This window comes from Saccharothrix luteola, from assembly GCF_020859565.1.
GTDB classification, from domain to species: Bacteria; Actinomycetota; Actinomycetes; order Mycobacteriales; family Pseudonocardiaceae; genus Actinosynnema; species Actinosynnema luteola.
Genome location: NZ_JAJHUO010000048.1, coordinates 1 through 49632 on the forward strand (window position 1 = coordinate 1; position 49632 = coordinate 49632).

At 68.1% G+C, this 49632-nt stretch carries 21 protein-coding genes and 3 pseudogenes; 14 read left to right on the top strand and 10 right to left on the bottom strand.

Annotation, left to right across the window (positions count from 1 at the left end):
* A pseudogene (locus LNK82_RS43725) lies at positions 1-1832 on the bottom strand (hypothetical protein); the annotation flags it as partial.
* Between the two features lie 679 nt (positions 1833-2511).
* Here LNK82_RS43725 and LNK82_RS43730 point away from each other — a divergent pair.
* From LNK82_RS43730 to LNK82_RS48080, 4 genes are all read left to right on the top strand, one after another.
* Complete coding sequence (locus LNK82_RS43730; RefSeq protein WP_230572710.1) at positions 2512-7203, top strand: DEAD/DEAH box helicase; 4692 nt, start codon at positions 2512-2514, stop codon at positions 7201-7203.
* A gap of 53 nt (positions 7204-7256) precedes the next feature.
* Positions 7257-8441 carry a hypothetical protein gene (locus LNK82_RS43735; RefSeq protein WP_230572711.1) on the top strand — a complete coding sequence of 395 codons (1185 nt, stop codon included), beginning with the start codon at positions 7257-7259 and terminating at the stop codon, positions 8439-8441.
* Positions 8438-10888 (top strand): hypothetical protein, encoded by a 2451-nt coding sequence (locus LNK82_RS43740; protein WP_230572712.1) that lies wholly within the window; start codon positions 8438-8440, stop codon positions 10886-10888. Before LNK82_RS43735 ends, LNK82_RS43740 begins: the two co-directional genes overlap by 4 nt.
* Before the next feature lie 69 nt (positions 10889-10957).
* Positions 10958-16867 (top strand): AAA family ATPase, encoded by a 5910-nt coding sequence (locus LNK82_RS48080; protein WP_230572713.1) that lies wholly within the window; start codon positions 10958-10960, stop codon positions 16865-16867.
* Positions 16868-17126: 259 nt separating this feature from the next.
* On the opposite strand, the gene LNK82_RS43750 is transcribed toward LNK82_RS48080, so the two are convergent.
* Both LNK82_RS43750 and LNK82_RS43755 read right to left on the bottom strand, forming a co-directional pair.
* Positions 17127-19007: a recombinase family protein gene (locus LNK82_RS43750; protein ID WP_230572714.1), complete on the bottom strand. Its 1881-nt coding sequence runs from the start codon at positions 19005-19007 to the stop codon at positions 17127-17129.
* 275 nt (positions 19008-19282) lie between these two features.
* On the bottom strand, positions 19283-22558 hold the full coding sequence (locus LNK82_RS43755) for an AfsR/SARP family transcriptional regulator (protein WP_230572715.1): 3276 nt from the start codon (positions 22556-22558) through the stop codon (positions 19283-19285).
* Between the two features lie 224 nt (positions 22559-22782).
* On the opposite strand from LNK82_RS43755, the gene LNK82_RS43760 reads away from it, so the two are divergent.
* On the top strand, positions 22783-24210 hold the full coding sequence (locus LNK82_RS43760; protein WP_230572716.1) for a PqqD family peptide modification chaperone: 1428 nt from the start codon (positions 22783-22785) through the stop codon (positions 24208-24210).
* Here LNK82_RS43760 and LNK82_RS43765 read toward each other — a convergent pair.
* Positions 24195-26408 (bottom strand): ATP-binding protein, encoded by a 2214-nt coding sequence (locus LNK82_RS43765; RefSeq protein ID WP_230572717.1) that lies wholly within the window; start codon positions 26406-26408, stop codon positions 24195-24197. The genes LNK82_RS43760 and LNK82_RS43765 overlap by 16 nt on opposite strands.
* A gap of 440 nt (positions 26409-26848) precedes the next feature.
* On the opposite strand from LNK82_RS43765, the gene LNK82_RS43770 reads away from it, so the two are divergent.
* On the top strand, positions 26849-27649 hold the full coding sequence (locus tag LNK82_RS43770) for a hypothetical protein (RefSeq protein WP_230572718.1): 801 nt from the start codon (positions 26849-26851) through the stop codon (positions 27647-27649).
* Between the two features lie 23 nt (positions 27650-27672).
* Positions 27673-29862: an ATP-binding protein gene (locus LNK82_RS43775; protein ID WP_230572719.1), complete on the top strand. Its 2190-nt coding sequence runs from the start codon at positions 27673-27675 to the stop codon at positions 29860-29862.
* A 14-nt stretch (positions 29863-29876) separates the two neighbouring features.
* On the opposite strand, the gene LNK82_RS43780 is transcribed toward LNK82_RS43775, so the two are convergent.
* Entirely contained in the window at positions 29877-31586 is a 1710-nt protein-coding gene (locus LNK82_RS43780; RefSeq protein WP_230572720.1) for a hypothetical protein, read from the bottom strand.
* A 23-nt stretch (positions 31587-31609) separates the two neighbouring features.
* On the opposite strand from LNK82_RS43780, the pseudogene LNK82_RS43785 reads away from it, so the two are divergent.
* The 4 genes and pseudogenes from LNK82_RS43785 to LNK82_RS43800 all read left to right on the top strand — a co-directional run bounded on the left by LNK82_RS43785 (position 31610) and on the right by LNK82_RS43800 (position 38918).
* Positions 31610-32353, top strand: a pseudogene (locus LNK82_RS43785) (transposase family protein).
* A 449-nt stretch (positions 32354-32802) separates the two neighbouring features.
* Positions 32803-34392, top strand: coding sequence for a DUF3375 domain-containing protein (locus LNK82_RS43790; protein WP_230572721.1), 1590 nt, complete (start codon positions 32803-32805; stop codon positions 34390-34392).
* On the top strand, positions 34389-35285 hold the full coding sequence (locus LNK82_RS43795) for a DUF4194 domain-containing protein (protein ID WP_230572722.1): 897 nt from the start codon (positions 34389-34391) through the stop codon (positions 35283-35285). The genes LNK82_RS43790 and LNK82_RS43795 overlap by 4 nt, the downstream gene beginning before the upstream one ends.
* A gap of 12 nt (positions 35286-35297) precedes the next feature.
* On the top strand, positions 35298-38918 hold the full coding sequence (locus LNK82_RS43800) for an ATP-binding protein (protein WP_230572723.1): 3621 nt from the start codon (positions 35298-35300) through the stop codon (positions 38916-38918).
* A 13-nt stretch (positions 38919-38931) separates the two neighbouring features.
* Here the strand turns inward: LNK82_RS43800 and LNK82_RS43805 are convergent, their stop codons facing one another.
* Entirely contained in the window at positions 38932-39840 is a 909-nt protein-coding gene (locus LNK82_RS43805; RefSeq protein ID WP_230572724.1) for an IS3 family transposase, read from the bottom strand.
* A 5-nt stretch (positions 39841-39845) separates the two neighbouring features.
* Positions 39846-40157 carry a transposase gene (locus LNK82_RS48085; RefSeq protein ID WP_230572725.1) on the bottom strand — a complete coding sequence of 104 codons (312 nt, stop codon included), beginning with the start codon at positions 40155-40157 and terminating at the stop codon, positions 39846-39848.
* A gap of 193 nt (positions 40158-40350) precedes the next feature.
* Here LNK82_RS48085 and LNK82_RS43815 point away from each other — a divergent pair, with 193 nt between their 5' ends.
* The 3 genes from LNK82_RS43815 (at position 40351) to LNK82_RS43825 (ending at position 43616) form a co-directional block, all read left to right on the top strand.
* Positions 40351-41682, top strand: a complete 1332-nt coding sequence (locus tag LNK82_RS43815) for a DUF3322 and DUF2220 domain-containing protein (protein ID WP_230572726.1) — start codon at positions 40351-40353, stop codon at positions 41680-41682.
* Positions 41683-42010: 328 nt separating this feature from the next.
* Positions 42011-43027, top strand: a complete 1017-nt coding sequence (locus LNK82_RS43820) for a competence protein CoiA family protein (RefSeq protein WP_230572727.1) — start codon at positions 42011-42013, stop codon at positions 43025-43027.
* A gap of 235 nt (positions 43028-43262) precedes the next feature.
* Positions 43263-43616, top strand: a complete 354-nt coding sequence (locus LNK82_RS43825; protein WP_230572728.1) for a hypothetical protein — start codon at positions 43263-43265, stop codon at positions 43614-43616.
* A gap of 4 nt (positions 43617-43620) precedes the next feature.
* Here the strand turns inward: LNK82_RS43825 and LNK82_RS43830 are convergent, their stop codons facing one another.
* From LNK82_RS43830 to ssb, 3 genes and pseudogenes are all read right to left on the bottom strand, one after another.
* The gene (locus LNK82_RS43830) at positions 43621-47214 is read right to left on the bottom strand and encodes a hypothetical protein (protein WP_230572729.1); all 3594 of its coding nucleotides are present in this window, start codon (positions 47212-47214) and stop codon (positions 43621-43623) included.
* A gap of 430 nt (positions 47215-47644) precedes the next feature.
* Complete coding sequence (locus LNK82_RS43835) at positions 47645-48868, bottom strand: recombinase family protein (protein WP_308257532.1); 1224 nt, start codon at positions 48866-48868, stop codon at positions 47645-47647.
* Positions 48775-49035: pseudogene (ssb, locus tag LNK82_RS43840) on the bottom strand (single-stranded DNA-binding protein); the annotation flags it as partial. The gene LNK82_RS43835 and the pseudogene ssb, both read right to left, overlap by 94 nt.
* Between the last annotated feature and the right edge of the window lie 597 nt (positions 49036-49632).

Consider the following 49632-nt stretch of genomic DNA (forward strand, 5'->3'; position numbering starts at 1 on the left):
ACCGCCAACTCGTCGAGCGGGGCGCCGTTGTCCTCGCACGCCTGCCGAAGCCCTTCGGCCACGACCGCCGTGTAGTCGGCCAGGAACAGGCTCGTCTCGGGCAGGCCCGCAGCCAACGTCCAGAGCACGTCGACATCACCGATCTCACCCGCGACCTCGCCCATCACCGCGGTGAAGCGCACCGGGTCCGCCAGCCCCGCGGCCACCCTGGCGCCCAGGGCGAGCAGCGGACCGGGGTCGGTGGCGAGCAGCCGGGCGAGCGGGATAGCGACGTCGGCGTGCCGGGCCACCGCCCGGCCCAGCACGGTCAACGCCCGCTCCCGCTGACGTGCGTCCGCGACGGCCATCGGGCCCGTAAGCACGTCCGGTCGCGTGCGGAGTACGTCCGCCACGTGGTCCTCGCCCAGCCGGTCCGGCCGCAGCGCTCCTAGTGCGGTCTGACCGGGGTAGACATCGCGGAACCAGGCAAGGTAGCGGTCGAGCACGTCTTGGAGTTGGCCGCGCAGGGTGGACGTCGCACCGAGCACCGCCGCCGCCCGGTCCTGGTCGTCGGCACCGAAAGCGGTGGCAGTGGCCACCAGCGCGCCCAGCCGCGCCGCATGCGGATCCGGCAGGTCGAATCCCGGTAGTGTGCGGCGCCAGAACCGCCGCTCGTGGTGCAACACCCGGGCCAGCGGATCACCAAGGGGACCAGCACTGTCGTCACGGTCGAGCAGTGCGGCGAGAGCGGCCGCGTGCAGGTCCAGCGCGCAACCGTAGCGATCGTCGTCGAAGTTGTCGGGAACCACGACGCCAGCCGTCGTCGTGCCCAACTCGCGCGCGAACGCGGCCAGCGCGCGGACGAACTCGGTCGGGCGGTCGACCGGACGCGGCAGGATGGGGGGAAGCGGCACCTCGACGTCTCCGGCCAACAGGTCTGCCACCGCGTCGTCCTCGTGCTCGCGCGCCTCGTCGAGCCAGTCGCCCGCCGATCGGCTCACCAGCAGGACGCGTGCGGGGTGGAGGCGGTCCGGCACCAAGGCGGCCAGCAGCTGCACCACATCGTCGATCCGGCCCTCGGCGTAGTCCACCACCAGCAGCAAAGGAATCGCGGCCTGGCAGGCAACCGCCACCTCGTCCGCCGAGAGTTCCGGTGCCAGCGGTCCCGCTACCCATCCCGCGGTCCGCCGTTGTGCCACGAGCTCCGCGGCGAGCCGGGTCTTGCCCTGACCGCCCGGACCGGTCAACACGCGGACGGACACGGCAGCGGGCCCTTCCAGCCAAGACCGTAGCTCCGCCAGCACCGCGTCGCGGTGCCGGAACTCGACGACGCCGCGCTCGGCACGCAGCAGTCCGCTGGGAGCACGCACCGGCCCCAACGCGGACGAGGGCTCGATCAGGCGGGTTGCCATCGAGGCCGGCACCAGCTCCGCCGGCACGCCGGCCCCAGGCGGTTCTCGCCGCGCACCACCGACACGCGCGTCGACCGACCATCCCGACACCGACGGCTCGGGAGGCACCGGCAGCGACCCTCGGCGACCACGCACTTCGTACGCCTGGACCTCGGCGTGGTAGCGGGTCCACCGATCGAGGTCCTCGCTCGTGCCAGAGCACTTCTCGATGATCTCCAGTGCACGGCGGAGCCGCCCCGGCGTCGCCCTCCAACCCCGGGAATGGTTGAGCGCGTTGGTCACGACGTTCGGCTGAACACCCATCCGCGCCGCCAAGGCGGTCCGGGTGATGGCGGCGACCTCGTCAGGCCACCTGCGCAGGGCCGTCAGGTAGGAGACGGCGGGTTCGTCGCCGAGCACCGGGTTGGGGCGCCTACCGGGTGCGGCGCCAGCCTCAGCCATTCCGACTCCGGCGACTCCACCTGACCGGGAAACTCACCGAACCTCCGAAGTACAGGTCACTTCCAGCTTCTGCCCGGTGGATCAACGGTCCACTGAACCCATCCGGTTCAACGTGAGCCGGTTCAACGTGAGCCGACCATCGGGCAGGAGCGCGGCGGACGATGAAAAGGGCTACTGCGGGCAGCCCAAGAACATCCGTCCCGAGGTGCTTGGATGCCGGTCATCATAGCCGGTTCGAGGCGGACCGGTCGGCGAGACACCGAACAGGAATGCCTTTAGCGCAATCGCGTCGAAGTCGAGGCCCAAATGGGCCATTCGGGTGGTCTTTACAGACCACCTTCGACAGAAGGTAACGACCTGCAGAGGGTTCACGATCATTCGCACACACCCGGTTCCACCGTAGGTGTACCCCAGTTCTACTGGGTAACGGCGCTTTGAGAAGGCAGGCGGCTATGAGTTGCGCGGTCGCGATCCATGCGTTCTATCGCGGCCGCCCCGTTCGTTGAGTCACCTACCAGTTACCCGCTGTAAATGTGAACGAAGGGCTGGCTGAACCCACTTGGCGACGCGCTTGACGGGACTGCTCCGCAAGGCGGGACTCGTGCGAGGAAGGCTGGAAGACGTTTGCGGCGTTCTCACCAAGGCGCACCTCCCCTCGGCCCCCAAGGCAGCTCGGGCGATGCTGCGCCGAGCCAGCGAAGCTGGTGAGCTACTCGTGGAGCCAGATGGCAGTTTCACCCTGCTGGGAGTCTCTGGAGCCGCACACAAGCCACAGACCCCTACCGCGGCCTCGACCGTAAGCACGAGCGCTGAGCCCGGCTACCGAGCGCAGACGCCTCGCGGGCACGAGAACGCCGCTGTGCGCGTTGTCGTGGTCGATCTGGAGACCTCCGTCCGCGCCAAGATCGATGACGGCGGAGCGCTGACGCGACAGATCTGGCAGATCGGCGCGGTGAAGACCGGCGACGATGTCGACTGGGTGGCAGAAAGTCGAAGTTTCGAGAGGTTCTTGAAGCTGTCCGACGGCCATGAGGTGCCGCCCCACCGCCGGGCGCGGCACGCCGTCAAGGTGATCCCAGCCGAAGACGCGCTGTCCCAATTCGCGCAGTGGGCAGAAGGCGCTGACGTCCTGGTCGCCTACAACGGCGAACAGCTCGACTTTCCTGTTCTGGACGAGGCGTTCGCCTCGACGAACCTCAAGCCGCTCGACGCGGCGCGCGTGGATGGCCTGTACCTGGCGAACTGCCTGTGGCCCACTGCGCGCAGCTACCAGTTGACCCAGCTCGCCGACGCGATCGGGATCGAACGCCGCGGCGTGGCCCACGACGCGCTGGACGACGCGGCTCTGCTCGCCGACCTGCTGGCCGCCTGCGCTCGTGAGGTCGTGGAACTCGACCCACGATTGCTGGACCTGCTTCTGCTGATCGGCAAGGACAGCCCGACGTGGCGACTCATCTTCGCGCTCCTCCCCGCCCCACCGAGGACCGGCGCGCGCCCTGGCGTAGCCGAGATCAGTGAGCTGCTGAACATCCTGCTCGCAGAACAACGCCCCCGCCGTGGAGCTGTGCGGAGGCCACTCGCGCTGCCCGCCGAGCTGATCGACCACCAGCACGGCCTCACCCCTTCGGTATTGGCCCAAGTGCTGCACGAGCGCCGGATGGAACCCCGCCCCGCGCAGGAACAGGTCGCCCAGGCCATCACGGACGCCGCGCATGCGGGCCGTCCGGTTCTCGTGGAAGCACCCACCGGCACGGGCAAGAGCCTCTCGGCGTTGGCCGCGGCCCTCAACTGGCTCGCGACCGATCCGGAGCACCGCGCAATCATCTCCACCCACACCAAGCAGTTGCAGAGTCAGCTTGCGAACGAGCTGGCCAAGCTGGCGAAGAAGATCGGAGGTCTCCTGGAGACCACCGACGTGGTCAAGGGCTCGAGCAACCGGCTGAGCCTGCGCGGACTGGTCCATACCCTCGCCGACGCGGCCAGTACCGATACGGAAGGCGCCGGGCAGCCTGTTCGCTTCGCCGAGTTCACCCGCTTCCGCGAACTGCTCGTCTTCGTCCTTCTCCGCCTCGTCCACCCGGAACGCAGCAAGACCTACCGCTGGGCGGCGCACAGCATCGATCCCGTCGACCTCCCGGCGTTCTTCCAGGTCTACTGCGGCTCACTCCTGCCGGTGTGGGCTGCCAGCCTCAGCCAGTCCGCTCACGGCGAGTGGCGCGACCCGAAGAACACACCACTCGCCGCGCACACCGACGAGGTGTGGGAAGCCTTGTCCGCGCACCGGCTCGTCATCGCCAACCATGCGCTCCTGCTGACGCACTGGGAGGAGCTGGCATCACGCGCCGACGCCACGCTGCTCATCGCGGACGAGGCGCACGCGCTGGAGAACGCTGCGACGGACGCACTGTCCGCCGAGCTGACCGCCGACGAAGTCGACGACGTACTCGCCTCCCTCAAACACCTCCTCGTCGACCTGCACCAGCCCCAGCTCACCGCACCGACCGAAACCGAGCTGGCGGAGCTGTCCCAGTGGTGGAGGGAGGGGCGGCTGCGCCGGACCCTGTCCCGGATCATGGACACCCGAGCCGGGCAGTCGCAGATCGGCAGTCGCACGCTCACCCTGGCCAGTCCCCACACCGGTGAGAGGGCGGCACGCGACGCACGTGTCGTGGGGCGGATCATGGGTGAGTTCGTCGGCCAATCCGGACGGGTGCTCGCCCGCCTCGGTGACCTGGTCGACGTGGCCAGGACCGTGGTCGACGTCTTCGACCTCCAGAGGATCTCCGCCGCCCTCCAGCGGTTGTCCTCACTGCGTGGCAACGCAGAACAGCTCCAAGACACGTTGCTCGGGCTGCTCCCCGCCGACGTCGTCCACCACCGGGAACCCCAGGAGTCCCCCAGTGGCTCCGACGCCCCGGACGCGGGCTTGGACGAAGCCGAGGACAGCGCAACCGACGAGGTCGACGCGGTGCAGCTGACCATCGTCGGTCTGCCTGGGGTCGAGGCGTCGCCGGTGGTTCCGGACCGCGTCGTCTTCGCAGCGGAGACCGGCCAGCTCGATCGTCGCGGCCTCGCCTACTACCGGGTCCGCGTCGCCGCCAGTCCGATCGAGCTGCCGAACGACCCGACGTGGCAGAGCTTCCTGTCGTCGTTCAAGCGGATGGCGCTGCTCTCGGCAACCTTGACGGTCGCGACACCGGGAGCGGACCGGTGGGCCTACACCCGTGCCCGACTCGGACTGCCCGACGCGGACGTCCTGGAATTGGCCGGTCCATTCGACTACCGGACCCAGGCCCGTCTGGTGGCGCTGTCCGACTTCCCCTCCTGGGCGGAGCAACCGCGACAGGCCATGCGCACGGTCGCGCACCAGATAGCGGGCTTCACCAGGGAGGTGACCAGGCTCGCGGACGACGGGGAACAACACGTGGGAAGCGCCGGACCGTGGATGCACGGCGCGATGGTGCTGACAACGAGCCGCAACGCCGCAGGCGGTATTGCGGACGAGCTGGGCCTGCTGCACGCCGAGGACGGCCGTCTGGTGCCCGTGCACAACCAGGTCGTTCTCGGCACAGCGCGCGCCGTCGCCGAGTTCACCGGCGACGAGCCGCACCACGGCGGCGTGCTGGTCGGAACCCGCGGTCTGTGGACCGGCGTTGACGTGAGCGAGCCAGGGCGCAACAACCTGGTGTGGATCAACAAGCTGCCCTTCCCCGTCTTCACCGACCCCGTGATCGCCGCCCGGCGCGAATCGGTGCGCAGGGCCGCCGAGGAGCAAGAACTCGACGATCCGGACCAGCACGCGAACGCGACCTACTACCTGCCGCTGGCCGCGCTCGACCTCCGCCAGGCGGTCGGACGGTTGATCCGCAACCACCTCGGGCGAGGAGTCGTGGTCATCAGCGACCGCAAGCTGGCCGGAGACCTGCCACTGCGCAGGCTCTACCGGCAGGTCTTCCTCGGCAGCCTGGACGAAGGGCTGCTCCTACCCGACCCCGACACCGGGGAGCCCACCGGGGGCAACGTGGTCACGATGCGACAGGCATGGGCGCGGATCTGGCCGTTCCTGGCCGAGGTAGGTGTCCTCCCCCGGAACCGGGTCGCGGAGCTGACCACCACCCGTGCCCTGGACGAGCACACGCTCCTGCCCGCCACGCTCGCGATCCGCGCCTTGGAGCTGACCGAGGAGGAAGTCTCCGCACACCGGCTCGCGGGCACGCTCGAAGCCGAGGTCGTCCGCCGCTGCGAGCGGGTGGCGAGCTTGCTCGCCGGTGAGCCCCGCACGCTCAAAGAACAGCAGCGCGATGTCATCAGGGCCGTCGCCGCTGGTCGTGACAGCCTCGCCCTCCTGCCAACCGGGTACGGCAAGAGCTACTGTTACCAACTGCCTGCACTCGTGCTCCCCGGCGTCACGGTCGTGGTCAGTCCACTGATTAGCCTGATGCACGACCAGGCGCTCGGTCTGAACCACACCATCGGCGGTGCGGTCCGCGCGCTGGTGGCGAGCCTCCCCGAGTCGGTCAGCCGGACCGGTCGCACCGAGGTGGTGGAAGCGCTCAGCGGCGACACCCGACACGGGATCAAGATCGTCTACGTGAGTCCCGAACGGCTCGCGCAGGCCAGGTTCAGGCAGGCGCTCCAACGAGGGGTCAGCTCAGGTGCCCTCCGCCGGGTCGCCATCGACGAGGCACACACCTACGTGCAGTGGGGCGAGGACTTCAGGCCCAGCTTCCGGCGCGCAGGTGCCCTCCTGCGGGAGCTGCGTGCCATGGCCGGACCTGGAGAACTCGTTCTCCAGGCCCTCACCGCCACCGCCACGCCGACCATCGAGGACACGCTGCGCGAGGAGGTCCTAATCGGTCTGGTTCCCGGTGCCGACCGCGCGGCCGTCGGTTCTCCCGCGGACCTCGTGGTGGTGCGGGCGAACCCGATCCGCCCGGAGCTGACCTTGGGCCGTCGCGCGATCAGGAACGGCTCCAGTCGATCGATGGCGGCGCTCGCCGAGCAGATCATCGACGCCGAGAGCGGCCACACCATCGTCTACTGCCTGACCGTCCGGCAGACCGATTGGCTCCACGCACACTTGCGCGACCACCTGGACGGTCGCCCCGTTCTGCTGCGCAAGTTCCACGGCAGGCTCGCCGAGATCGACAAAGCCGCGGTCAGCCTCGAGTTCAAGGAGGCGGGCAGGGTCCAGGACGGCGCTGCGCGGATGGTCGTAGTGGCCACGTCCGCCTTCGGGCTCGGCGTCGACCGGGACGACGTGCGCACCGTGTTCTGCGCCAGCCCGCCCACCGACCTCGCCGCGCTCTACCAGCAACTCGGACGTGGTGGTCGCGACGTGGCGGGGAGGAACCGGGCCAACTGGAGGTGACCACGCACGCCCTAGCGTACGCCACCAGTCGAACTTTGGGGACCGCCGAGTGGATGGCTCAGCTCGACCTCGACCCCGCGCTGTTGAGACGCTTCGGCATCACCGTGCTGCGCATCGCGAGGACGGGACGCCTGGACGTGCGGTCGGTGGTGCGGCACCTGCTGGAGCAGGACGTCGACAGAGGCGTGCTCTCCCCCGCTCAAGCTCGGGAAACGCGTTTGATCCAGGAGTGGACGGTTGGTCTCACCCGAGCGGTCGCCGCTCTCGCGGACCTGGGAGTGGTTCTCGACGGAGGTGACGTCCCCGCGATCGTCTCGGTGCGGCCGGGGACCAGACTTCCGGAGGAAGGGTTGGCACAAGCCGTCGTGAACGCGGTCATGCGCATGCCCCTGCGCGAGAGCGACGTGTCCCAGGCAGCCGCTCCCCTGGAGGCGCTACGCGGCTATCTCCTGGCTGATCACGCCTGCGCCCACAACGGGATCGCCGAGGCGGTTCCGGGGCTTGCGGAGTTGTGGTTGATGTTGTGCGACTTGCACGACAGCGCAGCTCTGGACGTCTCGCAGCGCCCCAACGACAGGATGCTCATCGCGGTCCGATTGGCGGAGCGCACCCTGGTGAACGAGGCCGAACCGGTGCTGCCCGCCGCGTACGCGGCCAGGGTGCAGGGGAAGATCGCGCGAGCACGAGCCGAAGCCGACCACCTGCACAGGTTCTTCGGACGGGAGCGCACGTGCCTGAACGTTCGCCTGGCCCAGTACTTCAACGTCGAGGTGCCCGATGGGTGCTGCGCGACTGACCGGGTCCGCTGCTCGGTGTGCGCAGGCGCCGAAGGCGGCCCGGGCACCGTGGAGGGAACGCCGCTGAACGCGTTGGTCCACGGGAGCACCCGTCCCGCTCCGGTCGACAGCGCGACGAGGGCGGCGCGGCTGGACGCGAGTGTGGCAAGGCTGTTGGCCGCGGCGTTCAGAGGGCTGACCCCGCGCCGGATCACATCAGTCCTCACGGGTAAGGACCGCGAGTGGGTGGCACGTCTCTCCACCTACCGACCGCTGCCGCGGTGGCTCCGAGAGGTGCCCCAGTTCGGCGCGCACCCCGACGTGACCGCACGCGAGGTGGACCTGGCGATCGACAGGTTGGTGGCGGCGGGGACCGCCGTGCGCGAGCAGCAGTTGGCCAGGACGACCACCAATTCCACCCGAGGTGCTCGTAGTGGGCAGAGCAGGAGGGGAAGAGCATGACGACCACGTCGGTGCCGCGCACCGGAGTTCTTCCGCTGGACCTCCTCACCGGCGATCTCGACTCGTTCCCGGATACCGTCCTCTTCCTGCGCGAACTGGCGAGAGCGCGACGCCTCCCCCTGAGCGTCCCGCTCGCTTTCAACGCCTTGGCCTTCGGTTACGACCTCGACAGCGGGCGGTACAGCCCCGAACTGCTCGATCTGGAGACGCTCCCGGTCGTCGCGGTGAACGCGGTGGTCGACCCACTGCCCGCCGGCTCCTTGGCACGCCTCGCGACCGGCGGTAAGCCGCAGCTGTGCGAGGTCGTGTTCCGGCACGGTGAGCACCCGGCACTCAGCATAAGCGGTACCTGTCCCCCGTGGCTGTCCGGAGCTCCCGCCGGCGCAGAGAATCCTGCGCTGTCCACTTCGCGGAGCGACGGAGAGGGCGGTGTGGTGCTCACCGAGCGACTGGTGGTCGACGCCACGGCCCTCGGCACAGGAGAACCCAGCAATCTGCGCAGACTCCTCGGAAAGACGCTGACCAACGAAGGGCACCTCGTCGTGCGCGTCTCATACGCCAACGACGAGCAGGCCGAGCTCGATGACACGAGGCTCTACGTCTCCCACCTCCTTCGGCAGCGGACAGCAGAAGTGCGCGAGGCGTTGCGCGAACTGGGTCCGGTCGACGACGCGCAAGAACTGGCGAAGACCCTGCACTCCGTTTTCGACGTGCTGACGGCTTTGCTGGACGCGACCTGCATGCGCCGCTGGCGCGAGACGTACCTGCACCCGGAGGTCTACGAGCGCTGGTTGGCAGGTGAGGAGGACACCCGCGGTGTCGATCCTGCCGATGTAGAACGCTTCTCCCGCGCCATCGCACGCGCTTGCCTGCCTGCCCGTGAACGCCGGTTCGGCCTTCCGGTTGCCCGACCTGCTTACCTCGCCATCGGTCCTGCTCTTCGCGCCGACATCCCTGATCCCGAGGATTCGCACTTGCCCGCCGACGCGCTGCGGGGACCGCGCTACGCGACCACCCTGGTCTGCGCCCAGCTCCACCTGGTCGAATACCTGACGCAGGAACACGGGGGTGCCATGGCCATCGGCGGCACCGCTGTCCACGTCCGTTTGGACGACGCCTGGCAGGGCGGTGGAGTCTGGCGTGGGGCGGTCGCTGAATCCGTTGCGGAGGAACTGCTGGAGGAGGTCGACTTGCCACTGGCACTCGGATGGCTGGAAACCACCGGTCACGTCGAGGACGAGCGCGGCGAAGAGGGCGTACCGGTATCTGCCGACGAGCCTGCTCGCGGTGGAAGTCCGATGGAAAGCGAAGCGCAGCAACCAGAAGCCCTCATCGTTGGCGACAGCACGCCCGAGGAAGTCCATGCTGTGGAACAGATCGAAGAGGAGCACGAATACGCTGACGGGGTCGCGGTGCGCGATCACCACGTGGACGACACGACGCTGTGCTGGAAGTTCGTCCTCGGTCCCAGGCATCTGGAGGCCGGTACCCTGCCGCTCACGCCGAAGGTCGCGGAAGCCATGCGTTCCGAACTCCCCGTTGACGCCAACCTCCAACTGGACGTCAGCCATCCCGGGACGGAGCTCGACCCGAGGCAGCGTCGTCAGCGAACGCGCTTGGACGGTGCCAAGCTCCATGGCATCTCGTGGCCCGACGGCATGTTCTCCGGCATTCGCCTGACGGCTTCTTGGTGCACGGACAGCTTCCAGGTGAGGGTGACCAGCACGGCTTTGGACGAGCCGGTGGACGTCGAGGGCATCCCCATCGACTACCTGTTCGACTCGGTTGTGCTGCTGCGCTACCTGATCGACCCGGCCGACGAGGAAACCGGGGAGGGCGTGCTCACCATGTCCTTGGTGCGACAGCTCTTCCGGACGTTCGGCCTGCGCGTCGGCCCCGGCAAGCCGGAACTCTTCATCCCTCTGACGACATTCGTGGAGAAGGTGTTGTCGGAGAACCGCGTGGACGGTTCGGGACCTCCGTCCCCCCTCGATGTGTGCGACGCGTTGGAAGAGTTCATCACCGACCAAGGGGCGGTACGCCTGAACTGGGGTGTACTGCTGCACCAGGACGATGTCCAGGGTGACTGGTTGACACCGAGGAAGACGGACCAGGCGGACGCGGAGTGGAAAGCGGAGTCCTGTGCTCGCGGGAAACCCGCGTCGAGCGACCTCGCACTCGTGCTCGGCCTGCACCCCACGCCTGCCAATCGTCCGAGCCGGGCGCCAACAGCCGACAGCGGTGTCTCGTCGTCTGGGGAGGATTTCCTGCGCCGTGGCCACCTGCGTTCGGTACCGATGGGGCAGCAGCCACAGCAGCGGGAACTCGCGGTCCTCTACGCACGGAAGATGGGACTGGACCCCACGACCCTGTCCCCTCGGATCACCTTCGTGAGGGAGTCCTCCGGGAAGCGCAAGCACCGTGGAAGAACGTCCGAAGTCTGCTGATCCTGACCGGCGTCCACCAGCAACAACCTGTCGAGTGCGGTGCACGGGCATCGCGTGAGGAGTTCCACCGTGTCCGGTGAAGAGCGGAGCGACCGTCTGATCAAGGCTGTCCGGCTCAGAGGCGTCGATGTGGATTCCGCAGCGTCGGATGAGACCATTGTCCAAGCGGTGCGCGCACTCGCGGAAGCGGTCATGCCGGACGTGCTGGAGCAGTGCGACCGGCTGCTCCACGAGGTGGACGACGACACCTGGAAGACGCTGCTGGTCGACCTGCCGATCACCGAGCAGCGCCGCCTGTTCAAAAGCCTCGGACTTCCCGGCGACAGCAAGCGCAGACCGACGCTCCAGCAGCAGGCCCACTTCGCCGTGAAGCTCCGGGGTGGGCTGAACACGTCAAAGGACCTCGCGGGACGAGTCGCGCACGACCTCACCCGACCCGTACGGGACCTACTGCTCGAGTCGGCGAGCAAGGGGACCGGGTGGCTGGGGAAAGACGGGATGACCTCGTTGGTTCGCGCCCTCGCCGTCGCCCTGTGCCCGCAACCCGAGTCCCCGTTCTTGGCCGTCTCGCTGACCTGGTTGGAGGAGCACGACGCAGCCGCGCTCGACCTCTTGCTCGTCAAAGACATCTCGCGTGCTGCAATCCGAGAGTTCTGGGAAGCCGTAGCAGGCGGTCCCGAGGAAGCGGATGGCGCACCCGCCCAACTCGCGGAGGCCGCTCACCAGGCCGTGGAACGGGCAGTCGTGACCTGCCGCAGCGTCCTCAGCGGGTCGGAACGCGGACTGGCTCCTACCGAGTCCGACTTGGCCGAGCTCACAGCCGTCAGGCACAAGTTGCTTGAGGTGGCGTCCGCGCTGGAGGAACGGTCCGCTCACGAGGTCGAGCCCGCGCTCGACTCCATCGACGCGGCCGTGCAGCGGATAACCCGATCCTCGGACGAGGCGACTGTGATCCGGATGCTGCTGGGCGCGGAAGTTCCTGGCGGTGCGGCCAAGGCGTTGGAGGTCGTGCTGGGTCTGGTCAACGGTGTGCTCGACCGTTGGCCACCCGCCACGGCGCAAGACCGAGCCGATGCTGAGCTTCTGACTGCGGTCGTTCGCCTTGCACTCGACGCTGCAGGGGACGACGGTGACGACTCGGAGGTCGAGGTCCGCTACGAGCAGCTCAGGGATACAGCGCCCAAGGAGATCCTGCCTCTGCTGACGGCCGCAGTGCGGGGCCGGGTCGTCATTCCCCCTGAAGCGGACGCGACCGCTGCAGTTGGCGCGGCAGCACCGACGCCGGCCGAGGACGCGCCAAGCGCGCAGGAGGAGGTTGTCGCTCCCGCCATACCAGAGTCGTCACCGAAACCCAGGTCGTCGGTGCTGGAGGAACCTCTAGCACCGAGCACCACGTTGCCTGCCAAGGCTGTCAAGGGCCGTGCGGTGAGGTCTACGCAGCCCCCCGTTCCACCCCCTGTGGCGGAACCGCAGGGTCACGAGCGTCCGGCAACCACCTCCGCCGATTGCCTCGATCCCAACGTCGTCGCGAAAGCGGTGGCCTGGTTCGACCACGGGCAGTTCGCCCTGGCGCACCACCTCCTCCAGCCGCACGACCCGGCCTTGGCCGAAGCCGCAGGACTGGCCGCGCTGGCCTTCTCGGTGATCGGTCCTGGGGATGCCCACGAACCGGAACTCGACGAGTTTTTGAGGACCGTGAAGGCCAGCCTGCTCGTCGAGGGGAACGCGGCGAGGTCACTGACCACCGGGGCTGCGCTCACCGCCGCTGTGATGACGGGGAGCTTCAACGCGGGGAACCTCCTCGTCGACCTGGCCGACCACATGGATGACCGAACCGGCTCGCTCGCCCGTGCCGCAGGCGAATTGGTCCGCAGGGGAATGCTCGCGGGCAGAGGAGTGACTGCCCTGGCGTCGGCGGGAGCAGATGATGAGGTGCTGACCGCCGCCGCGTACGCCCGCGAACGCGCGGGTGCCCAACGGCAGGTGCGCCTTCCCCGAGGCGCCGCCGTCCTGGCGCGCCTACGAGCGCCGGCCGCTCTCCCGACCGAAGAACCGCGCACTCTCGGCGACGTCCTGCTCGCCGCGGCGGATGACCGTCGTGCACACGTCCAAGCCGTCAAGACGGTGTTGGGAAAGCTGAACAAGACGTCCGCCCTCGAACGGCTCATCGACGCCGACGCCAAGGCCCACCGACAGCCTGCCGGAAAGGTGATCTCAGGCGCGGTCCGGCAAGAGATGCTGTCGACCTTGCGGGAGGACGTCGCTGCGGTGGAGCGGTGGGTCGAAGCCCGCGAACGGCACAGCATCTCTAGCGCGAACAATCACGACGAACTCCAGCTCGGTGAACTCAAGGCGACGCTGCTCACCGGGGTCACGGCCGTGGCCGGCCTGATGGCGGGGCACGAGGACAACTCGGAACCACTGGCTGCGGCTGCCGCACGTGCCGCGCGAGCCGCTCTCACCCGACTTGCCGACCTCATCGGCGGGAACGTGGCCGCGTCCGAGGTGGAACGGCTGCCGTTCCCTGTTCTGGACTTCCCGCTCCTCTCGCTGTCCGGCGCCTCCTGGGACAGCACCGCTGGACGGATCATCTCCCCTGGGCGCACCTCCCTGGAACGGGCCACCGAACTCCTGGACGTCCCTGACACCGGCTGCGACCTGGTGGCCATCGCTCTGGCGAAAGCCGATGCGGACGACTTCGCGACCGGTGCAGCTTTGGTCGCCCTCGTCCAAGAGCCACAGCGCGGTGCGGCACGTACCAGACTCGCGGAGATCCGGACGGAGCGCGTTACCCGGCTCAAGTCGGACCTGAGGGAAACACGGCGCCAGCTGCTCAGGGCGGGCATCGGCGGTTTCGCCACCACGACTACCGCGGTCCAGGTCCCGATGTCGCTCGACGCGGTGACCGAAGCCCAGCTGGTCGGCGTGGTGGACAGCGCATTGAGCATCCTGGACGAGCCTGACGGCGATGTGCGAACGGCGTCCCAGGCGCTCAGCGCAGTCGAGAGCCGGATCGTCCGGCTGAGGCAGGCGGAGGCACAGCGCTTGCACGAGCGGTTGGATGACCTCGCCGACCGGTGCCCGGAGGAGAAAGCCTTCCAGATTCGCGACCGCATCGCCCGGGGAAGGACAGACCTCGCCGATGACGACCTCGCGCACCTGGAAAGCGGTGACTACTTCTTCCACGAGCGGAAGGAAAGCGGCTTCGAGGCGTTCTACCCCGCAGGTGTCGACGTGCTCGCGGGAGGCATCGACGACGATCTGATCTCAGCCGTGCGCAACGGCTCGGCGCACCCCGCGCTGCCCGTCGAGCCGCTTTCGGAGGCTGTCCGCGATGAGGTCGCGAATGGGCTCCAGGGTTGGGTCCGGTTGCGTGCGGCATTCACAGGCGGGTGGCAGCCAAGCCTGGTACCCGACACCCTCCTGCCCTCACTCCGACTCGTGGGCCTGGACATCCGGGCGGTCAACGTCGACCAGTTGACGGGCACCACCTCCTTCAAGGTGTGGGCCCGAGGGCGGCGCTACCTCGAAGTCGAGGCGTCGATCACGGGTGATTCCCCGGTCCCGGCGCTCGGGTCGATCGCGAAAGGCCGCTACAGGCTCCTGGTGGTCTGGAATGAACCGACCACGAAAGAACTGGACGAGTGGCGCGAAGCGGACCAGTCCTCGCTCCCCCTCATCATCTGCTACCTGGGGACCCTCTCGGCTGAGAGCAGGCTTGAGCTGGCAGCCCTGTGGTGGGACCCGTCCCGCCGTGCCGCCGTGCTGCTCGACGACGCACTGCTCACCTGGATCGCGACCCGCCGGGAGAAGTACGACGCGTTCGTCAGGCTGAGCTTGCCGTTCAGCGCGACGCAGCCGTTCAGGTCGGAGAAGACGGCGGACGTCCCCGCCGAGATGTTCTACGGCAGGGAACAGGAGAAGGGGCGGTTGCTCCAACCGGGTAAGGCTCCTTCGATCATTTACGGCGGGCGCGGCATGGGCAAGAGCGCCCTCATGCACGAGGTCGAGAGCGAAGCAGACGGGAAGACCCTTGTAGTGGTGTGGTTCGAGGTCGACCGCTTGCCGGGGATCGACGAGAACCCGGACCTCGTGTGGGCCGAACTCGCCCAGCGCCTGACCGACAAGGGCGTCGGCAAGAGCCTCGGCTCCCAGCAGGGAAACCTGAAGGACGCGGTTCCCCGCTCGATCCAGCGCTGGTTGGACGAGAGGTCGAACAGGCGGCTGCTGATCCTGCTCGACGAAGCCGAGGGGTTCGTCGACGGGGACGCACCGAAGTTCTCCAACGTAAGCAGGCTGCTCGACCTCAAGACCAGAACGAAGTCCCGCTGCCAGGTCGTCTTCGCCGGTCTCCACTCCGTCCAGCACTACTCGGTGGGCAACAGCCCGCTCAGCCCCACCGGCCACTTGAGGATCGGGCCGCTGGGATCGCAGCCCGCCTACGACCTGGTTACCCAACCCCTCGCCGCCCTCGGCTACCGGCTGGATGTGGACGACGCACAGCAGATCCTGCTCCACTGCAGCTACCAGCCTTACTTGATCCAACTGGTCGCGGAGAAACTGCTCAACCGCCAGTTCGCGTCGCGGGGCAACTCACGGGTCGCGCTCGCACCCCCACCTTGGCGGATCACCACGTCCCAGGTCGTCGATGTGCTTTCGGACGCGGAGACGCGGCGTGAACTGCGCAGGGCGCTGAAGCTGACCCTGGATCTGGACGTGCGGACGAAGGTGATCACCAACGTGCTCGCACTGCACGCCTACGAGTACGGGCAGGAAGCGCGGATGCCCGATCCCCATCTGTTCACCAGGTGCCGTGAGGCGTGGCCGCGTGGTTTCGAGAAGACCGATTTCGACGCCTTCCGCCAACTGCTCGACGAACTGGCGGGGCTGGGCATCCTCGCGGACGCAAGTGTCGACCACGATCGCCGGGGAATTCGCAACGAGACCGTTCTGCGTGCTTTGGGCACGAGAGATGAACTGGCGCAAAGCCTAGAATTGCTGCCGAGGTCCGCGCTGCCCGTGCGGCAGGCCAGGGAACTGCACCGGCCCGTGCGTGCGACCGGCGACCGCCGCCGCCCGCTGGTCAACGCCCAGCTCGCTCAACTCCTCCGCAAGGGCAACATCGCGAAGGTGGTGGTCGGCAGTGAGGCGACCTGGATCGACCAGGTGGTGCCTACGCTTCACGAGCTCCAGTCCCAGCTCGTCAACGTGGATCTCATCGACATGAAGACCCTGAAGGAGTTCAAGACGAAGCTCGAAACCGGCTCCGACGGTAACCACCGCTCGCTGGTCATCGGAGACCTGCGCCCGCATACCGCGGTGGACACGTGTCTGCGCGCATACGGGTACGCGGTAGGCGGTCAGGCGGGGATCGGAATCCCCCAGTCCCGGGGCGCGTCCCGCGCAGCAGTGCTCGTCGCGGGTCTGCCCAACCTGGAGTGGCTGCGCGAACTGGCGGCCTCACCGGAGGCGGAGAACCACGTCATGTCGCTGCAGCGGTACGACCCCTACACTTTGCCTCTTCACTGGCGTGGTGACGGGGTTCTGGAGCGGCTCGCGGACGACGAGTACGTCGACCAGGTGCTCGGACTCACCGACGGCTGGCCGCTGCTGGTGGAGCTGATCGCTTCCGAGGTCATGGCGAGTGGGGAAAACCCCGACCGTGCCGTGGTCACCGCACTGGATGGACTCCGCGAAGCGCAGTCGGATCCCTCGTGGTGCAGAAGCTTCCTGGAGCAGACGGGCGCCGGGCTCGGCTGGTGGGACGAAGCGAAGCAGCTGACCGACGTCCTCGTCGAGTACGACGGGCCGTGCGCGCCGAAGGATCTCTCGGAGCTGACGGGACGCGGACCGTCCGAGGTGGAGGTGTTCAGGCGGGTGGCTGGCTGGTTCGGGTTGTTGTCCTCCACGCCCGAGGGAGACCTGCTGCTCTCACCCTTGGTTACCAGGTGCTTCAGGGTTCTTGGCACAACCGAATGAGGAAACCGAATGAGGAAGGTTTGACGAGTACAGCAAGTGCCATCTGACGCGACTGGCGGTTACTTTCTGTGATCGGTTCTCGGAAAGGTAATTTCACTGAACGAAAGCCTGAGTGGGAAATTTCCCACTTCTTCACAGGAGTCCGAAACCGCTGCTAAGCTGGACTTATGAGCCACTCCCCTTCGAAGGGAGTGGGAGATTCCCCACAGATGCGTGTTCGGGCTCGGACACATAATTTGCCCCGCGAGATATTTCCAGGTCAGCTGGGATCCTCGTGGGGCATTGTGTTTCCCGACGCTGCTTCGAGCCTACCCGATGGTCGCTGCTCGTAGGGTATCTGCCGGTGCGAGGGCAGGAGCAGTGGGCGGCGTCCGGCTCGTCTCACGACCTGTCGCCCGCGGTCACGGCCGTGCTCGCCCGGTGGCGGGTGCTCAGCTCCCCCGGCTCGGGATGCGTCCCGCGAACGCGTGGCGCGGAGGGCGACATGGAACCCTGTCTGCCGGTGTCGACCCTGCGGCGCTGCCGGAGGGAGCGGTCGTCGGAGAGGCCGGCGTGCGGGGCGAGTTCTGTCAGCCGGTGCATCGACCTGGCCCGCGGGCGTGTCGGGCTGATCGGCCGCCGAGGCCGTCGCACAACTCAAGGCCAGTAGGAGTTGTTTGCCCGCATTTCCATGATCTCCGGTCCCGTTCCCGCGACGGGCGGGCTGCGGTGCCAGGCGCCTGCGTGGTGTGCGCGCTCGCCTGGTACCGCCGCGGTCGAGCAGCGCGACCCCGGCGGTGTCGCAGCGGAGGACGAGTCCGAGCTCGTCGACCAGCCGTGCGGTCTGCTCCGGGCCGGGGTTGTCGGCGATGCCCACGGCGGTGAGGTGTGCGGCGATGCGGCCGAGCAGGTGATCCTCGCGCAGATAGAGGTTGCCCGGTGCGCCCTCCGGTCGGGTACGGGCGCTGGTGTGACCGTGACGGCACCGGTACGCGGCACGGCCGTGGGAACAATGCGAGTCCATCTTCCGCCCGCACACCCCGCACTGGAGTCGGCCCGCCAACAGGTAGACGTGCTCACCGCCATCGGTATCGGCCTGGCGTGTGCTGTTCCTGGCGGCCTGGATGGTCTGGGCGGTGACGAAGTCCTGCTCGGACACCAGCGGCACGTGGGCGATGCTGGCCGAGATCGCCCATGCATGCTGCTCGTTGCGCACGCTGGTCCGACGCCCGCTCGGCGAACGGGTGGCGCGATCGGCGCTCGTGCGATTCCACACCTGATGCCCGGTGTAGCGCGGATTACCCAGGATTTCCACCACTGTACGCAGCGACCAACCCGGATCGACGTATCTCCGGTTGCGCTGCGCGTCCACGTTCGACGGGCTGGGCACGGCTTGCTCGTTGAGGTGTCGGGCGATGCCCGCAGCGCTGTGCCCGGCCAGACGTAGCGAGAAGATCAGCTTCACGGTGGGTGCGGTGGCCGAGTTCGGCACGAGCCGCTGCTGCCGCACCCCGCGACGCGCCAACGCCCGATTCGGGTGCGGCCCGGCGTCGACCAGCCGGTAGCCGTAGGGCGGTCTGCCGCCGAGGTAGCGTCCCTGCTCGACGGTCTGCATGCGCATGGCGGTGACGACCCGGTGCCGGGACCGCAGCACCTCCGTTTGTGAGCGCATCGCGAGTAGCGACAGCAACGCCTCGTGGGCGGGGTTGTCGAAGTCCACCGGCCCTTCGGCTTCTGGCAGCCACAGCTGCACCCCGTACCGCTCCAGCACAGCTCGCAGCTCCCGCACCTGGGCGCCGTCGAGGAACGCACGCTCGTACTCACCGACCACCACCGCGTCGACCCGATCCGCGTTCGCCGCGATGTAACGCAGCATCGCCGCAGCCCGAGGCCGTAGATGCCACGGCACCTGACGGGAACACCCGACCTCGAAGTACTCCCCCGTAATCACACCGTGCCCGCCGGTGAGCCTACGGGACACATCCATCTGCCACGCCCGCGACGTGCGCGGGTCCTGGTGCTCACGAGTGGAAGCCCGACCATAGAACAGAAACCGCAGACTGCCGACAGGAGTCGCATCCATGGCCGGGATGCCCGGCGGGACCGTGGCGGCGATCCACTCGGCAAGCGTGGTCGGACGGGACAGGGCGGACACCGACATAGCGCGGTCCTCGACATCGGAACGGGGGGTTGGACGCCGAGGTGACGAGGCACCTTCGCCACGATGACAAGGAACTCCAAATATACGCCCAATCGGAGCAGCCCGAGCCGCCTGTGCTTGTCTAAACAGCTGCGGCATACGCGTATCTGACCGTGCCTGGTGGCGTCGATACCCACGGCAAGTCGCTGCTCGATAGCGCGGAACCGCGCTGCCGTAGGCTTGACGTCGGCTTCAGTCTCTCGCGCACCGACGCCGACCTACCCCAAGTCGACCGCTCAACCGCTGTCCGGATTGGCGCTGGTGAAATGGTCGTGCTCGTCGAGCTGCCGTTGGACGCGCTCGGCGTCGGTGTCGCGGCCTTGTTCCCGGTACAGCTGCAGTGCCTCCTGCCACACCGTGCGGGCCTGCTCGTGCCGGCCTAGGGCGGCGTGGGGATGGCCCACGCCGTCGAGGTTGTCCGCGACCGTGTAGGCGTTGTCGAGGCGGCGGTTCAGGGCGAGGGCGTGGTGGTAGTGGTCGAGGGCCTGGTGGTGGTCGCCGGTGTGGTGGGCGATGTAGCCCAGGCTGTCCAGGGTGTCCGCCTCGCCGTCGGGGTTGTGGTGGTGTCGGTGCAGGCTGAGGGCGGCCTGGCAGTGCTCGCGGGCGGTGTCGAACCGGCCCAGCCGCGCGGCGTGCCAGCCCACCGCGTTGAGCGCGTTGGCTTCCAACACCGGCCGGTCGAGGGCGCGAAAGAGGGCGACAGCGTGGTGGGCGTGCTCCAGGGCTTGCCGGTCGTCCCCCCGCTGTTCCCAGGCGAACGCGAGTGCCCGGTGGGTGAGGGCCTGTTCGGTGGGGTCGTGGTGGCGCAGGGCCAGGTCGAGGGCCTGCTCCAGGTGTGCGGTGACCTGTTCGTGTAGGCCCAGCCGGGAGCAGGCGAGGCCGAGCAGCCGGTGGGCGCGGCTGCGGGTGGCGAGGTCGGGCAGATGGTCGGCGGCCTCCAGCGCGGCCCGCCACGTGGTGACCGCGTCACGCAGGTGTCCCCGTCGGAGGTGGAAGGTCGTCAGGTTCCATGCCAGGTGCCAGACGGTGTGGTGGTGGCCGAGGGTGGCGGCGGTGCGTTGGGTGGCCAGCAGGGTGGCGTGCTCGGCCTGCAGCCAGGCCAGCGCCGCGGCGGTGTCGGGCAGCGGGTGCGGGTGCACGCCGGGTGCGGGCGGCTCGAGCAACACGAGCGTGCCGTGGGGGTACAGGAGGCGTTCGGCGGTGTGGGCGGTGTGCAGGTGGAAGTCCCCCACCCGGGTCAGGGCCGCTTCCCGCACGTGCCCGGGCAGGGTGGTGTGGGCGGTGTCCGCGGCGTAGCGGCGGACCAGGTCGTGCATCGCGTAGCGGCCGCCCGGCCGCCGTTCCAGCAGCGAGGCGTTCTCCAGCCCGCTCAGCGTCCTGCGGGCGGAGCGGTCGGGCAGGCCGGTGAGGGCGGCGGTGGCGGGCGGGGTGGTGTCCGGGCCGGGGGCGATGCCCAGCAGTGCGAACACTGTGCGTTGCCGGTCGGTGAGGTGGCGCAGGGACCAGGACAGCACGGTGGGCAGGCTGGCGGCCGGGTCGGTGTCGTGGTCAAGCGCCTCCAGCCCGAGGTCGCGCAGTTCGGCGGCGGCCTCGGCCAACGCGACGTCGGGGCGAGTCCCGGCGGTGCGGGCGATGATCGACAATGCCAGTGGGTGGCCCCCGCACAGCCCGATCAGCTCGTCCACCGCCTCGGGTTCCGCAACGACGCGGTCGGAGCCCAGGCGGGCGGCCAGCAGGCCGCGCGCCTCGTCGCGGTCAAGGACGTCCAGGGGCAGGTGTCGGGCGCCGTGCCGGTCGATCAGCGAGGCCAGCCGGTGACGGCCGGTGACCAGTACCGTGCAGGACGGCGAGCCGGGCAGCAGCGGCACGACCTGCTCGCTGGTGGCGGCGTTGTCCAACACGATCAGCATCCGCCGCCCGGCCACCAGGCTGCGGTACAGCGCGGCCTGGGCGTCGAGGTCGGCGGGGATGCGGTTCGGGTCGACTTCGAGGGCGTCGAGGAACCCGCGCACCGCCGCCGCCGGGTCCATCACGTCGCTGGTGGGGCTGAAGCCGTGCAGGTCGACGAACAGCTGCCCGTCGGGAAACCGCTCCAGGTGACGGTATGCCCACGTTAGGGCGAGCCAGGTCTTGCCGATGCCCCCGGCACCGCCGATCGCCGAGACCAGCACCGTCGCGCCCTGCCCCGCACTTGCCGGGCCGGTGGTTGGGGCTGCGGTGGTCGGTTCCCGCGTTTCGGTGCCTGGTTCCTGCGGTGTGGCGGCGTGGGTCAGGGCACGGTCCAGACGGGCCAGTTCCGCCCTCCGGCCGGTGAACAGTCCCGGTGCGGCGGGCAGCTGCCGCGGGATGACCGGCGCGGGTCGCGGTGGTGGCGGGTGCAGGTTCAGGTTGCCGTGCACCACACCGACGGCGGCACCGTGATCGGTGGCGACGAGGTCACCGTGGATGCTGGTTGTCACCGCGGTGCGGGCGTTCGGGGTGGTGTCGGGGTGGGGCGGGTCGGCCGCCGACGCGGTGTGCCCGTGGTCCGCGTCGGCTAGCGGGGGGTTGTCCGGTTCTCCCGTCTGGGGCGGTGCGCTGATGGTGAGGTGGTCGCCGGTAGCGGCACCGATGGTGATGCCCCATGCCGCGCCGTTGACGCCACCGTGAATAGTCGTACTACGACCACCGGCCCCGCTGACACCCTCGTGGTGGCTGGAGGCTATGTCCCCGGTGCCGAGGTCGCTGGATTCGCCGTTGGTGCCTGTGGGTGTGCTGTTGTGCGGGGTTGGTGTGGGGCCTGGTGGGTGGGTGACGAGGTGGTGCAGGCGGGTCCGGGTGGGGGTCGAGAGTCCGGTGCCGCCGCTGAGGTCGCGCATGCGGGTGGCGATGTGGTCGGCCCAGGCGGTGATGTCGACGTGTCGGCCGCTGTGAGCCAGTGCCTCGGCGCCCAGGAGCAGGAGTCGTTCGTCGTGGACGATGTCGGCTTCCAGCGGGCCGAGCTGAGGTGGGATCTCGTGGTGTCGACCTTGTTCGAGCAGCAGTTCCCAGAGGGTGGACAGGGCGGTGCGGCGGTGTGCGTGGGCATGGTGGCGGAAGGTGTCCACCCAGCGTCTGCGCACGTCCTCCAGCGGCGTCCCACGCCACAACGCGAGGGCGTCGTGGAGGCGGTCGGGGTCGCGGTGTTCGCCCGCGGCACGGGTTTCGCGCAGGAAGCGGTGGTAGTCGACAGTGCCGGGGTCGACGTCGAGACGGTAGGCATTGGCACCGGAGTCGTGGCGTAGCCAGGTGCCGTCTCCTCCCGCTCGTTCCATGGCGTCGCGAATGTAGCCGACGTAGCGGATCAAGGTTTCCGGTTTGGGTTCGCTGCGCCCTTCCTCGACCCAGATCCGGTCGAGCAGCGTGGCGACGGGGACGGGTCGGCCGACCTCGACGGCCAGCAGGCCCAACAGACCCCGTTCGGCGGATCTGGTCAACGTGATGACGTTGCGGTCGTCGTGGATCTCGACGTTGCCCAGTATCCGGATCTCCACCCGTCCCCCCGGCTTTAGCCCTTGCTGACGAGCGCAGTCTGTCGAGATCCGCCCCGTCGTCCAGCCGATACGACGGTGCTGCACTCGTCCGTAACGCGGGTCCACCCGGACGGGGCAGGTGCCGTCGACGGTGCGTGGCGGTTTCGCACTTCGGGTTCGGCCGAGTGGTGTCCGACAACTGCGGACACCACGGCGGACAAAATTCCCACCCGTTTGGGGTAGCGATGTCCGCCTCGGTGTCGCGGACGCCGTCCGGGGATCTGTCGCGTGCGTTCGCCGATGCTGATTCCAGTCCCGGCACACGGGATGCGAGGTCGGAATCGGAGATCGACGTCATGAGCGGCATGGGTGGCTACGGCCATCACCTACCGGATGCGTACCAGGCGAAGCGATTCTGCTGCCGGGTCTCGCTCCGCGAGGGTGTGCGCGGCTTGGGCGCGAGCTCCTTGGGCGGGGAGGGAGGTGACTGTGGTGATCGAGTTCGAGGATGTGGTGTGGCAGGAGTCGTTCAGCGGCGAGCAGGTCGGCGGTTGATCAGAAGGAGGGTGTTGATGTTTCGTCCACGAATCAAGTTCGAACACCGGCCCGTCCGCTACGGCGAGGACCGGATCAGGATCGGAGGCGACGTAGTCGGTGTCGCCTCGGAGATCGGTGACCCGGAAGGGTGGGTGTGGACGTTGCTCAACACCCTCGACGGCACGCGCACGGTGGACCAGGTCGTCGCCGACCTGGTCCACCGCTACCCCGACCTGCCGCAGGAGCAAATAAGGCAGGCGGTCGACGACCTGGTCACCGCAGGGTACGTCTACGACTCCGCCGCACCTCCACCAGAACGGGTAATCGGCACGGGGTTGGATCGGTACGACCGCGGGATGATGCTGTTGCGGTGGATGGACCGCACTCCTGGCCGCAGCGCCTGGGACGCGCAGTTGCTGCTGCACCAGGCCCGGGTGACCGTGGTCGGGGTCGGCGGTGTCGGTGCCGCAGCGGCGTGGGCGTTGGCTTCCTCCGGTGTCGGGCAGGTGCACTGCGTGGACGGCGACGTAGTGGAGTTGTCCAACCTCAACCGGCAGGTCCTCTACACCGAGCACGACCTCGGTCGATCGAAAGTCGAGGTCGCGGTGCAACGGCTGCGGCAGCACAACTGCGAGGTGGTGGTCACCGGTGACCACCTGGTGATCGACCGGCCTGGGCAGCTGCGGGCGTTGGCGGCGGACTGTGATGTGCTGCTGCTGGCGGCGGACACACCGGGTGAGATCCGGTCGTGGACAAACCGGGCGTGTTTGGCCACCGGGACGGCGTGGGTGCACGGCGGCTACTTTGGTCCGCAGGTCCATATCGGACTGTACCGGCCAGGAAGCGGGCCGTGCGCGGACTGCGGCCGCACAGTCCGGTTAGAGCGTGATGCCGCGTTGCCGCCGCTGACCCCATGGGCACCGGCCCGCGGTCAGACGCCTCCGCACGCGGCGAACGCGGTGACCGCAGGGATGACCGGGTTACTGGCGGCGCACGCGGTGACCAGCCTGATCACCGGCGCGCCGGCACTGCCGGTCAACCGGGAATACGGGCTGAACCTGGTGACTCTGCGCGAACACACCGTCGGATTGGACGCACCCCGGTCTGATTGCCCGACCTGTCACGGGCTGGTCTGACCTGCTGCTCCGGCTTCCAGCTCGCGAAGCCGGAGCAGCACCTCCTCCGCCCGCGGGTCCATCAGCGCGGTCAGCACCGCCACCGCCTCCTCCAGCATCTGCCGGGCTTGCGTAGGCTGCCCCAAGTGCTGGTGGGAGGCGGCCGCGGCCTCGCAGAGGGGAGCGATCAGGTACTCCATCCCACCGGCCTCCCGGCACGACTGCAAGGCCTGTTCGCACAGCTCCAACACACGGCGGTACTCGCCCAGTTCCTGCCACGCAGTGGCCATTGTCCGCAGGGCGTGAGCCTGGCTCGCGGGATCGGCCTCGCGGCGCAGCACCAACTCGCGCTCCGCATGGACCAGTCCCTCCCGTGGCCGTCCGGCGGCGATGTGGATCGCCCCCAGGTTGCCCTCCACCACCGCCTCGGTGCGCACCTCACCGGCCCGGCGCGCCAGCGGCAGAGCTTCGGTGTAGCAGGCCAACGCCTGCTCGTAGCGTTTGAGCGCCCTGTGCAGGTAACCCAGGCCACACCAGGCTTCCAACTCCCGGACGGTGTCGTCCACCAGGCGTGCGGTCTCCATCACCTGCGTGAAGTCGGCTTCAGCCTGTGCCCACATCCCCATGTCGTGATGGGTGTTGCCGCGGCGGATCAGCAACGACAACTCCGAGCCGTGGTCGCCTGAGGCGCGCGCAGCCGACAATCCCAGCGTCTCCGCCTCCAGCCGCAACGGCCACCACGACTGCGGACGCAACGTCACGAACCGGTACGCGCCAGCCAGCAGGATCGTCTCTTCCCACAACCGGTCCTGGTGGGCGATGCGCACCGCCGACATCATCGTAGGCAACTCCGAGATCAACCACTCCATCGCCGCCGCGCGGTCGAACTCCGGCACCCCACGAGCCCTGCCTCGCAGCGCCAAGGGCGAATTGCCGGGAAACACCACCCGGTCTGCCACATCGGCGACTGTCGCGTACCAGCCGATCGCCCGTTCCACAGCCTGTCGCCGCTCCGGCCCGGAATCGTCGGCATCTGCCCGCCCAGCCGCATAGGCGTGCGCCAAGTCGTGCAGCCGATACCGCCCCACCCCGGCCGGCTCCACCAGATTCAGATCGACCAAGTCCTCCAGCAGCCGACGGACCCGCGACAACGGCCAGTCCGACAAGGCTGCCGCCGCGCCTTCGCCCAGCTCCGCCGCAGGGTGCAGGCCCAGCAGCCGGAACAGACGCGCCTGCTCCGGCGACAACCGCGCATACGACGCGTCGAACACCGCCCGCACCGCAGTCGAATCGTCCCCCGACACGCTCAACCCCTCCACCCTGCCCCGCTGCCCGGCGATCTCGGCCACCAACCCCGCCACACTGCCATGCCGACGCCCTGCGACCCGGCACGCCGCAACCCGCAACGCCAACGGCAACCCACCACACAAGGCAACCAACGACGCGACCGCCTCCGGCTCCGCCCGAGCACGCTCCTCACCGATCACACCCTCCACCAACGCCACCGCGTCCTCAACGGGCAGCACGCCAACCGGCAGCCGTACCGCACCATCGGAGACCGCCAACCCCGTCAACGCCGCACGCCCGGTCACCACCGTCACACACCCCGACCCCGCAGGCAGCAACGGCCTCACCTGGTCCGCCGACACAGCGTTGTCCAACACCACCAACACCCGCCGCGACGCAGTCAGCGACCGATACAACCCGACCTGCGCCTCCTCAGCCGCCGGCACAGCCTCCGCCGAAACCCCCAACCCCTGCAAAAACCCTGCCAACACCGCTGACGGAACCAATGGAGCACTCGGCCCGTAACCCCTCAGATCGGCGAACAGCGTCCCGTCAGGAAACCGCGACTCAGAACCTCGCGCCCACCGCACCGCCAGCGACGTCTTCCCGACCCCACCCATCCCCTCCAACACCACCACCGACGGACCACTCGGCTCATCCGACGCCCCGCCCAGCGCGCTGTCCACTGCCGCGAGTTCGCCAGCCCGGCCGGTGAAGTCCCGGACACCAGCCGGCAACTGCCGAGGTACCGGAGCCCGTGGCGTCGGCAGCACCACCTGCCCGATGCTGCCCGCCTGCACCACCGCGCCCGCCACGGCAATTCCCGCCAACGAGTTCGACACACCCATCCCGTCCACCACCCACCACAGATCCCACAACCGGCACCGCCGCACCACCGCATCAACTGGAGTCCACCCGGTCGGCTCACCCACCCGCGACACGCTGCCTCCTGGCGTCGATCGATCGACGCCAGGAGGATGTGGACGCATCGGACAGCACGCCGGTTGTCAACCCACGGCTGCATGAAGCTACGGCCGATATCAGCCGGTCGAGTGGTGGAGCACAACCGAAGGTGCGACCGACACGCGAGATAGACCACGTCGCAGCCACTCGCAACACCATCGGCAATCTCGCAAACACCGGATGTCCATCGAACGCATCGATGACTGACGATCACCGCCGAACAGCGGACCGGAGTGGCAGCACACCCACCAGTCAGGTGGACTCGTACAGCCGAATGAGCGATTGGTGCGCCAAACGACACGGCACCCACCGACGCCGGCCGGTAGAACGGAGGTCATCGGCGCACCACGCGGTTCTGCCCTCGGGGGTCGACATGGCGGGTACGGGTCGGCACGCGGTCCACCGCACGATGGTCGTGCTCGACGTAGAGGGGTCCAACGCCCCCGACCGGACGCTGCCTGACCAGCTGGGCACCCGCGCAGGCCTGTACGCGATGGTCGGCGAGGCGTTGGCGGCGGCCGGGGTGCCGTGGGACGCTTGTTATCGCGAAGACCGCGGAGACGGCCTGCTTCTGCTGATCCCGCCGGAGTGTCCGAAGGCGCCGCTGGTGGAAGTGCTGCCCGCCGCATTGGCGCGGGCTGTGCACGAGCACAGCACCAACTGCCCCGACGCCGCCAGGGCGCGGCTACGGCTGGCGGTGCATGAAGGCGAAGTGGCCTTCGACGAAGGCGGCGTCGCTTCCACATCACTGACCACCGCGTTCCGGATGGTCGACGCGCAACCGTTGACGCAGGCCATGGCAGATGCGCCCGGTATGCTGGCAATGATCGTCTCCCGGGTGGTGTTCGACAAGGTCGTTCGGCACTGCGCCACGTTAGACGCGGCGACGTTTCGGCCGGTCGAAGTGACAGTGGGGGAGATCCGGGACCTTGCTTGGATCACCGTGCTGGATCACCCCTACGGGCCCGATTCAGCCGGTCTCAATCGGCGACCGTCGGATTCTGCGTCGTCCACCCTCGTTTGGGATGGACGCGCCTCGACCGTGCCCGACGCCGACGACGCAGAACTGCCCGGCGCTCATGGGCCTCGTGCCGTGACCATCGTGGGCGGGGTAAATGGAGCCGGGTTGGGCATCACGATCGGCGCCGCCACGGGCGACCACTTCACCCTCCGCACACCACCGGCAGGCGAGTCGGAAAACCCCCGGTAGCCGACACGGGCAACGGGCACACCGTGTCGGCGCACGAGCCCGACGTCGCACCACCCACCGGCACGCAGGCGGTCACACGGATCCACGGCGACCTCACCGCCACCGACAACAGCACCGCCGTCGGAGCGGTCCACGGCGGCCTACACCTACACCAGTCACCACCCCTACCGCGCATACCCGCCCCGCGGCAGCTCGGTCCCCGACCGACAGCGTTCGTCGGCCGCGTCGACCAGCTCGCCGCGCTCGACCGCGCTCTCACCACCGATCCTCACACCGGGATAAATAAATCGCGAACCGGAGGCGCGGCGGTGATCTCGTCCATCGGCGGCACCGGCGGCATCGGCAAGACCTGGCTCGCCCAAACCTGGGCCCACGACCACCTACACCGCTTCCCCGACGGGCAACTCTCCACCGACCTGCGTGGCTTCAGCCCTGGCCAACCCCGTGCGCCGATCGACGTGCTGGGCGACTTTCTCGATGCCCTCGGCATTGACCGCGATAACCAGCCCAACGACCTGGAAGCCCGGATCGGGCTCTACCGCACCCGTACCAACGGCAGACGCCTGCTCATCCTGCTCGACAACGCCGCCCACGCCGATCAAGTCGTACCGTTGTTGCCCGGCGGCGACACCTGCACCGTCTTGATCACCAGCCGCGACCGACTCCATAGCCTCATCGCGCGCCACGGAGCGCGCCCTGTTCACCTCGACACCCTCACCGACGCCGATGCTCGCACCCTGCTCACGACCGCCCTCGATAACACCCCCACCACCCCCGAGACCGAACGCGTGATCACCGAACTGATCGGCTTGTGTGGGAGGTTCCCCCTAGCGCTCGGGCTCATCGCCGCCCGAATCCGCACCGATCCTCATCTGCTGTACGACCTCGCCGCCGAACTACGTGAACTCGGCCTGGATGCCCTCGACTCTGGCGACTCGCACGCCAGTCTGCCTACCGTTCTGTCCTGGTCGTTGCGCTACCTCACCAAACAACAACGCGCTCTGTTCGAGTTGCTTGGCATCGCCCCCGGCCTCGACGCCTCGCTGCCTGCCGTCGCCTCTCTCGCCGGACAACCTTCACGGGAAACTCGTATAATGCTGCGCGCCCTGACCGATGTCTCTCTGGTCACTCATCTTCCCGGCGACCGTTACTCGATGCACGACCTGGTACGTAGCTACGCCGCTACACGCGCCAACAGCCTGCCCCAAACGGATCAGCTTGCGGCACTGCGGCGGATCATCGACTTCTATCTCCACACCGCATATACCGCAAGCCGAATCCTAGAGCCCAACGGTACGACAATCCAGCCAAATCCTCCCGCTTCCGGTGTCCAACAGTACCCGATGACCGACCACTCCATGGCGATAGCCTGGCTGGACGCTGAGCATAGTTGCCTTTTGGCTTCCCAGCGCACCGCCTTTACTTATGAGTGGAACGATATCGTGGTGCAGTTCGCCTGCGCGCTAAGTGGGCTCCATTTTCGACGGGGGCACATACTAGACGATCTCGCTTCATGGAAAGCAGCCTTGAACGCCGCCGAACTCTTGCCCAGCATCGATGCCCACATACTAACCCATAGAGGACTCGGCTTCGCCAACGCGCAGGTAGGAAAACACTATGAAGCCATTCGACTTTTGAACGAGTCCCTCTCCATCGCTCGACAGCGAGGCGATCGAGCCGAGGAAGCACATAGCCAGCGCGTCCTCGCCTGGGTATGGGCAATACAAGGCGACGGTCGTCGAGCGCTGGAACACTGCCGACTCGCGCTTGGGTTGTATCGCACAGTCAACCTACCCACAAGGGAAGCGAATGCCCTAAATGACCTTGGCTGGTTCGCGGCCCGCTTGAAAGACTTCGACACCGCGCGCGCCAACTGTCTGGCCGCCCTCGCTATGCACCGACAGCACGGAAGTGCTACCGGCGAGGCATCGACACTAGACAGCTTGGGATATATCGCACACAGCACGGGTAGTCATCACGAGGCCATCGAGCACTACAAGGGCTCCATTGCACTTCTCGCAGCTCATAGCTTCAGCGCGCACCTCTCCGACATCCTCGACCGACTTGGCCATCCTCACGCCGCATTAGGTCAACACACCGAGGCTCGGCGAGCCTGGCAGCAAGCCCTGACGATCTACCAACAGCAGGGCCGTACCGCCGATGCCGAACGCGTCCAACAGCAGCTCGACGACCTCGACACCGTCATTCGTTGATTGCCCAGTCGTACTCAGCGTTGCGCCGAAGGCGTGCAGTCCGTAACCGCGGGTGGCCGCGTGGCACCGGCCAGCACATCAAGGGTGCGCCCCACGAGTCGTCGGACGCTGAAGCGGGGGTCGGTACGGAGTTTGTCCTGGACCGCCTTGATCGTCGGTGTGGTGACCGCGTGGCGTAGTCCGTCTGCGAGGGAGCGCCGGACTCGTTGGTCGCGGTCCTCGGCGAGGAGCAGGCCGATCATGGCGTCGTTGGGTTCACCGGCCGCCCAGGTGATGCCTGCGAGTGCGCGAGCGGCCCAGTCCTGTTGCACCGCGAGCAGCGGTACGTCTCTGGCCAGGTCGTCCGGCTTGACTGTGCGCAGTGCGCGCACGACGAGTCGGCCGCTGCTCTCGCTCGTGCCGAGCAGGTTGATCGCACGGTTGCGGACCCGGTCCCGCTGATCCTGTGTCCGGGCGAGGGATGCGGCTAGCACCAGCGCGTACGGGCGGGTGTCCAGGGTCATGCCGCTGACCTGGACTGGCCCCAGCGGGTCACTGCTCATGTTCAGCGCCAGGTCGGCTGCTGTCGGCGTGGAATCGGCGGCATGCTCCATCGCTTGCTCGAAGAACTCGTCCACGTCGTCGAGATCGTGGGCGAGGTGACCGGCGGCGAGGAAGTAGTCACTGCGGTTCCACCCCGGCTCGTACGGTGATCGCACCCGTTCCAGTTGTATGCGGACCAGGTTCTTGCGGTCTTCTTTCGGCAAGGACATCGCCAGCAGCGCCTGACGTTCGGCGTCGGTGCCGAGACCGATGGAAGTCGCCGTGTTGTCCAGGGTTGCGCTGAGGTTGGCGCTCGCGGCTTGTGCCGCATTCAGTTGCACTTCCGTTGGTTCGTCGGTAATCCGGGACAGCAGCGAGGCCGCGTAGCGGTTGCCATCAGAGGCGAGCGTGCCGAGGCGGTCGCGTACGAGTTCGGGGTAGTCCAAGAACAGGTTGTGCGCTTCGTACTCCGCCTTGCGCGAGACACCGGAGTCATTTGCGGCCACCAAGTCCAGCAACTGCCCAATTGCATCGACACGCAGTGCCGGGTGACCGGCGGCGATGCCCACGCAAGCACGGACATGGCTGTCGTCGGTGTGGTGGGAGTTGTGAGATTTTCGCGGGACGCAAGGAAGCAGGTAGTCGAGCAGCTCCGCAGCTGCTTCAGGTGTGATCCTATCGGCCAGCTCTGCCAGTACCTTGAGCGCCTCCAAGCGGACGAACGGCCCGTAACGGGGATTGTCACGCAGCACACCGGCTCGCTCTTGTCGCAGAACATCGAGCGCAGTGGCGGCGATCTCGTCGACCTGGTCGTCGGGGACCAGGTCACCCTGCACAGCGAGTACCCGGAACGCGGCGGCCCGCGCCGAGGCGCCCGAGGCGCCCAGATGAGGGCGGACATCGAGGTAGCGGTCACCGGCGCGCTTCGCGAGCTCGGCCGCCTGCTTGGCCTGCCCCGCCAGGATGAGCAGCGCCGCAGCGGGTTCGAGTACGCCAGCAGCCTGGTACGCCGAGGCGAGCAGGGATCGTGCGTCCTGTACCCGTCCCCAATTTCCCGTCGCGTGAGCGAAGCGCAGATACGCCCGCAACACCGGTACAGCCACGTGCGGCTTGCCGTCCACCATGGCGCGCAGCGCCTCGGCTTCAAGCCGCTGCGTGGTCCGTTCGCTACGGTCGCCGCCGGTCGTCTGGAGGCTGCGCACCAGTCTCCAGAAGTCCTCATCCCGTGTCACTCCGCGTAGCCGGAGGTGCAGAATCTGCCGGGAGTGCACCCACTCCGCGGCATCGTCGGGATCGGCGGCAGGTGGCGCAGGCTCGATCCCGGACGCCAGGCCCTGCTGGTGCTGGCGCACCTACGCTGCGGCGACACCTACAGCCGCGTGTCCGCGGGGTTCAGCGTCGGCCTGGCCACCGTCTGCCGCTACATCCACGAAGCCGTCCAGCTCCTGGTGGCACTGGCACCGGACCTGGCGACGCGGTGAAAGTCGCCACGCGCAAGGCCTACGTCATCCTCGACCGCACCCTGCTGCCCATCGACCGCATCGCCGCCGACCGGCCGTACTACTCGGGAAAACACAAGCGCCACGGCATGAACGTCCAAGTCCTCGCCGACCCCGCCGGGCGACTGCTGTGGACCTCGCCCGCGCTGCCCTGCTCGACCCACGACCTGACCGCGGCCCGCGCCCACGGCATCGTCGACGCCCTGACCGCAGCGGACATCCCATGCTGGGCGGACAAGGCATACCGGGGTGCCAGCGGCCCGGTCCGCGTGCCCTATCGCGGCAAGTGGCACAACCTCTCGCCCGGTCAGCAGGCCGTCAACCGCTCGCATGCCCGTATCCGCGCCCTCGGAGAACGATCCGTCTCGACCCTGAAGGCCTGGCGGCTGCTACGCAAACTCCGCTGCTCCACCACCCGCATCACCGACCTGACCAGAGCCGTCCTCACACTTCACCTCAACGCTGGATGAGGTTGGAAAAGGCTCAGTGCGTCCAGCCTGCCCTGGACAGCCGGTGCGCGGCGGCAGATGGCGTGCATAGGCGTCCAGGCAGACCAGTCGGCTCCGATCCCAGAAGCGATGTACTCCGTACTTCTGCGGCTTATGGGCCGACTGGTCGTTCCGACCGCTCCGATGTGGCTAACGCTGTCGCGGGCGTCGGCGATGGGCGGGTGAAGGGCTTGACACGCTCCGCGCGCTGGGATGTGCCGGGCCCTTTGCCGTATCCGGATCCTGTCCGTCAGCGGCGCGGTGGAGACGATCGCCCGATGATGCCGATGCCGGTTGGTGTCGTCGAGGGGCACCGGGCCGCCCGACGCGGCGGTGAGATCGATGGCGACTGTCGAGCCGTCATGCGCGCTCGGGCGGGTGGGCGGGATGTCGTGCCAGCCAGCGCGTGCGCGATTGTGGGAGGTGGGGGGATGTCGGGCGTCGTCGCTGATCGTGCTCGGGTGAAGGAGGCGTTCGAGCAACCCACGCTGTCCTTGTTGCACCAAGGGCACGCGCCGGTGGTGATCGCGGTGTTCCGTTCGGCGTTCTCCCGTGAGGTCCCGGCCGTGCCCGCGGCCCGGTTACACGAGATGGTCGAGGCGTTCCTCGCCGAGTTGCGGTTATCGGGGCTGGCCGACCGGGAGGTGCCAGCGGGGTCGGGGCGCGGGTTGTGCCGCAAGTGGGTGTCGGATCAGTGGCTCATCCGGTCTCCGACAGAGGACGGCACCGAGCAGTACACGCTCACCTCGCACGCCCAGGACGCGTTGCGGCTGGTCGAGCAGTTGACCAGGGAACGCGCCACCCTCTCGGAGCACCGGATCGCCACCATCCTCGAGCAGGTCCGCCGCTTCAACAGGGTGGCCAATCCGGACCGGGCGGCGCGAGTGAACATCCTGGATGCCGAGATCGGGCGTCTGACCCGGGAACGGGACCGGCTGCTCGCCGGTGGGGACATGCCCGCGGTGGGCGCCGACTACATGTTGCAGGGCTTCTCCGAGCTGACCGAACTGGTCGCCGGTCTGCCCTCGGACTTCGCGCGCGTGTCGGAGTCGTTCACCACTTTGCGTGATCAGATCTTCGTGTCGCTGCGCGGTGAGGACAGACCCGCGGGGCAGACCGTCGACGAGTACCTGAGACAGGCCGACTCGCTGGAGGAGGCCACCCCCGAGGGTCGGGCGTTCAAGGGTGCCTTCGACCTCCTGCGCGACCAGGTCCTGGTCGAGCAGTTGCGTGAGGACATCGCCGACCTTCTGGACCACCCGTTGGCCGGGGACATCCTCACCGACTCCGATCGTGCGGACCTGCGCGGCACCGTGTCGATGATCCGGCGTGGCATGAGTCGGGTGATCGTGGAACGAGGGCGGGCGACCTCGGCGCTCAAGGAGTTCATCACCACCTACGACCGCACCCGCGACCGTGAACTGGACGCGACGTTGCGGGCGCTGGAGTCGGAGATCACCGTGTGGATGCTGCGTGGCGGGCCGAAGACCCGGGTGCCGGTGTCGTTGCTGCCAGCGGAGATCGAGGTGTCGCTGCTGCGCGAACGGTTCCACGACGCCGAAACGTCCGCGCCACCGCCGCCGCTGGTGGACGTCTCGGCCGACCAGCCCGCCGCGCCGTCGATGCGGGAGTTGCTGATGCAGGGAGGCCCCTCGCTGGACGCGCTGCGAGCACGGTTGTCGACGCTGGGCACATCCGGTGCGCCGGACTCGGCGGGTGGCCTGTTCCGCGGGTTCCCGAATGCGTTGCGGCGGCCGGTGGAGATCTACGGCCTGTTGCACCTTGCCACCAACACCGACGCTCTGGCCGTGACCGAGGAGACCGAGGTGTACGACACGGTGCGCCCCGACGGCAGCCGTCGATCACTGGAGGTGCCCAAGATCGTCCCCGCCCACGGCCCCGCCACGGCTGGCGCGGACGACGGCACGACCGCAGCGGTGTCGGCCGACGGAGACGCCGAGCGGACACGCAGCGGGAACGACAGCCCGCACCGGGACGAGCGACGGGAGGAATCGGCATGACCCACAACCTCGGCGACGAGCCCGCCGCGTCCCTGCACGTCGTGACATCCCGCAGCACGCAGGATCAGGCCACATCGATCGGTGACCCGACCGCAGATACCGATGTCGAGGACACGACGGCATGGCCTGAGCCGGAGAAACCCGATGTGCACGGCCGTGTGGGCGAGGAGTTCCCCGACCTGGACGACGACGGCGACACGGAGAGCACCTCGACGCTCTCGCTGTTCGAAAGCGACGAGGGCGCGTTGTTGTTCGCCCAACGGCAAGCTTTGGTGCACCTGATCAAACATCCGTTCATCAGCGCCCAGACCCACCCACGGGACTGGCGGACTCTCATCGGCAATCCACGCCCCATCCGCGCCCGCCTCAACGACCTGTTCATGGTCCTGGAATTGGACACCCAGCGTGAGGTCGCCTTCACCCGGCAGGCGACACCGGAGGGTGGCGGACGACGATTCCCGACGCTGTTCTACGACCAGGCGTGGACCCGCGAGGAGACCATCGTGCTGCTGTGCCTGCGCACCCGGTCGCATACCGAGCAGGCCGCCGGCACCGGCCGGGTGTTCGTCGACCGCGACGACATCCACGACTACGTGACACGGTTCCGGCCCGCCCACGCCACCGACAAGGTCGGTGACCGCGGCAGGGTCGAGCGGGCGATCGAGAAGGTGTTCAAGACCGGATTGCTGATCGGCCGCAAAACCGGTGAACGGTTCGAGGTCGCACGCGCCATCGACACGCTCATGCCGCTGTCCAGGCTCACCGAACTGCTCGCCTGGCTGCGGCAACAGAACACCGACGGCGCCGGGGACCCGACCACGCCCGCCGACCGCTCTCCTGCTGCCTCCGTCACCGCGACGGCACCCGACCACGCCGCCGACAGCGGTGAATGAAAGTAGTCGACGATGACCGAGGAGATGACCCTGGAGTTGGGCGACCTGCGGGCGGACATCCGACCACGGCCCGGCCCGACCGCCGCGCCCTCGATCGCCCCGGCTTCCGCCAAGGACGTCGTACCCGGCGCTCCTGCGGATTCCGCCCGGTCGTCCACGGCGACCGGCCCTGCCCCCGCCCCGGCCACACGGGCATCGGATGCGCGCCGGGAGACGGCACCGGCCACCGTGCAACACCGCCTGGAAAGCATACAACTGGTCAACTGGGGCGGCTTCGAGGGACGCCGGCTGATCGAGTTCGACCGCGACTCCACACTGATGTCGGGGGCATCCGGGACCGGGAAGTCCACCATCCAGGACGCGTGGCTGGCCTTGATGCAGCCGTCGGACACCCCGTTCAACGGCGCCTCCAACGACGCCGTGCGTGGTCGGGCGCGCTCGGCCGAACAACGCAACCTGCTGTCCTACCTGCGTGGGCAGACCGACACCACCGAGGACGCCGACGGCGCGGACAAGCCCAAAGTGCTGCGCGGGGACGGAACCGACACCTGGGGTGCGGTCGCGGCGACCTTCGTCGACGACCGTGGGCGGCGTTTCACCGCCTTCCGGCTCTACTACGCCGCGGCCCGCGTCACCCGATTCGCCGATGTGCTCAGTCGCATGTTCACCTTCGACGGCACCCTCGACCTGGCCGACCTGGCGCCGCTGACCACCACCCGCCCGTCGCCGTTCGCCCCCGCCCAGGTCAAGGCACGGATCCCCGGCGCCGTACACCACGAGCGGTACTCCACGTTCTCCCAGCAACTGTTCACCCGGCTGGGCATCGGCGCGGGCGGCGACGGCAGCAAGGCACTGCGGCTGCTGGCCCGCGTGCAGGCTGGCCAGCAGATCCGCACCGTCGACGAGTTGTACAAGGAGATGGTCCTCGAACGGCCCGCTACCTACGACGACGCCGACCGAGCCATCGAGCACTTCAACGCGCTCGAGGACGCCTACCTGACCATGCACACCGAGCAGCTCAAAGCCGAGACGCTCGCCCCGGTGAAAGCCTGGTACGACGAGCTGTGTCAGGCACGCGACCGGATCGGGGCCATCGACGGTTTCGGCCTGGATCTGGGCGCCGACTCACCCGTCGCGCTATGGGCGTCACGCACCGAGGACGCCCTGCTCACCGCCGCTGTCGACACCAACCGCAAGCAGCGCGACCACGCCGAGAAGGCCTTGGCCACGGCACAGCTCGCACGCGCCGAGCAAGAGCGGGCCCTGACACAGGCCCAGGCCGACCACGACGCCGCAGGCGGGGGAACCTTGCGGCGGATCGACGACGACCTTCAGGTGGAGACCGCGCGCCGTAACGAACGTGACCAGCGCCGTACGGTCCTGGCCCGCGACACGGTCGCCCTGAGCGGTCATCTGCCTGGCGGATTGGACTCGGCGGTGGACTACCAGGCACTGCGCGAGGCCGCGACAGCGTTGGTCGATGCCGCGGACTCCACAGCCGTCGAACTGCAGCAGCGTCGTGACAGAATCCTGCAGAAGCGGCAGTTCCCTCTTCTACAGCGGCGAACCGAACTGAGGACAGAGCGGGCGTCCTACGAGGGGCGTAGCGGTCGTGTTCCGCCGTGGCTCGACGCACTGCGCGTCCAAGTCGCGCAGGCGGCCGGGCTCGCGGCGGAAGAGTTGCCGTTCCTCGCCGAGTTGATCGACGTTGTCGACGGCCAGCAGCAGTGGCGCACGGCGATCGAGACCGTCCTGGGCGCCAGCGCACGGCTGCTGCTGGTGCCCGGCGACCGGTTGGAGGACTTCTCCCGGAAGATCGACCCGCTGCACCTGACCGGCCGGATCACGTTCGAAGGCGTCACCCTGCAACCGTGGAATCCGACGCGCATCGCAGCAGCCGACTCACAGCGGATCGCCGGAAAACTGCAATTCAAGGCCACCCCGTTCACCTCGTGGGTATTCGAGCACGTCAGCGACGCGTCCCTCAACGCGCTGTGCGTGCCGACCGCGGCCGACCTGGCAGGGCACGGCTACCGGGTCACCCCCGCGGGGCAAACCCGACGGGGTCGCCGCGGCTCGCACGGACGCGCCGACCGGCACAACATCATCGGCTTCTCCAACACCGACACCCTCGCCGACATCGACCAGGAACTCGCCGACATCGAACGCGACCTGCGATCCACCGGGCAGGCGGTCAAGGCTGTCGAAGCCGAGCAGGGCACACTGCAGCGACGCATCGGTGCCTGCCAGGCGGTGGCCCGGCTGAGCTGGGATGACATCGACGTGCCCGGCTCGGACGAACGCATCGCCGCCCTGCGGCGGCAACGCCAGGCTATCCTCGACGACAACACCCGGCTCCAGGCCCTGCAGAAACACATCGAGGATCTGGAGGGCCAGGTCGAACAGGCCCGGAACCAGGTGTACGGCTGCCAACGCCACCACAAAGAATTGAACGAGCTGTGGAACCAGCTGGTCGACCGTCAGGACGAGGTGGTCGGCGAGCTGCAGCGCCTGGACCGCGAACAGCGGGTCGTGCTCACCGACGAGCAGACACGGGAACTGGATCGGCACTTCGCCACCGTCACCGCCGACCGCGACAACATCCTCGCCGATTTCCCCAAATACCTGGTCGCGCTCCGCCGACGACTACGTGAGCAGGCCGATGTGTCCGGCCAACGGATTACCCAGCTCACCAGTCTCATCGAGGACCGGTTCGTGCAATTCCAGCACAACTGGTACGACCCCAAACTCGGCAAGACGCTGGACTCCTACGCCGACTACGCACGCCTCTACGACGACATCGAGGCCACCGGCCTGCACACCCGTCGCGACCAGTGGCGACGCCGGCTGACCGACTGGTCCGGCGAGGACCTCGTACCGCTGGCCCATTCGATGGGCGACGCGATCGATGAGATCGAACGGCGCCTGGAACCGATCAACGCCATCCTCGGCGCACTGCCGTTCGGCGCGAACGCCAACCGTCTGCGCATCCGGATGCGCAGACAACGCTTCGAGCACGTCACCACGTTCCGCCGCGAGCTGGCCCAGCTTTCGTCCACGGCAACCACACATCTGGACGACCATGCCCTGGAACAGCGGTTCCAGGATCTACAGGCCTTCATGGACCAAATCCGAACCAAGGACGATCCGCGCGGCCTGCGAGCCACCCCCGGCCGCGGCGGCACGACGAAGACAGGCGCGGTTGAGCGCGACCGCGACCAACTGCTCGACGTGCGCAAACACGTCACCGTCACCGCCGAGTGCTACGACCAGCAGACCGGCCAACTGGTGTCCACCCACTCGTCGCTGGGCGGCAAGTCGGGCGGCGAGTCACAGGAACTCATCGCGTTCATCGTCGGCGCGGCGCTGAGGTTCCGGCTGGGCGACGAACTGCGCGATCGACCGCGGTTCGCCCCGGTGTTCCTCGACGAGGGATTCATCAAAGCCGACGCCGAGTTCGCTGGCCGCGCGGTGCAGGCCTGGCGGGGGCTGGGCTTCCAACTCGTCATCGGCGCCCCGCTGGACAAGGTGACCGGCCTGGAACCGCACATGAACGCACTGCTGGTGATCACCAAGGACACCCGGACACAGCGCTCGTTCCTTCACCCGGTCAAGGTGAGCTTCCCCCGATAACTCGAGGTGGTTATTACCTGGATCGGGTCGGTGATGCCGGGATGGTAGTCGGTTCGGCCTGGGCGGCGTGCCAGGCGGCTTCGTACTCGTCGGGACTGAGCCAGCCGAGGTCCTTCTGGATGCGTTCGGTGTTGTAGAACCCGTCGATATAGCGGAACAGCTCGTTCTCGGCCTCGTCACGGGTGCGCCAGGAGCGGCGGTAGACCAACTCGATCTTCAACGTGGAGAAGAAGTTCTCCATCAGGGCGTTGTCATACGAGTCGCCGACCGACCCCATGGAAGGCAGGATCCCGTTGTCCGCCAACCGTTCCGCGAATCGGAAGGCCGTGTAGGTCGACCCGCGGTCGCTGTGGTGGATCAACTGCCCGTCGCGCACGTCGCGCGACCAGATCGCGTACTCCAAGGCACCGAGCACCAGGTCGGTGTCGCAGCGGTCGGAGGTCTTCCAGCCCACGATCCGGTTGGAGAACGCGTCGCGCACCGCCGCGAGCCAGAACACACCCTCGCCGGTGCGGATCCGGGTCGCGTCGGCCACCCACAACCGGTCCGGCGCGGACGCGGTGAAGTCCCGGTTCACCCGATCGGGCGCCGGTGCGGCCTGCGGATCCCGCCTGGTCGACGACGTCCGCCACTGTTTGCGCAGGAAGGCGCCCTGCAGGCCGGCCTGGCGCATCAGCCGCTCGACCCGCTTGCGCGACACGCGGATGCCCCTGCGGCGCAGGACCTGGTGCACCCGCGGACTGCCGTAGGTCCCACCGGAGGCGGTGTGGATGTCGACGATCTCGGCGGTGACCGCCTCGTCCTCGCGCTCACGGCGGGACGGGTCGGACTGCCGGGCCACCCAACCGTGGTAGGTGGAGGAGGCGACACCCAGTACCCGGAGGACGAACTCGACCCCGAAACGGCCGCGAAGCTGCTCCACGAGCTTCACGACCGTCGCCGGGTCGGGTCGAGTTCCGCCGCGAAAAACGCGGACGCGGTCCTCAGGATCTCGTTGGCGCGCTTGAGTTCCGCGTTCTCCCGCCGCAGCCGGCGCAACTCCTCGGACTCGGTCGAGGTGGGCCGGTCGCCACGTTCGCCGCGGTCGGCCTCGTCCTGCCGGATCCAGTTCCGCAACGCCTCGTGATGCACACCCAGCTGCTCGGCCAGGCGCCGGATCACCGGCCTGGGGTCCGACTCCCGGTACAACCGGACCGCACGGGACCTCAACTCGTCGGGGTACTTCTTCGGTGGTGCCACGGACGACTCCCTTCAGGCCCTATCGGACCATGTCTGGAAAGCCACCGAGTTAGCGGGGGAACCTCAAGGACCGCCAAGCCTTCCGCGACACCTTGGACAGCCTGGTAGCAGACAACGACACCTCCACCGCCACACCGGCCGATCCGGGCGGCTCGTCCATACCCGAAGACACCACAGGACGGGGCAGCAGCTGATGACCGGCCGAGCACGCGGCACGGCCCGCAGCGGCGACCTGACCGGCGGCGATCGGACCATCACCGACCCGATCGCCGGGATCAGGACACCCCACCTGGTGGTTCACGACGTCCGACGACGCCTGGAACGCAGCTGGCCGGACACCGTCCTACGGGAGCACCAGTGCCACACGCCCGGCGCGGGCCACCCGACACCACAGATTGAACCGGATACGGCGGAGTCGGCGTTCGATGCTGGCGCCGCGCCAGCATGGCCGCACGCGTTCCCGCTGGGACAGCCCGACGCCACCGTGCTGGCAGCCCACTTCGGCGACGTCGTGGGCCTGGTCCGCGACTGGCGCGAGTGGGCCGATCGGCACGGCATGACGCTGCGCTGGCGGATACGCCGCGTCCACGGCACCGAACAGCACCTGCCCACCCACCTGCTCGTCGATGACATCGACACCGCCGCCCGCATCACTGGCTGGCACGACACGCTGGCCACCGCCCGCGCCCGCGCGCGGATCCTGCTACGCCGGAACCCGCTGCCGCGCTCCCCTGCCGCCGTGCTGCGCCAGGTCGTCGACTACGACGAGGTGGACTTCGACCTGCTCAGCCGCGCTGCGGACTGGTTCGCTGAACGCGCCGTCACCGGCCCGCCCGCGTCGCTCACGCCTCGACAGGTGCCGATCGAAGGACTGCACGCCAAATGGCTCAACACCCGGCACGCGTTGCTGCGCGAACTCGCCGGCGTCGACGAACTGCACCTGCTGCCGCCCCACCCGCCCCGCCTACACCTCACCTACCTGGACCCCGCACACCTCGGTTCGGGCGGCCGTCGACACGACTGCGCCACCGTAGGCGACAACCTCCCTCTGCCCTATCCGCCAAAAGTGATCATCATCAGCGAAAACAAGGACACTGCGGTCCACTTCCCGCCGCTGACCGGCGGTATCGCCGTGGAAGGCAGCGGACGGGGCGGCACCACCGCAGCGTCCTTCACCTGGATCACCGACGCCCCCGCCGTGTTCTACTGGGGCGACATTGACCCCGACGGCTTCGAAATCCTCGCCGGATTCCGTGCCGCCGGAATCCCCGCACGGTCACTGCTGATGAACCGCGCCGTTTATCAGCGGTGGGAACGCTACGGCACCAGCGTCGACCGCCACGGCAAGCCACTGCAGCCACGCACCCCCAGCCCGACACCGCACCTGACCGCTGAGGAACGCTCCCTGTACGAGGATCTTTGCTCACCACAATGGACACGACACCGACGTATCGAGCAGGAGCGCATCCCGCTGCACACTGCGCTGCAGAGCATCCGCACAGCCCTGGGCACCTCAGTGCGCTAGACATGTCATTCATCAAGGCGCTCCATCCTGGGGCGCAACGGTGCGGAGAAACCCCGATGCCGAGCACACGGCTTCGGGTGGTGGAGGCCGTGTGGAGTTGTGCACCCACTCGGGCAGGTCAGGCGTCTCGCCAGTGACGGCCCAGCGGTGACCGTTACAGTATCCGCAAGTCGACGGGACTCGCCCCGCCGTCGCCATACTGACGACCACCCATGGCCCTTTCCCGGTAGTGCACCGGGCCCACTCGTGCCGCTCGCCAGGCGTCGTACCATCGCGGTACGCAGCTCTTCGCTCAACCACCTACTGGTCGTGAGAATGCGGGGCCGTCATGACGACGCGTGTGCTGTACGTCCCGGACAACCGCGAGTTGGACCTCTCCCGTCTCTCCGAGAGCGATTATCAGACGGTCGCCTCGCTGCGGGGCAAGATCGGGCGCGGCGACCGCGTGCTGCTCTGCCTGGAACCAGCGGTGTCTGGCCACGACGAGATGTTCGTCCGCAGGCGCGACGGCAAGTACTACGCGAGCCACTTCGCGGGCGGCGGCCATGGCACGCATGAGATCGCCCGAGAGAGCGACGAGCACAAGCGGCAGAAGGAGTACTGGCACCGGGCCGGCGACGACGCCGGCTACCGCAGCGACACCGAGTTCACGACGAGCACAGGGAGCATCCTCGACGTCGCCATCCATGGGCCTACCCCTACCGGCGTGGAGGTCCAGCTCTCCCGCATCAACCTGTCGACAGCGAGTGGCCGCACCGCTCGATCACATCGAGCCGGCTGGTTGTCGCTGTGGTTCACCCCCGCAGAGCGCTTACCGAAGTGGTTCCACCGGGTGCCCTCGGTGGGCTGCAACCACATCCCGTGGGACAACCTTCCTCCCAGGGGCTCGGCCGTGGCCACCGGTCTGCGCCGAGTCGACATCGCCAAGTGCACCGTGCACAACTTCAAGACATGCCCGGCCAACCGCCGCCACTGCGGTGGCGATCACCCGAAGCTCAACCCGTGGGCAGGTCTGACGCTGGATCACGTGGCAGCTCTAGTCCCCGCCGGCAAAGCGGTGCCACTCATGGCCACTGGCCGGACCGTGTACCTGGTCCCACCGAACGACCTGCGACTCTACGAGTCGCTGACCGGAGGCCCTGCCCGCTATACCCCGAAAATACCGTCGGAGACCGACCGCGCCTCGTCAGAGCCCACCGATTGCTACAACGCGTCGCACCTTGCCGACTCGAGCGTGGAGTGCGAGGGGTGTGGCGAACGCCTTCTGTGGAGGCGCCCAGGCCGAGTCCTCTGCGAACGCTGTAATCCGATCATGCACCTACCGACCAGCCCTTATCCACTCTGAGCGCTGGCAGCGTCAGCCGAAGCCCGCCTCACCAACGGCGTATACGCCAACCATGTTTCGGTCAGTTCCCACATCGTCGTGGCCAATGAGCCGAAGACGAGACGACCAGGCGCAGCCGCCAGATCGACAGTCCTTCGGACCAGCGTTTCCGACCGCTTGCTCAGGCCGGACGGCACGACGCTTTTCTTGCCCCACTGAGCCGATATACAGCACTGCTGATCCAGCGCGACACAAGTTGCCGGTTCAGTATGTCTTCGTTCCCGACTTCGACGAATCCGGTCCGATGACATACGCTCATTGGATCAACCAGGAATTGGTACGGCATGCTCGCCATCACATCTACATGCACCCCGACAATCTTCTGAGCAATAACATACGTCTACCGCAGCCGGATCGCCGTAACTTCGATGCAAACACCGGCGGCGCGCTGATCAGCGAAGACGGACTCTTCCACGGTCTGAGCGAAGACCAACTCAACGGCCCGTCCGAAGCCATGCCGCCCCGCCGCGACGAGGACGGCATGACCATCAATGATCTGAAGTGGCCCATTCCCGGCGGCGTGACATCAGGTCGACCAACGAGCTGGTGACATGTCAGCTGGCGGCCATCAGGCCGTCGAACTCCTCCAGTGTCACGAACGCCATGAGCGGCCGTGGCACGAAGGCCGCCGGGCTCGGGCGCCTTGTGACGAACAGTCCTTGGACGGACGTCGGCATCGGTACGCCCAAGGCGTCCGCGACTGCCGCGCAATCCGCCGCGACGGTGTCCACCTTGGCTTGCAACTTGCCGACTTCGCCCTTCTTCGGATCGTAGAACTGCCGAACCGCGCGTGCGATCTCGGCCGGGGTGAACACCTCGGCCAGATCCTTGTCGTCGATGACCCACAGGACGCCCTTGTCGGGGTGCATCGCGATGTGGTCGATCTCGCCGGGCAGGGAGGCGAGTCCGATCGTGCGCGCGTGGTGGGGCTTGATGCGGCTGCGTACCACGAACCCCATCTTCCGCAACTGCTCGTCGACCTGATCCTCTAGGACCCTGGTGCGCTGCAATCGAACCTGGTCGATGGCGCGGCGCACCGTCGGGCAGCGGTCCAGGCGGCTGGTAGGCCACGGCAGCAGGCCGTCGGTGAGGTAGCCGCTGGTGACCCGTCCGGTGGCCGCCGAGTTCCACGGCAGGACCAGCACCGTGTGCTCGGTCAGCTGGATCAGAGGTCGGGTGAGGAGCCGGTGGTCGCGGGCCCGCGCTTTCCACGGTTGCACGCGTTCGGCGGCCAGGTCGGCGCCGGTCAGCGTCAAGGCTGCCAGCGCGGCTTGCGCCTGCGCACGGTCGATGTCGAGTTGGTCGACTAGCTCGGTCTCGACGTCGACGAGCGCGACTTCCGCAGTCGGGTGTTCGTTGGTGACCGGCCAGGCGCTGAGCACCGTGCAGGCGCCCAGCAGCGCCGTGGCGGTGCAGCCGAGGTCGGTTAGCATCGCCGGATCGACCTGGGCCAGGATCTCGCCGGGGTCAGGGCCGCGTCCCTGCTCGGTATCGGGTCGCGTGGTCGTCCGCTGGTAGTGGCGTAGGCGGGCGTCGTTGAACGCCTCGATGTCGATGGCCGTGGACTCCCCGGCGTGGAGGGTGATCTCGAAGCGGTCGGACACGTCGGTCACTTCGCCGCTCATCTCGTGCAGCAGGGCGTCGGCGCGGGTGGTGGAGTCGACGAACAAACCGGCCAAGGCCAGCAGGTGGGCCCACTCGATGTCATCGGGTTCAGCTGTGCCCTGCTGATCGGCCACCAGGGAGAGTTCCATCAGCGTCGCCAACACCGCCGACTGCTTGACCAGGGGGCTCTCGCCGTCCGGTTCGAGTTCCGGATCACCGGTCTCCGACAAGCGCGGTGGCATCTGCGTGCGATTGAAACGTTGACGTCGGTGCGCCTCGCGCGTGAAGGCGACTGCTTCGATCTCCTCCGCAGCCCGGTGCAGCACCGCGGAGGCGTCAAAGCGTGCGAACCACTCTTCCATCTGGTGACGCAGCCAGGGCAGGATCAGCTCCAGTTCGAGTGCCCTGGACTCGGCGTGGTCGCGACGCCCCGCCGCTTGCCCGCTGCCGACCAGGTGGACGCCGAGCAGCCTGTTGGCCTGCGACACCGCCCACTCCGGCACTGGCGCGGGCCGCCGCATGTCGAGAGCCTTGTTCAAGGTGGTCTCGGCCGAGACCACCAGCACCCGGGTCGCGGTGGGCCAGGCGGCGGCCAGGGACTCGACCGCCGCTGCTTGATCGTCGCCGCAGTTGCGCAGCAACGCGGTCGTGATCAGCTCACCGAGTCGACGCTGAACGTATCCGGGGTTCTCGACCTCATGGTGCTGCAGGGAGGAAGTCCACCGGATGACGATCCCGCCCTCACCGCTGTCACCCTCCTTCAGTGTCAACGGTTCGCCAGAGGCGTCCTCGTACACGAACTCGACCACCAGCCGATCGAGGCCGCAAGCACGCAGTACCGCTGTCGTCTCGTCGCGTAGTTGCAGCGCCACCCGGCACGCCGTCCCGACCATGTCGAACGCGAACGCCACCTTATGCGACGGCATCGACCCTCGCAGCACCTCGGCGACCAGCGGCCCGTGCCACGGATCTGCGCGATCGAGCAGACCCAACGCCCACGCGGCCCTGTCGGCGGCCACGAAGCTGACCGGATCGCCCTCCGACATGACGACCGCCAACTGGTTGACCGGCGGCAGGCCGAGCCGGTGCAACGCCCACTCCAGCGGAGCCCGCCGCCCCGCCAGCTCCCACTCCTCGTCACCGACCTGGTGCGGGGCGACCATGATGCCGGTGGGCGGCAGACCGGCTCGATGCAGAGCCTGGCCGTTGGCCCGCCACGTCTGCCAGGTGTTCACCGGCTCCCAACCGAACATCTCCACATCCGCATTGGTGACCACCTGCTCGTGGAAGAACGCCCACAGCTCGTCCGAACGCTCACACGTCTTGACGATCCACGCCAGGTCCTCCAGAGAAATCATCGCGACCGGCTCGGTCACCCCGATGAACGAGGTGCCGATCAGCGCGGTCACCACCACCCGCACGATCTCCACATCCTCCGGCAGGGTCAGCGGCCCGGCATCGGTGGGCACGGTGACGCCCGGTGTGATCGCGGCCAACGCGGTCTCAGCCTCGCGGACATCACCCCTGGGTCCGATCTGCGCCGCGACCGCAAGAGCCAGGACGTGGCGTCGGCCGTAGAAGATGAGCATCACCGGTCCCGCAGGTCCCTGGAACACGTCAGCGGGCGGAAGATCGTGCAGCGAGTGCAGCAGCTTGCCGACCTCACCCCGCGCGATCCGCAGCCACTCCTGCTGCGACCGCAACGACCGCGCCGCGGCTCGGGCAGCCAACTGCGCGATGCCGGACTCCCACGCCTCGGTCACGTACGGCAGCGGAAGCGCATACCGCGCACCACCAGGACCGGATACTGCAACAGCCGTACCGAAGCACGTGGTCATCATCCGCAGGTCGACCTCCAGCCGACCCAGCGGGACCGTTCCCCACTCCAGCGCCTTGCGGTGTTCCTCCGTCGCCTCCGGCCCCAGCGGAGTCCACAGCAGAACTTCCTCAGCGGCCCGCATTTCCTCGGTGCCAACCACCGGGAGGTCCCCAACCTCCGGTTCGCCGTCCGCAGGCCACGCAGACGCCAGGATCTCGACCACCCGCTCGGTGTGCATCAGGCACACCTCGACCCAGTCGCCGACACCGAACCCCAGCATGCGCCTCAAAGCCGGGTCCACAGCCTGGGCGACCAGCTCCGCCGTCCGCAGCGACGCCAACGGACGCTCCAACATCCCCGGATACAACCGGTACGGACGGCCCCGGAAGACCCCCACGGCGGGAACTCGCGGATCCCAAGGAACCGTGTCCTCCAACGACGCTACGGGCCCGGCCAACGCCACCAGCGACTCCATCAGCTCACGCATACCACCCACCGGCCGCACCGCAGGACGCCGCTGCACCGCCGCCCGCAACGCCAACCTCACCGCATACGACAGAGTCAAATGCCGGTGCATCCCCAACGGCGAGGACACGATCGCGTGCACGGCAGCCAACGGATCACCGAAACCGGACAAGGCAGCCAGCACCGCACGCTCATGCTCCCGACGCTGGAGAAGCCGCTCCTGCTCACCCGACTTCGCCTTGCTCCTCCGGTCGCCCATGAAGCCCTCCCACCCGCGATCCCCCGCAGACGAAGCCAGTCCGCGGTTCCGGGCACCGTACGCCACCGCACCGACAATGTGGACAGTCAGCGGATCACGAAAGGCAACAAGATCGCACCGAAGGCGGGTTGCGACTCCGCAGAACAAATGTCTTTGAGTCGTCCGAAGTCAATCAATCACATTTTGCGACCTGGGCTCCCGACCGGCCCAGGAGCACTTTCTCGACTGAACGACGACTACCCAGTGCGACCGTAAAGACGCCTGCCGATTTCACTGGGCGAAAGTTCGAGTGGGAAATTCCCCACTCTTGCGACGACACCCCAGACCCCTGCTAAGCTGGACTTATGAGCCACTCCCCTTCAAGGCGAGTTGGAAATTCCCCACAGATGCGTGTTCGGACACATAATTTACCCCGCGAGACATTTCCAGGTCAGCTGGAAGTCTCGTGGGGCTTTGTGTTTCCCGACCCTGCTTCGACCCTACCCGATGGTCGCTGCTCGTAGCGTGTCTGCCGGTGCGAAGGCAAGAGCAGTGGGCGGCGTCCAGCTCGTCCCACGACCTGTCGCCTGCGGTCGCCGCCGTGCTCGTCCCGCGGCGGGCACGCAACACCTCCGGCCCGGGATGCGTATCGCGAACGGGTGGAGCGGAGGGTGACATGCAGCCCGGTCTGCCGGTGTCGATCGTGCGGCGCTGCGGAAGGAAGCAGTCGCCGGAGAGGCCGGCGCGCGGGGCGAGCTCTGTCAGCCGGAGCATCGACCTGGCCCGCGAGCACGTCGGGCTGATCCGCCTCCGAAGCCGTCGCACGACTCAAGGTCAGCAGGAGTTGCTCGCCCGCCTTTCCACGATCTCCGGACCCGGTCCCGCCATGGACGGGCTGCGGTGCCAGGCGCCTGCGTGGTGTGCGTGCTCGCCCGGTGGTACCGCGGTCGAGCAGAGCAACCCCGACGGTGTCACAGCGGAAGACGAGTCCGAGTTCGTCGACAAGCCGTGCGGTCTGCTCCGGGCCCGGGTTGTCGGCGATGCCCACGGCGGTGAGGTGTGCGGCGATGCGGCCGAGCAGGTAATCCTCGCGCAGATAGAGGTTGCCCGGCGCGCCTTCCGGTCGGGTACGGGCGCTGGTGTGACCGTGACGGCAACGGTACGCGGCCCGACCGTGGGAACGGTGCGAGTCCATCTTCCGCCCGCACAACCCGCACTGGAGTCGGCCCGCCAACAGGTAGACGTGCTCACCGCCATCGGTGTCGGCCTGGCGGGTGCTGTCCCTGGTGGCCTGGATGGTCTGGGCGGTGACGAAGTCCTGCTCGGACACCAACGGCGTGTGGGCGATGCCGGTCGAGATCGCCCAGGCGTGCTGCTCGTTGCGGACACTGGCACGTCGCCCGCTCGGCGAGAGGGTGGCACGGTCGGCACTGGTGCGGTTCCACACCTGACGACCGGTGTAGCGCGGATTACCCAGGATCTCCATCACCGTACGCAACGACCAACCCGCATCGATCCGACGCCGGTCACGTTCCGCGTCCGCGCTCGACGGGCTGGGCACGGACTGCTCGTTGAAGTCTCGGAGAGCTGCCGCAGGCGGCCGGTGACGATGACGCGGGTGCCGCGGGCCAGCGACTCGGCGACGTTCTCGGCGTACTGGCACCAGACGCTGCACTTCATGAACAGCACCTCACCGTCCCGCCACTCGTTGGTCTGGCGATTGAAGGAGCGGGGGGTGGACGCGCCGGTGAAGTTCGCGACGGCCGCGCCGGACTGGGTGAAACGCAGCTCCGGGTCGGCGGTCAGGTTGCCGACGATGGTGGTGACGGTCTCTCCGGCCATGGCGAAAGCTCCCTTGCGGATCGGTGATCTGGCCACCGACACTCCCGTTCGGGTCGGCTTCGCCTGACGGCAGTTCCGTCGAGCGGGTTCGGCCCCGAGGGGGTTGTCGATCTGCGGAACGCAGATCAGGTCGTGGCAGGGCCCCGAAGGGGGCGGCGGGGGTTCCGGCCCGTGCTTTTCGGGCCGGGTTCATCGGCGCGAACCCTGCCACGACCTGATGTGCTTGGAGCGGATCGACAACCCCCGGTCCGAACCCGTCTGCCCTCTTACCTCCGGACTTGTTCCTTGTCTCGCTGATCACCGGGTCGGGTGTGCAGGGCGCTCCAGCGGCGCAGCACGGTCCAGCTGTCGCGGCTGGGCTCGAGCCGGTGGGTCTCGCGCGGCTGGCCGTCGACGTCGGCGAACAGCAGAGTCCGATGTCCACGAGCCCGGCGCGGCGCAGCCGGCGGATCAGCTCGGCGTCGCGTGGGTCCGGACTGACGGCACGATAGTGGCCGCGGTCGTCGACCAGTACCTCGTAGAGGTCGCCGCGCCAGGTGGTGAACCGATCGTGCACCCCCCCCGGCACCACGCGGGGGCCCGGCCCCGCGGCCCCCG

Excerpts from the sequence above, each read along its gene's own strand:
- LNK82_RS43820 (WP_230572727.1), top strand. The coding sequence starts at position 42,011 with ATGACGACGCGTGTGCTGTACGTCCCGGACAACCGCGAGTTGGACCTC.
- LNK82_RS43815 (WP_230572726.1), top strand. The coding sequence starts at position 40,351 with ATGACCGGCCGAGCACGCGGCACGGCCCGCAGCGGCGACCTGACCGGC.
- LNK82_RS43830 (WP_230572729.1), bottom strand. The coding sequence starts at position 47,214 with ATGGGCGACCGGAGGAGCAAGGCGAAGTCGGGTGAGCAGGAGCGGCTT.
- LNK82_RS43750 (WP_230572714.1), bottom strand. The coding sequence starts at position 19,007 with ATGTCGGTGTCCGCCCTGTCCCGTCCGACCACGCTTGCCGAGTGGATC.
- LNK82_RS43735 (WP_230572711.1), top strand. The coding sequence starts at position 7,257 with ATGGCTCAGCTCGACCTCGACCCCGCGCTGTTGAGACGCTTCGGCATC.
- LNK82_RS43740 (WP_230572712.1), top strand. The coding sequence starts at position 8,438 with ATGACGACCACGTCGGTGCCGCGCACCGGAGTTCTTCCGCTGGACCTC.
- LNK82_RS43730 (WP_230572710.1), top strand. The coding sequence starts at position 2,512 with ATGCTGCGCCGAGCCAGCGAAGCTGGTGAGCTACTCGTGGAGCCAGAT.
- LNK82_RS43800 (WP_230572723.1), top strand. The coding sequence starts at position 35,298 with ATGACCGAGGAGATGACCCTGGAGTTGGGCGACCTGCGGGCGGACATC.
- LNK82_RS43795 (WP_230572722.1), top strand. The coding sequence starts at position 34,389 with ATGACCCACAACCTCGGCGACGAGCCCGCCGCGTCCCTGCACGTCGTG.
- LNK82_RS43760 (WP_230572716.1), top strand. The coding sequence starts at position 22,783 with ATGTCCGCCTCGGTGTCGCGGACGCCGTCCGGGGATCTGTCGCGTGCG.
- LNK82_RS43790 (WP_230572721.1), top strand. The coding sequence starts at position 32,803 with ATGTCGGGCGTCGTCGCTGATCGTGCTCGGGTGAAGGAGGCGTTCGAG.
- LNK82_RS43770 (WP_230572718.1), top strand. The coding sequence starts at position 26,849 with ATGGTCGTGCTCGACGTAGAGGGGTCCAACGCCCCCGACCGGACGCTG.